Below are 57,671 nucleotides of genomic sequence, written 5' to 3' on the forward strand. Positions count from 1 at the left end.
ACAGTAAGCGGCTGATATTTCCAAATATCAGCCGCTTACTGTTTATGAGGTTTTTTATGATTCTTCCATATTAGCAACTTTGGGTTTTAAGAATAACAATTGAACGCAAAGCACTATAAACACAAGAATACTCAACATGGCGAAGTCAGTTCCAAGAGTTCCCGAATCGGTTGATTTACCTAGGAGATTGGTGATAAATGCTCCTGCAAATACACCCGTCATATTCATGATACCATAAACAGTACCTCGATATTTGGACGATACAAACTGACAAAGTATAGGCATATTATTAGCATCAAACATTCCATATCCGAAGCCGAAGCATAAAGCTCCTCCGATAATCATAGGTAAATTATGACCGAATCCTAAGAAAAGCAAAGAAGGTATAGTCAATCCCAATCCTATTGCACCCGTATAGATACGTCCTTTTATGTTTTTTTGTACCCATTTGTCGGATAATATTCCTCCAAGAATAACCCCAATGAAAGAAGATACAGCTATGGTAATAGTAGACATGGGACCGGCATGTGCCATATCAATTGACAGATTCGAAGAGAATAGGGTAGGGAGCCAGTTTTTAGTTGCCCAACCTGGTAAGCTAGGTGTTGCAAAATATAATAAAATAACCCAGAACCAGACATTTGCAGCTAGCATAGTCAGCCCCTTGAATATGGGTATTTTTTCTGTTGGCTTCTCTGTTTTTACGGGTTGTTCTACGGTTTTCTTATCTCTAAGGAAAAGAATTAGTATAATGCTATATATAACACCAACGATACCAAACCAATGAAAGGTTGCTTCCCATGAGTATGCTTTTGCTACAGTTGCACCAAAACCGCCAATTGCCTGACCTGTATATAAGCCTGTCATATGTATGCCAACTGCTAGAGATCGGGTTTTATTGGAATGAAAATCGGCTATTAACGATAGTCCCGCAGGAATATAAAGAGCCTCACTCAACCCCATTAATGCTCTAAGGGCATACAGTTGATCGAAGCTGGTAGCATATCCCATCAAGAGTGTAACCAGAGACCAGACGAAAAGGCTACTTACTATTAGCCATTTGCGGCTAATCTTGTCGGCTATTATTCCTGCAACAGGGCTCATTAGTCCGTAAGTCCATAAGAATATCGCCATCAGACGACCGAAGTTTGCAGCCGATTCTAATTCCGTAATATCTATCATCATGGCATCTCGCATGGTCGATAGCATCTGCCTATCCATATAGTTTAGCAGTGCAACAACCCATAGCAATGCCACGACAACCCATGGGTAGATTGTTCTATTTTCTAATTTCATAGTTTTAAATAGTGTTTAATCGACTCTAATCTATCGATTTAAGGTTTATAGTCTCATTTTTCAGTCCTTCTGAAATAGCTTTTAATTGAATATTGCCCGTTTGCCCTTTTATGGAACGAATAATAACAAGGCATTTACCATTAAAAGCTTTTATATTTTTATTCTGAAAAGGTTCATGACTGGTAGGGTCTCCATTATCAGTGGCAACTATTTCTCCATTTCCAGATAATTCAAATTGTACCAGATTGTTAGCTCGAGGTACAAAAATACCATCTTTATCTTTGATTTCTACAGTTACATATATCAAGTCCTGCCCATCGGCTTTCATTGTGTTTCTATCAGCTTCCACTTTTAATTGATAAGCATCTCCACTGGTTTTTATTTTATCGGATGCCCATACTTTATTGTCTTTGTATGCAATAACTTCAATAACACCTGGTTCGTAAACCACATCATCCCATCGCAAACGATATTCGTATTCTCCTTTTTTCTTTTTACCTAATGACTTTCCATTCAGAAATAATTCTGCTGAATCGCCCGAAGTATATACATGAACGGGTGTTACTTGACCTATTCTTTCAGACCAATTCCAATGTGGAAGAATATGAGCCATAGGAAGATCGGGGCGCCAGCGTGCCTGATAGATATAAAAACGGTCTTTCTTGAAGCCAGCTAAATCTACAATTCCAAAATAAGAACTACGAGAAGGTACTTCTATTTTGCCCATTTCTTTTAGAGCTTGTTCGGCTTTAGCACGTTCAATAGGGTCATGATAATTTGTTAGAACGGTCAAGTCTCTGGTGAATGGGGTAGGTTCTCCCAGATAGTCAAATCCAGTCCATACAAACTCTCCGGCATTGGCTTTAGCCTGATCTTGTCCCTTAAACTCAGTATCGGGAGGTGATGCCCAATCGGGAGCATATAGATCGTAAGAACTCATTTGGAATCCTATTTTACCTCCGCTTTTATCATCGTCTACGGGGAATAGATATTCGCCACGAGTGCTTATACATGATGCTGTTTCGCTTCCATAGAATGGAATGTTTGGACGATCTGCACTAAATTTAGAATATAGATGAGGCTTATAATTAAAGCCGAATATATCTGTTGTATTTTCAAAACCGTTGAAGGCTGCATTCGGATTGTCGCATCCTATTGTTGCCGGACGGCTTGGGTCTTCTTCGTGAACAATAGAAGTAAGGAGATTAGAAATGCGAATACCATCGGCAGAGCCTTGTTCGCCTACTTCATTTCCTGTACTCCACATGATTATACTCGGGTGATTTCTGTCACGTTGCATAAATGCTCTTAGGTCTTGTTCATGCCAATCGTTAAATAAGATAGCATAGCCGTTTTTCTTTTTAGGAACTACCCATGTATCTATAAATTCGTCTATAACAAGAAATCCCATTTTGTCGCATAGATCGAGCATTTCGGGTGCAGGTGGATTGTGTGACGTACGGATGGCGTTTACACCCATTTCTTGAAGAATTTCTAACTGACGCTCCATAGCTCGGTAGTTGAAAGCTGCACCTAATGCTCCTAAATCGTGGTGCATACATACACCTTGCAGTCTAACGCGTCTACCATTCAAATGAAAACCATCGTTTGCTTTAAACTCAATGGTTCTTACTCCAAAAACAGTATTGTATGTATCTATTGCTTTTCCGTTTTTTTGTAGTGTGATTGATGCTACATACAGATGAGGATTATCTATATCCCATAAAATAGGTTGTTTTAAAGTCAGCGATTTTTCAAGTTGACTCTCTTTACCCGATAGTTGTAGAGGGGTATTATCAATAACAAGAGGCTTGCCCGTTGGATTACCTTGTTTGTCTACATTATATATTTCGGTTTTTACATTTATCTGATTTTTTGCCGAGTTAACATTATCTATGTTCATCTTCAGATTCAAAGTGGCTTTCTCTTTACTGATATCTGTAGCTGTAATAAATGTACCCCATTGAGCAATGCTTACGGGATTGGTCTTAGTTAGCCAAATATTGCGATAGATACCTCCTCCGGGATACCATCGGGAAGATTCATCGGGATTGTCGAGACGTATTGCAATCACATTTTTTTCTCCTGCTTTAATATAGGGAGTCAAATCTATACGGTAAGATGCATAGCCATAAGGCCAGCCTCCAACAAAATGTCCATTACACCAAATTGTAGAAAAAGACATGGCTCCGTCTACATCCAGATAAAATTGTTTTCCTGCATCAGATGCATTTATGTCTAAATTTTTGCGATACCACGATACTCCGAACCACGGTAATTTGGCTGTTTCTCCGGGGTATTCCTGTACAAACGGACCTTCGATTCCCCAATCGTGAGGAAGATTTAATTGTCTCCAACTACTGTCATCATAATCGTATTGGGCGTACTTTCCACCATCAAGGTTTGCTGTTGGTTTTTGTGGCTTATTTGATTTTACAAGGAATTTATTTCCCGAAGGAAGAACCCATTGTTTTATTTTTTCATAGTCGAGCGTGTGATTTATCTCAGTAGAGTCGAGTTTCTTAAATCGCCAACCTTCATTAAGTAATACTCTATCTCTGGACGAAAGATTCTGTCCAAGAAATAAAAGACAAATAATTAATAGATAGTAATGTTTCATATGGTATGTTTAAGTAAATGACAATTTTAAGTAATCTGCTTTAGAGTTCTATTTCTGTTACGACTTACAAAGTAGCTGTAATCTTAGTTAATAGTAATACAATTTACTTCTGCTGTACGGATTCCCGGTTTCAATTCACCACAGACAATATAGATTTTGTTTTTCCAGATAGCAACGCCTGCTCCTGCACGAGCCAATTGTGGAAACTCGCCGAGTGTTTCCCAATTATTGGTTTTGAGATCGAGTGATATCAATTCTGTTTCGAATTTATACCAGCTAATCTCTTGGCTCATGTATTCTTTTCCTACTAGTTTAAGAGAATCAGCCAATGAAGTATCTCCACTTTCTTGTGCTTCTTTAGTTTTCTTGATCCGTTTTAATGCCGATGAAAAAAGGTCGTAATTAACTCCTCCCATAAATAGAATCTGATCTGCTTTATAGGGAACTCCGGCTGCACCAACAAGTGTTTTTATGGCGTTATTTCCTGCATTAATTTCAGAAATAGGATCCCATTGTTTTTTCTCAGGGTTATATCTTATTACGTCCGTAAAAACTTTAGCCTCTGCTTCATTATAACCTCCTGCAACAAATAGCTGACCATTTTGCGCAACTACAACGGGTTGTTGACGCTCATAGTCTGTTGGTATTGTAATTTGTGTCCATCCATTTTCTAATTTCTCTAAATCAAGAGTAAAGATGAATCCTTTTGTTTTGCTACTGCTTACCCCTCCCGTAACATATATTGTTGAGCCGATAAGGGATGCACCTCCGTTGAAAAGACCTGTTGGTAATTGAGGTAGTTCTGTAAAGATAATAGAATCTACGTCATACTTAATAAGGGTTACGTTAGTTAACGAACCGTCTTTGTTTTGTCCACCAATACAAACCAGTCCTTTGGGTGTGGAGACAGAAGCTCCGTATGCAGCTTCGTAGGGAAGTGCTTCGCATTTTATCCATGATGTATTCGTTGAATTATCGGATATGTCGAGCACAAAAACGTCATTGTAAAATGCTTTTACACCTCCTTGTGATGCAGGTGTTTCGGGGAAATTACACCCTCCGACAACAATTAATTTGTCTTCGTAGATTCCGGTAAAGGGAGCTGACACTCCTCCTTGAATAGGTAGATCGGGTAGTGGTTTACAATTTGCAATTGTTCTCATATCGTTTTCGGTTTTAAAAGTTGAAGCAGGCAGATTGGCTTTATTCACTAGATTTGCACGTGTAAAAGGTTGCCATCCATAGCGTACATATTGTGGTGATTTGATATCTTTAGACCACACTTTAATCGTATTATTTTCAACTATAGCTTTGGCTGGAAAATAAAGTCCTTCTATTTCGGCTATTTCAAATGTTTGGAGTTCTTTTTCATCTGAAGAATGCATTCCATCTGAGTAATCAAAAGAAATATATGCGGCTCCATTTTTGAACGTTACCGATCTGTAAATAGGTCCCGATGGAATTATATTTTTTCGATTGTAAGTATTATATAGAGCTTGAAAAGCAAGTCTTCCACTTATTGGTTTTTTATTTCTTGGATGCACATCTAGCGAATCACCTTTGTCGCTCGATACAACCATATGTATATTAGGTATTTTATCCATCAATCTACGTTGCGAATCTCTGAACCAAGTCCATGAAGGTCGGTTGAGGCTCGATAACTGAACGTAATAAACGGGTAGTTGAGTATTATGCCAATTCTTACGCCAACTCTCTGTTAAGAGCGGAAATAATTTCTCATGTGTTTCTATATTGTGAGCATTAGATTCCCCCTGATACCAAATGACACCCTTAATAGAATATTGTTCCAATGGAATAATACCTGCTTCAAAGAGATAACATGGTGCGTATGGGTGACGCTGTAATTTATTTTCGGCTTGTTTTATATTCAAAGACGCTCGTTCTCTTACCCAATCTTGTATGAAATCGTTTTTTGTCCAATCACTTAGTATATCGGGGAACTCATATTCCAGAGTGTGCCTGTCTATCCACGATTCTGTTGGAGAGCCACCTACGGAGTTATGTATTAATCCGATTGGTACTTTTAAACTGTCTGCCAACGCCTTTCCGAAATAATAGGCTATGGCAGAAAAATTGCCAACATTGTCGCTTGTGCAAATATTCCAATGAGTAGTTTTGTAATATTCTAAGTTGTTGATTGAGTCGAGAACATTTTTGTCCCATTCAACAGCATTAGTGTTCCAGCGGGGTTTCATGTCAAACAATCGAATTAAATTATTGTCTGCATTTTTAATGCTCTCGTTTCCCGAAATATCTTCGTTAAGCATGAATGCCATATTAGATTGTCCTGAACAGAGCCATACTTCGCCTACCATTACATTCGTATATTGTAAAGAGCGTTTTTTAGTTGATATTTTTAAATTGTAAGGACCACCTGCTACCATAGGGTCAAGCGTTATCGACCACATGCCGTCTGTTTGAGGTGTAGTTTTCCTATCTTGTCTGTCTATTTGTACCCTTACTTCTTCTCCTGCATCTGCAATTCCTTTTATTTTGAGAGGAATGTTGCGCTGAAGAACCATATTATCCGAATATATTACTGGCATCTGTAGACCTCCATAATCACCCGTAAGTGCAGAATAGACTGTTTGAGCTAAGATGCCTGCACCTTCGATATTAGGATGAAGTGCATCGGGTAATAAATGGGGGAGGTTATATAATTTTGCTTGTAAATCGATAAGTCCTACATTCGAATAGCTTGCTATCCGTTCTATTGTATTTTGTATTTCTTGGTACCAATCTCGTGTGCCCGATCGGAAACGGGGATGACTGTCTCCAATGGGGGATAGACCGCATATCCATATTTTATTATGTGGATTTACCTTTCTAAAAGAGTCAATCAGATTTATATAATCTCTAAAAAAGTCATCTTTGTAATTTGGCCAGTTACGCGGATCTGTATCATTGAGTCCCAAATGAATGATAACTATATCAGCAGCATAATCTAGTGCATCCTGATAAACTTGTTGTTTTATGTAAGGTTTATGTCCTTTGCTGAGAAGTGTAGCTCCACTATATCCAAAATTTCGGACTTCGTATTTACCGCCCAACATCTGTTGTAACTGATATGGATAAGCATTCTTTTCCCTTTCGGGCAATAGGGCGCCGTATGTCACACTATTACCAATGCAACTTATTTTTATTTTAGTCTGTGCATATTGTGACAGGCTAAAAAGGACGAAAAGGAATAGAACTAAAGTTTTTTTCATCGCTTTGCTTATTCGTTTACATAAGGCAGTATTATTTTATGCCACAATATATAACCTGCTCCCAATAGGTGTAAACCATCGTTGGTATAGGCTGGGTTCATTTTATCCGTATTATTTTCTTTAAAAAGTGAATACAGATCTATATATATAATATTGTGTGTAGTTGCTATGTCACACAATCTGGTATTTACTTCTTTTATTACTTCTGGTTTCATATGACCTTGAAACATCCCAAAATCAGGATTCACAGGTAATATACTTTGTATATAAATTCGCGTTGATGGCGATTCTTCTTTTATTTTGTCTATAATCCGTTCAAAATTCATTGTGATAGAATCTGCTGTCGTACCTCTTGCAATATCATTAATGCCTATCATTAAAAATATTTTGGCAGGCTTGTTTTTTGTTATCATTTCAAGTCGATCATAGACTCCAGCGGCAATGTCTCCACTGATGCCTCTGTTCTTAACTTTATCATTATTGAACAGTTCTGCCCACTCAGCACCGTTTGTAATACTATTTCCCAGAAAAATAATATCGTGCGGCGATATGGATAGTTCTTCAAACAGTGAAGTTCTTTGTTCATAAAACGTAGAATACTTACGCTGTTGGGCAAAACCATTCAAAGAGAGAAAAATACATATAAAAATAATCGTGTTTTTCATAAATAAAAGACCTTATATCTTTTTGTCTGGCGAATAGATTAATCCATCTACAGACTTATTTCCGTCTGGTGTTACAAAAACGCAGGTAAACATCCACTTTACAAGTCGTACCTCGTGAGTAGAGAACTTACCAACAGGTAATTTTAGTAAAACTTTGTTCCAACCTTTATTTAGAGTAATTGATATGGGTTCTCTAACTTCGAAATTTTCGTTTGTTAAAGGTGTTTCATTTGACTTTTCTGTGTGATTCGATAGCCATTTAGGGGGATGAATTTTATTGTTATTAATCCAGATTTTACTTTCTCTATAATCCCACTTGCCTTGTGGAGGAGGCAGATCTTTTTCTGAACAGCTGTAATTCTGGAAATTTATCCATAATCCGACATGCTGCTTCTTATCTGAGTACACATATGTATACGCATATGCAGTATGATCGGGTTGAGGATCTTTATAAAATGTTGGAACAAAAGTTCCCCAAACATGACGTAAGTAAATAGCTGCTCCCGTAGCCTCTCTGGTGTTATATGTTTCCCCCTGATACTGATATGTGTTGTTCAATTCTACTTCTTCGGGAGGAAATACTTTAGCTAATTCTCCTTCATTCGGAAAAGCATCGGTTATGCGCCACTTTACATTTGTTTGTTTAACATAAGCAAAAGGATACCCTTTAAAGTTATTTGCCTTATGCCAGAGCAGTCTGTTTTCGAAATCTTGAAACGATCTAAATTCGGGAGAATCTTCTTTGGGCAACATAGTCCCATTCTTATCAAAGTACTCATACCCTCCACCCAGCCAAGCACGTTCAGCTAAAGCTAGTATTGAGGGATAGAAGCCATTCTGAATAAGTAAATCATATTCAGATGTTACATATCTATCGTGCCACATACCTATTATGCTGCCGGCGTGATCCCTATCACCATACTCTTTATTCAAAATCTTACTGTTATATAAGGATATTATATCAGCAAAAGCATCGAAATGATTTATGTAATGAAACTTTGAATCAATGGCAGGGATGCCTTCTTGAGCTTTCCCTCTATAGCTCCAAAGCTGTGTCATATCTATCTCTCCCGGTCTGTAATTCCACCCGGGATTCCACGAAATAACTTTCTTTTCCTTGTTACGGATATAGGCGATCATTTCGGGTACAAAATCGGGATTAGTAAACTCTATTTCATCAGTCCCAATGTGAATATAGGGGACATCGAAAGTCTCGCAGACCTCATCCATCAATAGTTTGAGAATAGTCATTCCTTCTTTGCTCTGCATATCGTGACGAAATGCTTTTCGAAATGCCAGACTATGACCGGGCATATCTATTTCAGGAATAAGTAATACATTGTGTTGTTTACAAAATTCAACTAACTCGCGAGCTTCTTCTAATGTATAATATCGACCGGGCATACGTTGATAATTGATACTGTCATTAAGCATTGGAAATATCTTGCTTTCGAGCCTCCATCCCAAATCTTCGGTCAAATGCCAATGAAATACATTTATCTTGTACTGAGAGAGAATAGCGATTTCCCTTTTCAGTTCTTCCATCGAAATGTAGGTACGTCCTACATCCTGCATAAATCCTCTTATCCTGAAAGCAGGATAATCGATAATCTCACATCCTTCGAACGTCGGTTTAACTTTGCCTTCGACTTGTAGTTGGCGTAGTGTTTGTATTGCCCAGTATACGCCTTTTTGAGAAATAGATTCAACCTTTATTTTATTCTTGGTTACAGTTAAAGTATATGCTTCGTCTTTGTTGTAAAGGGCTGTTGGAATATCATCAACCAATATTACTTCTATCTTTTTCTCGCTCTGTTTTACAATCTGACCTCCCGTTGAGGAGATAAAGTCTGTCCACTCTTTTTCTAATACAGGAGTGGACAGATACACTTTATCCATCTGAAAGTAATTATTGTTCTTTTTAATATTCTGAGGTTTAGGCAATAATTGGCCTATTCCGCCATAGGCATAGGCGGAACAGAATAATAAAAATAAGAACAGAAACGGGAACTGTATATGTTTCATAGTGAGTGATTATAGTTAACTGAGGCTATAAACTCATTTCTTGATTATATCCGAAAGTTTTATTGCTTGAAAAGTCATGTGAGCCACACTGCTTTCATAGAATATGCCTACTGTTTCTTTGTCAATCATCGAAAGGCATGAGTATCCCCAACTGTAATCCTCATCAAGTAAGATCTGCTGCTCGGGTAACCATGTGTTTCCACCATCTAAACTTGCTTTGATAGTTATATCTTTTCGCTCCTTTGTTGTATTTGGGTTTGAGAATAATAGTATATCTTTCTTTAATACATTGTCTTTAGCTGCTACTTTTATGATACTAGCCATGCAAACAGGCTCTTGCAATGCTGAGCGAGACGATGGGTGTTCCGTCCATGTTTTTCCCATGTCTTTGGTTGTCGCTACTGCACGGCTTCCTCCTCTGTTGTCTCTCATATTTAGCATTAGCACGCCCGGTTCTATTTCTACTACTTGTGCTTCGGTAGTGTTCGTTCGTGCATAATTATGTGTTTGCCATGTTTTACCATGGTCTTTACTGTATATGATTCCGGCATTGGGTATTCTTTCGGAGTCTATAAATTGACTTGCAAATACGATTGTTCCATCTTGCATGGTGATACCGTTTCCAGGGCCTTGAAGAAGAAAATACCATGAAGGGTCTTTCAGTTGAGGTGTAACATTGATTGGTTTTGACCATGTTTTGCCATCATCGTCACTTTTTACCATTACTAATTGAGCAGTTTGGTCTATACCCATTCCTTGTTGCGAGTTAAACCATGCTCTGCCATTGCCCATACCGTGAGTCCAAGCTGCAACGACCCAAATAGTACCAGTTGTTTTATCAACCAGAATTGCAGGATCGCCTACACCATTCTGAGCCTTAGGTAGTCCGCCGTATTCGTCAAAGTCCATGATGATGCGCATTGGCTCCCATGTTTGACCTTTGTCAACACTACGGCTCAATCCTACATGAACATATTCTTGAAGGTCTGCACTATTATTATAGCGTACATCGTATACTCCAAGCATAGTTCCTTTATTGGAAGTTGCTAAACCCGGTATGCGATAAGCAGCAGCTTTGTCGTCTCCTGCATGGCGAACGCCTATCCCTAATTTACGGCTAACCGATCTTTCTTTATCGAAAGCTATAATAGCTGATTTATTATCCAGAATAACGTCTGTTATATTTGCCTGTACGTTAGAAAGTAAAGAGGCATTGGGTTTCATCTCTATGCTTACCCAGAAATAATTAATACCCGGAAATAATGGCTGATCGGCTGTAAGTGTAATCTCATTTTTGAGAGTACTTAATTCTGTCTTCTTTACAGAGTAGGAACTGTTTGCTGCAAAAGTATTTCCCGGCACATCTTTAGAAATATATTGTACAGGGGCATAGAATGTTTTGCCTTCACGTTGCACACATTCAGTGCCGCTGTAGTATAACTTGATTGATTTTATTTCATTCAGATTTACCTCCTTGTCAAGATTTACTTTGACGTTGTTTAGAACTTTGCTGTTTGCAGCATCCAATCGGATGTAAAATAGTACATTGTCTTGCCTGTCGGTTAGAATAGGAATTTGAGGTGCTTTTATTTTAACTGTATCACTTGCTGAATTTATTGTAAGTGATAATAAGAGAAAAAAGCTAAGGAATAAATTTTTCATGGTTTTGTTTTTAGTAACGAGGAATATTCTATAAATATAACACTTTCCTTTACTGGTAGCAGCCTTGTTATTGATAAGTAACTGAAAATATCTAATGTCGTATCTCAGAATCAGAACTATCATTTGTTGGTATGCTTACCCAAACGATAAAGAAGCCTGAGAGATTAACCATAAAAGACTGCCCTGCACAAGGCAGTCTTTTATGAAAGGTTTTATTTATTCATATCCAGGTGTTTGAGTCAATGCCGGATTTTTAGTTATTGTACTTTTGTCGATAGGCCAAAGCAAGCGAAGAGGGTTTAGAGGGTCGGCCAATGTATGTTTAAATACATATTCGTTTCCGAAGCGTCTTAGATCGTACCATCTTTTTCCTTCGAGGATAAATTCAAAGAATCTCTCTTCCAATATAGCGTCATTGATATTCTTATCTATTGCTTGATTAGGATATGCTATTGAGCTGTCATAATTGTCTCCGTATGCACGTTTTCTAACATCGTTTATTTCGTTCGCAGGATTTTCTCCTAATATTGCTTTCGCTTCTGCAAGCATCAAAAGTAAATCTGCATAGCGATAGATCGGATAATCGTCGGCGGCAACGCGTACACTTCCATTCATTGTACCCGGATATTTTTTAGGATACGTACCTACTAATGTCAGTTTACCATCTACAAAGTCATATACTCCTTTTATGATTGCTCTCTTACGTGAGTCTTTATCATTGAAGCGCGTATAGTTGGTTGTTTTAATTTGTAGACGCATCAAACCGAAGTTGTTTTCTACTGCTGTATTTATTTTTGTTCCCGTTTCATCGTAATAATTACGTAGGTACAAATCTCCCGGAAGTAGGTTATATGCATAGCTTCCTCCTAAAAGATTAGCTTCGTTTAACTGATTGTGAATTGCAAAAATAATTTCGTTGTTGCCTTTCTTACTGTAATCGAATACGTCGGTGTACTTAGGTTGTAAAGCTAATTCGGGAACATTCTTCTGAATATCAAGCAATGCTTCTTTTACTTTTGCAGCATCTGCAGTTCCTCCGTTAAGCTGGCGACTGCTCCATAAATATACTTCTGCTTTCAGCATAAGTGCTGCTGGTTTAGACCACAACGATTTAAGTTCCTTTATAGAGTAATCGTTCCCAAAAGAGTTTATAGAGGCATCTATATCTTTTTTGATATATTCCATAATCTCATTTGCAGGAGTGGCTGCTTTGTCGAGCTTTCCGATTTCGAAACTCTCACTTGGTTCTTCTGTATAAACAGCAGCCCCCCATGTGCGGTATAGTTGAAAGAAATAATAAGCGCGCATAGCGTAAGCTTGTCCCAAATAGTAAGCCTTAGCATTATCCGTTAGAACATTGGTTGCATTTGCTTTTTTGATGAAAAGATTAACCTGATTGATATTTGTATAGAAACCACCGTAATTAGATATCCCCGGATTATCTATATTAAGTGTATTGAAGGGGAATCTTTCCATACCTTGCGAAGCTTCACCTCCAAAGGCTTGGTCTCCAAAAATATCGCTTCGTCCATCACCCATTAAAAAGAAATTCCAAGCATGAGTTCTAAATCTGCTGTGCATACCATACATAAATGCATCGAAGTGTTCTTCGGTCTTCCAATAGTTTTTGTCCGTAATCTCGCTGGTCGGCTCAATATCTAAATCTGTACATCCACTTAGCAGGAAGAGCGATGTCAGAATATATAAAAATATATTTTTCATTGTTTTCTGATTTATTAGTTATTAAGTAAATAGAAGTATTTAATGATATATTTTCGGTTGATAACAATCGATAATTATTATACTTACCAAAGTTGTAAATAGGTTTTAGGCATTAAAATGCAACTTGAATACCAAACAATATACTTCTAGGAACAGGATAACGTCCGTTGTCGATGCCGCCACGTCCATTCGCTTGATAATCTACTGCCGGCTCGGGCGATGTACCGTCATAACCAGTTATGTAGAAGAGGTTTTGTCCGGTTACACTAAGTGTCATATCGCTCATGTAGGCTTTGCTGATTAGGCTTTTAGGCAATTTATAGCTTAGCGAAAGTTCTCTCAACGATAGGTAATCTCCCTTTTCATAGAACAGAGAACTGTTGTTGTGCAAGGCAGTACCTCCATTATTGGAACGTGTAATATTTTTCTTTGATAATTGATCAGCATAATAGAACTTAGGATATTTGGCATTTGGATTACTTTCCGACCAAGAATCTTTTACTTCTGATATGATATTAAATGTTCCTTGATATTGACCTAGCGAACGAGCTTTAAGATCATTATAAATAGTGTGACCTAAGACAAAGTCGAAACGAGTATAGAGTGAGAAGTTTTTGAATGATAGTGACGATGAAAATCCTCCTGTCCAGTTAGGGAAAATGTTTCCTACTTTTACTCTGTCATACGAATTTATGATTCCATCATTGTTTAAATCTGCCCATTTCACATCTCCCGGTTCTATTTGCTGTTTTCCAGTTTTATTAGCTAGAGCATTCCATGCATCAGGCCCGTATAATTCTCCAATAGCATCGTAACGATTAGCTGCATTTGCTTTTATATCATCCCAATCTGTAAATAAACGCTCATGCTTGTAGGCATATATTTCACCAAGTTGTTGTCCTTCCTGATATCCTCCTGCCCAGATGTTTTTGCCACTTTTAGGGTCATATATTTCATGCCCTCCTTGGCGGTTATTTTCCAATCCGTTATTGGGTAACTTGAGTATCTTGTTAGATACAAATGCCGCATTGGCTGAAAAATCCCAGCTAAATCCTTTTGGATTATTCAGAATGTTGAATTTTGCTTCTATCTCAAAACCTCTGTTTTGGATGGTTCCCAAATTTGTTTTAAATGAATCGAATCCTGTATAGCCTGGTAAATCAAGGTCGGTAAGCAAATCTTCTGTTTTACGATTATAGTAATCGAATATCAGATAAATACGGTTCTGGAGAAGTCCAAGATCAAGTCCAACACCAAAAGTTTTACTTTTTTCCCAACGCAGATTGTTGTTTACAACACCTGTATTTAGAAATCCTGTATTCTCGTTATATGCAGTCTGAGTTTTATAGATACCGTATACATCAAAATTGCCAATACCATTTACATTACCATTAGTACCATAAGTTATACGTGGTTTTACAACAGATACTGTTTTTTCGATACTGGAATTTTTGAAGAAGGCTTCTTCGTGCATATTCCATCCTCCCGAAATACCGGGAAAGAATCCCCAACGGTTATCTGATAATTTAGATATACCATCGTAACGAGCCACAAGCGACAGCATATAACGATAGTTGAAATTATAGTTGATACGTGAGAAAGCCGATACTATCTTATAATCTGTTTTAGATGACGAGATAGATGTTTTCTCCGAAACTACGTTTAGGGTAGGGATGTCATCACTTGGAGCACCTCTTCCGGCAGCCGAAAATTCAGAATAGTTATTCTCAAATATCTCTCCCCCGATCATGGCATCTAAATTGTGCTTTTTGGCAAAAGATTCTGTGAATGTTAATGTTGCATTATGTTGTACCTGATAGCTTTTGGTTAATCTAAACATAGATTCTCTATTACTATCGGGTGTAGCACGATTTTGTAACTGGAATTTCTTATCAAATGATTCGAATTGGTAATCAACATAGTACAAAGAGCTATTTTCATTCAAGAAGAGTTTCTTAGGTATTAGCTCTAATTGCGCTCCTATATTGAATGTTGTTTTTCTGGTTTTATTTTTGCGGCTAAGTTTTTCTTTCCAATATAAAGGGTTACCGTCCGATTTGCTAAAACCTGATGCTGGGTTACCATCTTCGTCATAAGGATTCCATGTAGGCCAAATACTCATTGATCGGTAGAATAATTCAAATTCACCCGTTTCACCCGAGTTATTACCTGTCCATAAATTAGGTGAGCTCGATTGAGAGAATATACCTCCCGCATTAACTGTTAATATGGAATTGATTTTGTACGAACCGTTAATAGTTCCACTAAAACGTTCATAATTTGTACCTACAACCTGTCCGTCTTCTTTGTAGTATCCAAGAGTAGATGCAAATGTACCTTTTTCAGTTCCTCCTGAGAAGCTTAAGTAATGGTCTTGCATAGATGCCGGATCGTTGAAAGCATCTTCACGCATTTGTCCTCCATAATCTTTAAATATAAGAGTTTGGCTTTCATCATAAGGGTCAGTCATAGATTTCCATCCCTCGCCTAATAACTGCTTGTTGTCATTGGTCATTTTAGCAATAGAGAAAAGCCCACCTGAGTTTAAGCCATATCCGTTTTGATTCTCAATACCGGCACGTCCGGTACGTTTGTATCCCAAACGATTATAGTATATATAATCTTCGGCATTAAGGAAGTCATATCCTTTTCGAGCATAACTAGGTCCACCTCTAAATTTGTAGGCTACTTGTGCTTGTCCTTCTTTTCCTTTTTTTGTGGTTACAAGAATAACTCCATTATTGGCACGAGATCCGTAGATAGCAGTAGATGCAGCGTCTTTTAATACCTCAATCGATTCTATATCCGAAGGGTTGAAATCGTCCAAAGAACGTATAATTCCATCAATAACAACCAGAGGGCCTTCCAAAGGTTTATTGATAGAAGCTCCACCTCTTAATACGATATTGGGGCTGCTACCGGGTTTTCCCGAAGTATTTATTACACGCAGACCACTCACTGTACCTTGTAAAGAGGAAGCTGCATTTGCCATTACCGATGTTTTGAGAACTTTGTCATCTAATTTAGATATAGAGTTACTCATCAGCGATCTTTTCTGGCTGGTTCCATATCCGGTTATGATAACTTCGTCCAGAATTTGTGAATCTTCTTGCATCACAATCCGCAAGTTGCTTTGATTTTGTGGTGAGATAGTTTGAGATTTATATCCTAAAAAGCTAACCGTTATTTTGCTGTCGGGTTTAGCTAATTCGAGAGAGAAATGTCCGTCGATATCGACCATTGTTCCATTTGCTGATCCTACTTCGGTAACCGTTGCTCCGATAATAGGCTCATTATTTGTGTCAACTACAGTTCCTGTAATCGACTTTGTCTGTGCTATTATCTGCAAGGATAAACACAAACAAAATAATAATACCAAAAAGTTTCTCATAGAAGTGAATAATTAGATTTAATAAAAAAGTTAATATAATTGAGGAGAGGTAATATTGCTCGTAATTATTTCATGGCATATCTGATACGATTTTATCATCATGCGTGGTATATGAAAAGGTCCTTTAAACAGATTGCCTTTAGCCGATTGAGATACAGTTCCGTCATAATGTAGATAGCCAAACCATTCACCGTATTCCTTATCTGGAAAATGAGAATAAGTATAATCGCTGATTTGCTTATGCATTTCTAGATACTTCGGGTTCTTTGTTGCCTGATAAGCATATAGAGTAGCTATGATAGTTTCTGTTTGAGGCCACCAGAATTTCATGTCGTGCGAATAATCCTGAGGAGGCAGGTTTTTGCAATCTTTAAAATTGCTTATTCCTCCTTTTTCTTTGTCCCAGCCCCATTCCCAAGACCAGTCGAGAATAGTTGTAGCAGTCTTAACCATCTCAGCATCCCAATTTCGGTATTTGGCTTCTTCCAATATAAACCATGCGGTTTCGATACAATGTCCCGGATTTATGGTTCTTCCTAATGTGCTGTCTATAAATTCTCCGTTAGGTCCTACGGTTTCCAATAGAGCTTTAAATTCGGGATGTATGAAATCTTTACAAATAGAATCTATTGATTCGTTGATCTGAGTATCAAGGCTAGGGTCTTTAATAGCTTCGCGTATTCTGCTCGCTGTATTTATAAGAATCATAACAAGGGAATGTCCTTGCATGTCAACTGTTTTTTCGTACTTCGGAGCTAATAGTCCGGGTGTGTTTATTAGTCTTAGCATATTCTTAAATAAGGCAAGTGCTTTTTTTGCATAGCTAGTATCACCCGAAGCAATAGCATATTCAGACATGGCTATGGCAGCAAATGTTTCTGAAAATATATATCTGCGTTTTCTTATTGGTTGCCCTGTATTGGTTACTTCAAAAAACATTCGACCATCGGTATCAAAGCAATGTTTTTCTATAAAATCGATTGTTAGCTTAGATGCTTTCAACCATTCGGGTTTTCTTTCGATAGTGTTGTATGCAAAAGCACAGACGAATGCAAACCGTCCTTGAAACCAAACAGACTTTGTGGTATCAATCAGCGATCCATCTCTGTTAAGGCAGGTATAAACGCCTCCGTTTACTTTGTCTAAACCGTTGGTTAACCAAAAAGGCATTATATCTTCGATCAGATCTTTTCGATATCTTTCTGCCCAGTCTTTTATGTATTGATTTGTCGCTGTCATTATTTAAAAAGTGTATAAGAGTATCCTGTCAGCAATGAAATTGTTGACTAAACTGTTTGTATTTAAGATGTTCTGTTTTTTAGAGCTTATTGCATCTCTCGAAGAAATTTATGTTTTCTAGTTCCTTTTTCATATTAGATTCTTCCTCATCAGTCATATTCTGAAATGGGGTACGATTCTTACCCAGATCTAAGCCTATCAGTTTCATAATTCTTTTTCCGCCTACAATATTTCCTCTGTAATGGCAGATCACGTTTATTACATCTTGTGAGAAATTTTGTAATTCTCTGGCTTTTTCGAGATTGCCGGCATTCCATGCAGAAATAATTTCGGTCAAGGCTTTTCCGTTGTAGTTTGTTGTTCCACCTATTCCTCCTTCGGCTCCGCCCATTGCCAAACATGGTAATATGGTTTCGTCCTGCCCATGTAACATGTCGAACTTACCATTTTTATATAATCGACACTGATTGTATTCGTATATACTTTCGTAAGTGTATTTTATTCCGGCAAAGTTTGGAATACGGCCATCTACTGCTTCCAGAAAAGAAACCATAGGTAAATAAACTCCGTTGAATGCAGGAATATGATAGAAATAGAAAGGTAGTTGGGGAGATCCGCATGCAATTTCTTCGCAATACTTTACAAGTTCTTCAATTCGCGCTACTTTAGGAAATGGAGATGCCATTGCACCTATGCCCCATGCACCTATTTGTTGTGCATGTTTAGCTAATTCGAAACTCGATTTTACGCAAGTGCTGCCTACGTGTACTATTACTTTAAAATCTTTGGGTGCGGTTTTTACCCATCTTTCAGCTATTAGTTTTCGTTCGTCATCAGTAAGTAGGTAACCTTCTCCTGATGAGCCATTGATGAAGACACCTTTCAGTCCGTTTTTAGCAAGCATGTGTCCGTAAGCTTCTATCGGTTCAAGGTTTATTTCTCCATTTTCAAGAAAAGGAGTAAATGGTGCGTTTATCAAACCTTTTATTCTTTCCATAGTGATTGTGTATTTTAAGATTATTATAGTATAAGAAATGTTATATCGCAAATATATTAATTAAAATAATTTAATCAACCATATTTAATAAAATATTTTAGTTAATAATGAAATGATGGTTAATTTATTTCTTTAATAAGCTCTTCAAACGATGTATTTATTGCTATGTTGATTCAATATTTTGCTACATTTGTATTAATGGAAAACATAACCCAAACAGTATGAATAAGAATTTTATTCAGGAAATAGCAAAAGGCACAAAGAATGCGCTTATAAAGAAGAAGATTATAAATTACTATATTAATAATGGCAATTCAACTATTCCTGATCTGTCAAAAGAACTAAACCTAAGTATACCTACTATCACCAAATTGATTACCGAAATGTGTGGCGAAGAGTTTTTAACAGACTATGGTAAGTTAGAAACCTCGGGAGGCAGATATCCTAATTTGTATGGTTTAAATCCCGATTCGGGATATTTTATAGGAGTGGACATTAAGAAATTTACAATAGATCTTGCCTTGATGAACTTTAAAGGCGAAATGTTGGATTTGCAAAAGAATGTGCCTTTTTCTTCGGAGAACACAACTGAGTCTTTTGAGAATCTGATTGTAATAATACAGTCTTTTATAAATAGCCTTACTATAAATTTAGAGAAAATACTGAACATAAACATCAGTATATCGGGACGGGTAAATACCGACTCGGGGTATAGTTACAGTTTGTTTTATCTTGAAGAACGATCGTTGACCGATATTTTAGCTGAACGACTGGGATATAGTGTTTCTATTGATAATGATACCCGAGCCATGACTTATGGTGAGTATATGGTGGGTAATGTAAAGAATGAGAGTAATATTATTTTCATCAACATTAGCTGGGGATTAGCCGTTGGGATAATAATTGATGGTAAATTGTATCAAGGAAAATCAGGCTTTGCCGGAGAATTTGGACATATTAATGTCTTTGACAATGAGATTCTTTGTCATTGCGGAAAAAAGGGATGTCTTGAAACCGAAGCCTCGGGATTGGCAATTCACCGAACATTGCTTGAAAGAATAAGTGCCGGTGCAAACTCTATCCTTTTGAAAAAAGAGAAAAGTCATGCGCCTATCTTCTTAGAAGATATCATTGATGCAGTAAACAAAGAAGATGTACTATGTATAGATATCTTTGAAGAGGTAGGTCAAAAATTAGGCAGGCAGATAGCGGGCTTAATAAATATATTTAACCCCGAACTTGTTATTATTGGAGGAACGGTTTCTCTATCGGGAGATTATATTCTGCAACCTATAAAAAGCGCTGTTCGAAAATATTCACTTAACTTAGTTAATAAAGACTCTAATATTATTATTTCAAAACTAAAAGATAAAGCAGGTATCGTGGGTAGTTGTTTATTGGCTCGCAGGAGAATATTTGAAGAATCATAATAGTGAATTTAAGGTCCTGTGACTGATTTAGGTTTTAAAAAGATCTGTTCTCAAATAGGAATATAATAATTTAAGAATATATTTGTAATTGGATAAAAACGAACAGCTTTGTTACTTATTATATGGAGATTAAAAAACGTATTCTTCTCATTTTTCTTTGTTCAATATGTATAACTTCTCTTTTTGCACAAAAGGATAGTATACATGATGCTGAACGATTGGAAAAAAGAGTAGATAATCTGGAAAAGATAGTTAGCAGACTTAATAATATTACTCTAAGCGGTTATTTTCAAGCTCAATATATATCAGCACAAAAGGATGCCGACTTAAGAATCGGTGCAGTTAACGAAAATCCGAATAATGCTTTTAGCCGTATTGGTATTCGTCGAGGTCGTATAAAAACCACTTATGAAGAAGGTTTGGGTTCTGCTGTCTTTCAGTTAGATATAACTGAAAGAGGAGTTGCTGTGAGAGATGCTTATCTTAAATTTAAAGACCCATGGTTTAAAACTAGTTATATACAAACAGGACTTTTCTTTCGTCCGTTTGGACACGAAGTTCGCTATTCTTCTTCTCGAAGAGAATCTCCTGAACGTTCGCGTATTATCACAACTCTATTTCCCGGAGATAGAGATATTGGTGCAATGATTCAGTTTCAGGCGAAAGACGGCTCACCTCTTCAATTATTTACATTAGAAACAGCTTTGATTGCCGGTAACGGAATTGCTAGGGAAGTAGATAGTCGAAGAGATTTTATCGGACATTTAAGTGCCTCTCCCAAGTTACCCAATGGTGGCAGATTAACTTTCGGAGTCTCTTATTATTTAGGTAGTGTATTTCAAGGGACTGAAAATGTATTCAAGATGGAAGGTGATGGCTTTGTTCAAAATTCCAATCCTAGCAATCTTGGACGATATGCCAAACGTGAATATTTGGGATTCGATTTACAAAGTAATTGGACTTCTCCATTAGGAGGAACTCAGCTGAGAGCCGAATATATATTTGGTCAACAACCAGGTTCTGTTAATGGAACAGTGAGTCCACAGTCACCCGATCGCCCATCGTTTGATACCTATATCCGAAATTTCGTTGGGGGATATGCTATTCTGATTCAGGATATTGGTAAGCTCCCTTTTGAAGCTATCCTAAAATACGATTGGTACGATCCTAATACGAAAGTTTCGGGTAATGCTATTGGATTGAATGGAACTACAGAAGCCGATATTAAATATAATACTATGGCATTTGGTGCTATATGGCATGCTTATAAGAATGTTGAACTTCAAGCCTATTATGAAATAATAAAGAATGAGAAGACAAATAATTTGGCTCGTTTTACAAACGATTTAAAAGACAATGCATTTACACTCACTCTCCAATATAGATATTAAGGGCAATCACTAATTGTCTTTAATAAGACTTTTTTAATGGTGGAACAGTATTAATCTGTTTCACCATTTTTGTTGTGCCTCTAAACGAAATTTAAACTTCTGAAATGTGATAAAATTATAAAGTTTTTATTATTGGTATAAAGAAATTAATCACTTACTGTAAAATTATTTTACATGATTTGATTTCTTGAAAATAGCTAATCTCTTGTAAATGAATAGTTCTCTGTTTTTGGCATAGAATTGGTTTATATATTAATAAAAACGTAAATATTATTATGAAATACTTAGCTACTATCCTCTTTATTCTGATGAGTATAACTGCTTATACTCAGGATAAAAAATGGACTCTTATGGATTGCATGGAGTATGCTGTGAAAAATAGTCCAAGAAGAAGTAAACAAGAAGCTCAAAATAGCATCTATCATCAGAACTTTCTGGAAGCTGTAGGGCAGCTACTTCCATCTATAAACGCGAGTACTTCGGCTTCTTTCAATTTTGGTAGAGGACTTGATGCCGAGACCAATACCTATACCAATATAAATTCATTTAATAATAACTACAATTTATATTCGTCACTCACTTTGTTTGATGGTTTAGCCAATGTAACAAGAGTTAGATTGCAAAATGTGAATAAATTGTTGGGAAGACAACAACTTGAGTATACCAAAGATATGATAGCCTACGAAGTGATGGAGGCATTCTATAATGTGATGTATAATACTGAAAGAGTAAAACTAGCAGAACAAGAATTGGAGGAGAGTACTGCTAACTTGAAGCAGGTACAACGAATGATGGAACTGGGAGTAAAAGGATTTCCTGAAGTGGCTGAAATGACAGCACAAGAAGCAGCTAACAAATACAACTTGACACGACAAAAGAATATCTTAATTATTGGGGTTATTTTATTGAAAGAGAAAATGAACTTCCCGATTGAAGAGACTTTGGAGATAGGCGATTCAGGAGCTTTAGATATAATTGCTAAGTCAGATCAAACAGCATATAATATTTTCGAACACTCGAAAACTTTTCTACCTCAGGCGCTTGTTGCCGAGTCTGCTGTGCAAGTACAGCAATTAGCCTATAAATCGGCTAAGGGAGGTTTATTTCCTACCATAGCGGTAGAGGGTGGATATTCTACAGGCTTTTCGAGGTATATGGATGGTAGCGAATACTCATCATTTGGATACCAATTCAAGAATAAAATGGGACGATATGTTGGGTTCTCAATTCGAGTACCTATTTTCAATGGCTTCTCTCGTACAGCAGAAGTAAGAAGAGGAAAAGCTCAGCTTATAATAACTCAGGCAGAGCGTGAAGAAACATTGCAGAAGCTATATAGTGAGATAGAGCAAGCTGTTGCAGATATGAACGGACAGGTTGATGAATACTATCAGGCAAAAAAACAAACAGAGGCCATGGAAATTGCTCAGAAAGTAAATGAACGCAAGTTTTCAGAAGGACTTATCAGTGCCATAGAAATGCATACAAGTGCAAATCGTCTGCTTCAGGCGAGAGCTGAGGAGTTAAACGCTCAACTTAAATTTCAATTGAAATTCAGATTAGTATCTTATTATAAAGGAGAACCATTTGTAGTAGAAGATTAACAAAAAGAATAGAAACAAAAGATAACCACATATTGATATGGATACGATTATAGAGAAGAAAAAAGGATTGAAGAAGAAGCATATTCCGTTTGTTATTGGAGGTGCAATATTGCTGATAGCTATTGGATGGCTTATTTTCGGTAATCATGCTTCGAAACTAAATATTGAGAAGCAGAAAGTTAGCGTTCAATCTGTAACGAAAGGTCAGTTCAATGACTATGTTCGTATCAGTGGACAAGTTCAACCCATCAATACCATACAGTTAAGCGCTATTGAGGGTGGAATGGTGGCCGAAAAACTGATTGAAGAAGGCTCGGAAGTTCACAAAGGAGATGTTGTTATTCAGTTAACAAACCCAATGTTGAGCCTAAATATATTGGATAGTGAAGCTCAATTAGCAGAAAAACAAAACTTCCTGCGTAACACTCAGGTTGCTATGGAGCAGGAGAAATTAAATCTGAAGAAAGAGAAGCTTCAACTGGATATGGATGTGGAGCGTAAGAAGAGAAAATTTTTACAGTATAAACAATTGTACTCAGAGAATCTGACTTCAAAAGAAGAGTTCATTCAAGCAAAAGAAGATTATGATTATGCTGTTGATGGTCGCAATTTGGTAGTAGAACGTCAGAAACAAGATTCGCTTTATCGAGGTATTCAGATCCATCAGATGGAAGAAAGTTTATCTAACATACGACGAAACTTAACATTGGTGCGTCAGCGAGTGGATAACCTGAATGTAAAAGCTCCTGTTGACGGACAATTGGGATTACTGGATGTAGAAATAGGGCAGACTGTTGCAACAGGCGGACGTATTGGTCAGATTAGTGTTCTATCGGATTTCAAAGTAGAGGCTTTAATTGACGAGCATTATATAGACAGAGTAAGAACGGGTTTAGATGCAACCTTTGAACGTCAAGACAAGAATTTTGCGTTACGTGTCCGCAAAGTATATCCCGAAGTGAGAGAAAAACAGTTTAAGACTGATTTTATATTTGAAGGCGAACGTCCCGATAATATACGTGCAGGTCAAACTTATTATATAAACCTTCAATTGGGGCAACCCGTAGACGCCATATTAATACCACGGGGTGCTTTTTATCAGGCGACAGGTGGTCAGTGGATTTTTGTTGTAACTCCCGATGGTAGTAGAGCAATCAAACGTAAAATTACTATCGGGCGACAAAACCCTAACTTTTATGAAGTAACGAGTGGGTTGGAACCGGGAGAGAAAGTTATCACGTCATCTTATGATACATACGGAGATGTGGAAGAGCTAATATTAAAATGAAATAATCTAATACTATGAAATTTATTACGATAAGCAGAAAAAGGACGAATGCAACTATTGCAGATTCTATTGATGCGTTATCGGATGAGTAACACCACCTTTTAAATCGAAATGATAATGAGACATTTATTTATTGTAGGACTTTTCCTCGCTTCTTTGCTCTCTACGCAAGCTCAGGATACTTTTTCTAAAATTAGCTTGTCAGGGTTTAGAGTAAACCTTATTCCTTCCGAAATATTCTCTATACAATTAGAGGATTCGCTAGGTATAGAACAAGAAATAGAAGATGGTATCTTGGAGATTCGAGTTTTAGATCAGAGAGGACGAGTTCCTAAAGGAAGCATCACTATTTACACAAATAAGTTAGATTATTTGAGTTTACACAATTGCCAATTGGTTATGGATGCTCCGCTTGAAAACGATTCGTTAACATTGATAACTGGTTCGTCCTTTGGAGCGTTGAAAATAAAATCTAATTACCTTTCAGTTAATATTGCTGCTGGGAGTCGTTTCGAAATTGAAGGCACAACAAAATACTATGACTGTGCTGTTGGTGCAGGTAGTGCATTGAAATCTTCGAATTTGTTGGCTGATAAAGCTGCTATAAATGCAATGGGGTATAGTAATGTTGTATTAAATGCTAAGGAAATAATAAGGTCTGAAGTTAAAAATGCAAATGTGAAAAATATCTATGAATAACTTTAATCTAATATTAAGATCGCTCTTTAAAAAGAAAGAGAATAATATTATTAAAATATTATCTCTAGGAGCTGGTTTGGCAGTAGGGCTAATAATTATCTCAAAAGTGTTTTTTGAGCTTAGCTATGATAATTTTTACCCTGACTCTGATCGAATCTATCAGATACAATCGTATGCAATAGTTGGAAATGAAGAACCAGACGAATTTGGACAAGTAAGTGGTGCTATAGCTCCCGGCATGAAAGCTGAGATACCTGAGGTAGAGGTTGCAACACGTTTGACATATATGGGATGGGATGCTTCATTTTTCACGCCTGATAAGAAACGTTATACAGGTACATTTATCATGGCAGACAGTTGTCTCTTTGATGTATTGCCTCGTCCAATGGTTATTGGAAATGCAAAAGAAATACTATCCAGACCTCTGTACGGATTGGTATCCGAGTCTATTGCCGAAAAAATGGGTAACAATGTTATAGGACAAACTATTCAAATAGATAATTATCCCGGACGTACAGTCACTATCGGTGGAGTCTTTAAAGATGTACCCGAAAATGCACATTTAAGATACGATCTTGTAATATCATTGGCATCCATAAAAGATTTTATGTGGGATGGTACTGAAAATTGGGTGGGTAACGACCGCTATCTGGGATATGTAAAACTAATGTCTGGTACCGATCCGGCAAGTTTGGCACCTGCTATCCGAAAGATGCAAGAGCGTAATCAGCCTATGGAAGAATTAAAGAAAGCAGGCGTTGAACTCTCATATACCTTGTCACTACTCACCGCATTGCATAGTGATACGCCTGAGACAAAGCGTATGACTCTTTTATTGTCGGCAATAGCATTTGCTTTGATATTTACTTCTATTATGAATTATATCCTGATTCTGATATCAACGTTGGTAAATAGAGGGAAAGTAATTGCTGTATATAAATGTTATGGGGCTGAACAGAAAGATATATCGAAGTTAATATTTGGAGAAATATCTCTACATCTGGCTATTTCCTTGGTAGTTGCTCTACTCCTTATTTTTTGTTTTAGAAGTACGGCAGAAGAGATTCTATCGGCTTCGGTTTACTCATTGTTTTCTTTTCAAACTTGTTTGATACTGGTGGTTTTCTGTGTAATTATTTCATTGATTATAGGAGCTATACCATCTTATTTGTTTTCTCGGATTCCTGTGTCATCCGTTTTTCGTCATTTGACAATGACCAAACGAGGTTGGAAGATGGCACTTCTGTTTTTTCAACTTGTAACTACTGTTTTTCTTGTAACATTACTCATTATAGTAGCTCGACAATATGATGTGATGGTTAATGACAATCCAGGATATAATTATGAGCGGTTGCTTTACTATAATACAAGGGGAGTGAATAACAATGAAAGGCAAAAAATAATAGATGAACTTCGTACTGTTCCTCAGGTCGAGTTGGTTGCTACTGCCGATGATCTGCCATTCAGCTTTGCATCGGGTAACAATGTGTATCTCCCCAATAATGACCATGAGCTTTTTAATATTGCTGATCTGTATGGTGCAGACGAAAACTATTTGCCCTTAATGGAAATACCAATAATTGAAGGTAAAGGGTTTGATAAAGAGTCGGTGCCAGATAAGGATATAGTGATCAGTAAGAAGTTTGCTGATAAAATATCAGGGCTTGCAAACTGGCAGGATGGAGTTATTGGCAAAGAAGTCTTCATCTCGGAACATCAACAAAAGAGTGGAGTATCTCGTATTATAGGTGTTTATTCCGATATTCGATTAGGTTCTATTGGAAGTGAAGACACTCGGCCTTCCGTTATCTTCTACTCAAGTGAACCATCTTCAGTTATTGTAGTAAAGCTTAAGGATTTGAACTCAGATAATATCCAGATTGTATACGATGTATTTAAACGATCGTTCCCAGATAAAGAAATTTCACTTTCGCTTTATAAAGACAGTATGGTCAAGTTATATAGCAATTCGCGTCGCTTTATGAATGCAATAACAATTGGTGGAATTGTTACTTTACTAATAACTCTCATAGGGTTGATTGGCTATACCAACAACGAGGTAAATCGCCGTAAGTCGGAGATTGCTATCCGTAAGGTAAATGGAGCTGCATTGGTTGATATTCTGAAGTTGTTCTTGCAAGATAATTTATGGATAAGTTTTCCTGCTCTTATTTGTGGTGGAATGTTTGCGGCTATTGCGGCTGCTAAATGGATGGAAGATTTTTCTGAGAAAGCAGAGCTATCTCCTCTATTATTTATTTCCTCTGGACTGGCTGTTTTAGCAATAGTGTTATCTGTAGTATGCTTGAATTGTTTGTATACAGCTAATCAAAATCCTGTAGATACCTTAAAGAACGATTAATAAAATTGAAAGATGAAATCAGTTATAAAAAACTTCTACTATATATTAAAGCGATTTAAAACCTCTTCGGTTCTGAATATAGCAGGCTTGTCTGTTGCCTTTACTGTTTTTATTATAATAGCCATCCAATCGTATTACGATGCTACTTATAATAGGAATTTCGAAAAGGCTAACAATCTAGAATATATTACTATTTATTACGAAGCAGACGAAAGGGAGGCTCATAATCTAAGTGTTCCCATAGGACAGACTATTGCAGAGGCAGTACCCGAAATAAAGAATTATGCTTTAGTACAAGATTGGGGCAGTCAGTTTTTTGATAAAAGTGTGGAGGCAACCTCTCAAAGTGTAGATATAGAGCAATTTGCCGTTTCTGGAGGTTTTCTAGAAGTATTTACACCGGAGATAATTGCAGGAAATGCACCTGATATGTTTTTGGGTAAGCATAAGGCTTTAATCTCGCAAAGTGATGCTCTAAAGATATTTGGAGACGAAGATCCTATTGGGAAAATTATTTATCATCATTTCTCGAAGATTCCGGTTACGATTGTAGCGGTTTATAAGGACTTTCCGAAAAACTGTTCTCTTACTAATGGTATGTATGTGGCAACCCAGACTACAGATCCAACTGAATGGAGTTTCAAAATGTATGTGGAGATACAGGAGGGAAGTCATGAGATAGTAAAAGAGAAATTGAATAGTGATGGAAAAATTGCTGAGATTTTCTCTGGATACGTAAATAAGGAATCGGGTAAAGGTGTTGAGTTAAGATCTGTTCCTCTGGAAGAGGCTTATATGATACAGGCAAACAATAAGACTACTTTCATATCTTTAATTGCTATTGGAGTTATTATTCTACTAATAGCATATATAAACTATCTGAACTTCTCCATTGCGATGGCTCCATCGCGAGTGAAGTCGTTAAATATTCACAAGATTCTGGGACTGAATCGATCAGCCCTACAAATGTCAATGATGTTTGAGGGAATATTTTTTGCTCTAATTTCATTGTGTTTATCTGTAATCTTGGTCAACTTTTTTGCATCATCTCCTTTAAGTAGTTTTTTCTCGGCTAGTTTACTTATATCCGAAAATCTTTTCTTGATAGGTGTAGTGGGTTTATTTCTGCTTGCTCTTATAGCTATAGTGGGCATATATCCGGCGAAATATGCAACATCTTTTCCCGAAGCAGTTGCTTTGAATAACTCGTTCGTACTATCTCCCAGAGGGGTTTATATGAGAAATATGTTGATCTTGATACAATTTGTGGCCGCCATATCGTTGTGTTGTATTGCTTATTTTATAAAGATACAGCACGAATATATGATAAATTATTCGAGTGGAATACAAAAAGAAAATATAGTATATCTCCCATTAAGAGGACTTGATACTGACCTTAACAGCTTTGGTGATGAAATGATCAAGAATCCTTTAGTGTTAGATTATACAGCTTCCGAAGCTATTCCCGGTACTGTTCCCATGGGGTGGGGACGACGTTTTGAAGATAAGCAAGTACAGTTTACCTCATGGCCTGTAACGCCTAATTTTCTTGACTTTTTTGGAGTTAAAATTATTGCCGGAAATGGGTTTACCGAAACAAAGAAAGATTCTACAACTCTTGAGCAAGTAATTTTTAATAATAAGTTTATAGAGAAATACGGCTTTGATAATAGCTTGATAGGAAAAAATGTCTTTTGTCTTTCTAGGGATGGAACTGTAAAGGGAATCGCAGGTGATATAAACTTTCAGTCTTTGCATTATCCTATCGAACCAATGGCTTTTGTTGTACTAAACGGTAGTTATAGGGAAGCCAGATTAAACTTTGTGTTCTTTAAAATTTCAGGTAAGGATATCCCATCTACAATAGAGTATATGAGTAAAACATGGTCGAAGTTTAGTAAAGAAGAATTTAAACTGACATTTCTTGACCAGAAAGTGAACGATCTATATAAGAAAGAGGATAATATGGCAAGGCTTATAGGCTTCTTCGGTCTTATAACTATTGTAATAGCCATTATGGGTATTTATGGACTTATAGTATTTAATACTCGCTATAAAACCAAAGAAATAGCTATCCGTAAAGTGAATGGTGCTACTGAGTTGGAGATCATATTAATGCTTAATAAAGGACTGTTGGCTTTGTTTCTTATAGCTTTTGTTATTAGTGTGCCGCTGGCTTATTATGCCATAGACCGCTGGGTCGAAAGTTTTCCTTATAAGGCAAGCATTCCTTGGTGGTTGTTTTTAGGTGCAGCCATAGTGGTGTTTATTATATCTGCTATAACTGTAAGCTGGCAAAGTTGGAAAGCGGCTACAGCTAATCCCGTAAAATCATTGAAAAGCGAATAAAATAGTAAATAATTTAAAAAACAATATTATGATACAGATTAAAGATCTAAAGAAAGTATTTCGCACAGAAGAAGTTGAAACAGTTGCGTTGAACGGTATTTCTATGCATGTAACTCAAGGTGAATTTATTGCTATAATGGGACCTTCGGGTTGTGGAAAATCAACGTTGTTGAATATTCTTGGTTTGCTGGATAACCCTACTTCAGGACAATATCTACTTGATGGAAAAGAAGTGGGTAATCTGAAAGAAAAGGAACGTACCCAATCGCGTAAAGGAAACATCGGATTTGTATTTCAGAGTTTCAATCTTATAGAAGAGATGACTGTTTTTGAGAATGTAGAATTACCTCTTACATACTTGAAAGTAAAAGCAGCAGATCGTAAAAAACGAGTAGAAGAAACTCTGCGTAAGATGAGTATTAGTCACCGAGCAAGTCACTTCCCCAATCAATTGTCGGGAGGTCAGCAACAACGTGTAGCTATTGCCCGTGCGGTGATTGCTAATCCTAAATTGATTCTTGCCGATGAGCCTACTGGTAATCTGGACTCTAAGAATGGTAAAGACGTTATGGATTTGTTGACCGAGCTAAATCAAGAGGGAGCAACAATTGTAATGGTAACTCACTCTCAACACGATGCTTCGTTTGCCCATCGTACAATAAATCTATTTGACGGGCAGATTATTACAGAAGTAGAAAGTAAGATGTAAATCGTATTCTATTTCATCTTTAGCGAAAAAGAAAATTATGAAGCAATTTCTCAGGAATTTTAGCAAACAAAAGACTGTCGGCATATTGAATATTTGCGGCTTGAGTCTTGGGATCATGGTATCTCTTACTGTGGGATTATGGGCTATTAACGAATTGACATTCGATAATTTCCATACCAATGGAGATAAAATGTATCGGGTTGTGCAGAGCTTTGTTTTAAATGAAGAACCTATAAAAGCAGCATCCTCTTTCAAACCATTGGGAGAATTAGCCGCAGCTGAAATTCCTGAAATAGAGCAAATGTGTAGGGTAGTAGTACGAACCGATGGTGTAACTATAAATAATATGGTTAGCTGGGGTGTAAAGGTGCTTATTACCGATCATAATTTCTTCTCATTCTTTACCTTTCCTCTAAAGAAAGGCGATATAAGAACGTCTTTTTCTGCTCCAGATAATGTGATTCTAACTGAATATGCAGTTAAAAAATATTTTCAAGAAGAAGATCCTATAGGTAAAATTATTAAGATTCATGGGTCTCAATTTACAGTCTCGGCAATAATGTATGATATGCCTCGAAATTCGCATATTCAAGGCGAAATGGTATTTCCTTTGTTTGGTGAATTCAAAGATTTGGGCTGGAATAGTAGCTTTTCGTATGATACCTACTTTGTTATACCTTCTAATGCTGATTTTGGCTCTATTGAGGAGAAACTTACTCAAATTAATAAATTGGGTGCATCTTCGTTTTTAGACGGTGCGCATAATGATGTAAATCTTGAGCCTTTAAAAGAAATCCATTTTAGTAAAACGGACCCTGCTTTTGACAGTGCGGTTAAAGGAGATAAGCAGCTTTTGATTATATTTCTAACCACAGCTATTGCTATTCTTATTATTGCTTGTATAAATTTCACGAATCTGTTTATCTCAACTTCCTTTATTCGGGCAAAGGCTATAGGAATTAAAAAATCGCAGGGAGCAAGCAAAATATCTCTGATATCAGATTTCTATAAAGAGACCCTTGTGTATGTTCTGGTTTCAGTTGTTGGCGGTGTATTGCTTGCTATATTTACTTTACCAGTCTTTAATAGTTATACAGGATCTCAGGTAAGTATCGATTTCTTATCGCCTGAATTGTATTTATATATTATTTGCCTGATAGTTATAACAACACTATTGGCAGGCTCTTTCCCTGCTCTTCAGATGACCCGATTCGGAATCATCGAGACGCTTACGAGTAAGTTTCGAGGAAAGAAGATGTCAGCCTTTCAGAAAATACTTATCATCATACAATTTACATCATCTATTTGCTTACTCATAGTAGTATTCTTTTTGGCTAGGCAGATTGATTATATTCTATCTCAGGATTTACGATTCGATAATAAAAACGTAATATATGTACAAGGATGGGATACTTTTGGCGCTGACTATAAAGCTTTACGTGATGAATTGATTCAAGACCCATCAATCAAAGATGTCGCAATAAAACAATACAATCTGCCCTTTAAGATGGGGAATGGAATAGGTGGAAAGAATCTTGAAACGGGAGAGCAAATATTGTTGGATTTATCGGAGGTTACACCTAACTATTTTGATCTTTTTGGAATGGAGTTTGTTGCTGGCGAAAATTCGCTAACTCTCGAAAGTTCATCCAGTGCAAATTATTGTGTTATCAATGAGCGTGCTGCTGAGGTTTTGGGACTTAAAGATCCGGTTGGAAAGTCTTTTAGTCTAGTGTCTATTGGGGGAAAACTTAGTGAAAAAGATGGTGAGCCCTATATTGTGAAGGGGGTGATAAGAGACACATATGTAAAATCGCTTCATCAAGAGCCCGATCCTCAGATGTACCTTAGTACATCACACACCGCGAACAATCCTATATTTTTCAAAATTGTAGGCGATCCACAAAAAGCGATAAGAACCATAGAGAAAAAATGGAAAGAAGTTGTGCCGTATGTTCCTTTCGAATATCATTTCTTGGATGAAACATATGAAAAACTATACTTGTCGGAAATCAATACACGTAATGTTTTAAGCTATGCTTTGGTTATAACTTTTATAATTACAATAACAGGATTGTATGCTATGGCTTTCTATTCTATTCAACGAAGGATAAAAGAAATAGGTATTCGTAAAATAAATGGGGCAACACTTGCCGATCTTTTATTATTACTAAATAAAGACATTGTGATATGGGTAATCATCTCTTTCTTTATAGCCTGTCCAATATCCTATTTATTCTTAAATAACTGGCTCAATAGCTTTGTCGTAAAAGTAAATTTGAGTATATGGGTATTTCTTTTAGCCGGAATTTTATCGGGTTTGGTTGCATTGTTGACAGTAAGTTACCAAACATGGAAAGCTGCATCAACTAATCCCGTAGATTCTATTAAAGACGAATAATTTTAGTTTCCATAATATTCTGTGAAGGAGAAGTCTATTTTTCATTTTTTTTCATGTGCAAAGTGATTATTAGTTAGATACCACTTCTCCTTCTTTTTAGCAAAAATTAAAACATATAAGATAATGAGAATAGCAGATTTAAAAATATACCAGAAGTTTCTGTCTCGAAACAAATTATACACCTTGGTATCGGTGGTTGGCTTTTCGGTATCACTTACGTTTGTGATATTACTGGGTATATATGTAAAGCAGGAATTATCGGTGGATAGCTTCCATGAGAAAAAGGACAGAATCTTTTTAATGGCTCATGATACTTCTACTTCATTTGGCAATCCTGTTGCCGATTTTGTTAAAGATAAGTGCCCCGAAGTAGAAGCATATGCCCGAATACATTTCACTCCTGTGATCTTAGGTGAGAAAGGGGGAGCTAAAATAAAGGCGGATGCATTGTTTGCTGATCCGAGCTTTTTCAGTATTTTCTCATTCAAGCTTCTAGAGGGCGATCCTTCTCAGGTTTTGGTTCCCTTAAAATCGGTGGTAGTAACAAAGTCATTTGCAAATAAGATGTTTGCGGATAAAAATCCGATAGGTGCTCATCTTATTATTAATAATACGGAACATACTATTACAGGTATAATGGAAGATATCCCTCAGAATACACAGATACATAAGGCTGATTTTATTGTGAATTATAAGTCTATTACAATGATTTGGGGTGGAGATTGGATATTGGATAGATCGGATAATTTTGGTTTTACAATGTATTTTCTCGAAAAAGAGGGAAGTAATCTGCCTGCTAAAACATCAATGTTATTGGAGTTATTCAAGAAAGAATTCTGGTATTATAAAGACGGTTTTACCAATGATCTAAAGTTTATACCTCTGGAGGATGCTTATTTTCAGATAGATCAATCATATTCATCTATCAGGACTAATAGCAAAACACTTATTTCTGTATATATGGGTATTGTTATACTAATATTAGTTATTGCTTTGCTTAACTATATTAATCTGACAATTGCGCAGGCAGGATTCAGAGGTAAAGAAGCAGCTATGAAGAAACTTCTGGGCTGTAGTCGTAAGAGTTTAATACTGCAATTGCTAGTCGAATCATTCTTAATGACCTCTTTTACTTTTATCTTGGGGCTTTTCATGGCATTTCTATTAGAGCCATCTTTTAATGGCTTATTAAATACGAGTCTACATTTATCGAGTCAGTTTACACCGTCACTTATTGGTGTAGCTATTCTTTTTGTCTTATCTATTTCTATTGTCGCAGGTCTTATTCCGGCACTCATTATATCAGGTTTCAACCCTATCGAAATAGTGAAAGGCTCTTTCTCTCGTAAGGTGAAAGCGAAGTATTCTAAAGGCCTTATCATATTCCAATATATTGTTACGATAGCTCTACTTATATGTAGCTTCTTTATTAAACAGCAGTCCGATTTTCTTGTGAATTATGATCAAGGCTTCAATCGTGATGGTGTTTTTGTTATGGATAATGTTTTAGATAGTGCTCAACTCGAGGGGTTCAAAGATAAGTTGCAATCAATATCAGGTGTTGAATTGGTCTCTTATTCTCGCGGTACACCTGCTACTGGCAGCAATAATTATTCTTTTGAAGTGGATGGGGTACAGTTTAGTTTCCAAGAACTAGTTGTAGATTCTACATTTTTCAAGATATTCGATATTAAAATATCTCCGACAGGTATAGAGCCTACTAATGATACGTATTGGGTAAACCAAACTGCTTATAATGCACTACATCCCGATTCAATTTCGTTTCTAGCCAATTTTGGGCATAATGAGTATAAACAGATTGCAGGAATTGTTAATGATTTTAACTTCAAATCGTTAAGGGAGCCAATTGGTTTGATGCGTATCCAAAACTTACCTCATGGTCATCTTCCGTGGAATATTATAGTGAAAATTGCTAAAGGAGCAGATTTATACAAAACAGCAGATAAAATAAAAGACACATATTCTCAATACAATGGAGGAGAGTTTTTCGAGTCGCAATTTGTAGATGATGTTGTTCAGAATGCGTATGAGAAAGAGAAAAAGACTTCTCAAATTATATCAGCATTTACTATACTTACTATTGTAATAATGGTTATGGGTGTCTTTGCCATGTCACTTTATCTTATTCGTCAGAAAGAGAAAGAAATAGGTATCCGCAAGGTAAATGGTGCTACTGAGGGGGAGATTCTAAGAATGCTAAATATGGATTCTTTTATTAGAGTACTTATTGCTTTTGTTTTTGCTTGCCCGATAGCTTATTATGCCATGAGTAGATGGCTCGAAGGATTTGCTTACAAAATAGAACTGAACTGGTGGGTTTTTGCTGTTGCAGGTCTGGTAGTACTGATATTATCTCTACTTTCGGTAAGCTGGCAAAGTTTAAAAGCAGCACGTGCCAATCCTGTTGATTCAATAAAAGGAGAGTAATGTATCATTTTATTAATAATTTAAGCAGACTCTAAAATGAAAAGTAAGTAAAGAGCCTTTTCGTATGTAGAATCAATGATTCTCTGTTTTACTTGAATATTTAAACAAATATAAAATGAGGATATCAAATTTAAAAGTATATCAGAAATTTTTGTCCCGCAACAAATTGTACACTTTGGTTTCGGTTATTGGCTTTTCAGTATCGCTTACATTTGTGATACTATTGAGTGTCTATGTAAGACAGGAATTATCTGTTGATAGCTTCCATGAGAAAAAAGACAGGATATTTTTGCTTAGCAATGAAGATTATTCAAGTTTTGCAAACCCCGTTGCCCCTTTTATCAAAGACAATTTTCCGGAGGTTGAATCCTTCACACGTTTTACCTCTAAAAAAACCGCAATTGGAAATAAGGGTACTCCAAAGCAAGCCGCCAAAACGTTATTTGCCGATTCTACGTTTTTCAATATATTCTCATTTAAGTTCATCGAAGGCAATAGTTCACAGGCGCTTGTTGCCCGAAAATCAGTAGTATTAACTCAGTCGTTTGCCAATAAGATATTTAAGGAGCAGAACCCTGTCGGTAAAACAATCTTTATAGACAATGAAGAACATATAGTAACCGGGCTTGCAGAAGATATACCTGATAATACGATATTCCGAAAAGCAGATATAATTGTTACTTATAGCTCGCTTGCCCAATATTATGGAGAGGGTGTTTTTACCAGATGGACATGGTCTAATTATGGAATGTTTTTTCTCGAAAAAGAAGGAGCGGATTTACAATCAAAAAGTGCTGATATTTTAAGGCTTTTAAAAAAAGGGCACTCCGAGGATACCTCGTATTATGAGGAATTATCATTTATACTTCTGAAAGATGTTTATTTTTCGCAAATCAAAGGATTAGATGACCTGAGGACAAATAGCCCGACTCTGATTACAGTATATATAGCGGTTACAATCTTAATATTGGTGATAGCCTTGCTGAATTATATAAACATGACAATTGCTCAAGCCGGATTCAGAGGTAAAGAAGCGGCTCTGAGAAAATTACTGGGGTGTAGCCGTAAAGATTTGATTTTACAGTTTTTGCTTGAATCATTATTGATGACCTCTTTTACATTTATTCTCGCGCTGCTTATGGCTTTTATGGTAGAGCCATACTTTAATAATTTGTTGAATACTAATCTCAGGTTAATAAATGAATTTACTCCTTTACTGGTTATTATTGCTATTCTCTTTATACTTCTTATTTCTATTCTGGTAGGTCTTATTCCGGCACTTGTTATCTCAAGGTTCAATCCAATTGAGGTTGTCAAAGGTTCTTTTACACAAAAAATGAAATCCAAGTACTCTAAACTTCTGATTGTTTTCCAATATACTGTTGCTATAGCTTTACTTGTCTGTAGTTTTTTTATTAAGCAACAATCGGATTTTCTTGTAAGTTATGACACCGGATTTAATAGAGAACGTATATTGGTGATGAATAATAAATTAGACATAAGTCAATTGTTGGCATTCAAGGCTACGTTGTTAACTATTCAGGGAGTGGAAAATGTTTCTTATGCCACAGGTACACCTATAGATGGTATATATCATAATTTATTTGAAAGGGATGGCGAGAAGATTTCCTACCAGTATTTTGCGGCTGATACTGCGTTTTTTAGTATTTTCGGAATAAAGGTTGTGCCAATAAATACACCTACAGCCAATTACTCATTTTGGTTGAATCAAAAAGCATATGATTTATTGACCGATTCTGCAACTAATATGGCAAACGTAGGATATAGGGAGAATGTTCAGGTTCTGGGAATTATTAGCGATTTCAGAGCAGGGTCTCTTCATCAAATAGATAATTTGATTGCTGTTGAGCTACTTGGCGATAAGCAAAAGCCATATGATATTATTGTAAAGATAGGAGATAATGCAAATTTATTGCAGACGACAGATAAGATAAAAAAAGTATATCTGGAATATAACAGAGGTGAAATTTTTGAAACCAGATTTGTTGACGAAACTATACAGAAATGGTACGAGAAAGAACAAAAGACTTCTCAAATAATATTAGTATTCACCATCCTTACTATTATAATTATGGTGATGGGTGTCTTTGCCATGTCACTCTATCTGATTCAACAAAAAGAGAAAGAAATTGCTATCCGCAAAGTAAGTGGTGCAACCGAAGGAGAGATTTTGAGAATGCTTAATGCCGATTCTTTTATAAGAGTATTGATTGCTTTTGTGTTGGGGTGCTTCATTGCTTATTTTGCCATGAGTCAATGGCTAGACAATTTTGCTTACAAAATAAAGCTTAGTTGGTGGGGATTTGTGGCTGCAGGTGCGATAGTATTGTTATTATCACTTCTGTCTATAAGTTGGCAAAGTTTAAAAGCAGCAAGAGCCAATCCCATTGATTCAATAAAGGGAGAATAAAGAGTATCTCTTAAAATAAAACATATTATGTATAATACTCCATTTGTAGTGAGGCGTTTTTGGAAAACGAAAAATCTTAGAATTGTAAATTTGTTGGGTTTGGCTCTCTTGTTTGCATGTATACTCGTTTCATACACTTATGTAAAGAGAGAGCTTAGCTTCGATAAGTTTTATTCGAAAGCAGATCGCATAGTTCGTATGACGGTGAGCTACGATGGGCAACAAGCTGATGGACGTATCTACGGAACCAACTTTAATCAAATATTGCAAAGTGTTTCCGAAATAGAAGATGGTTTGAAGTTGTCAAAAATAAATACAGCTATTCTTACCCTCAATGAAAAAAAGCAAGTAGTAACTGATATTTATTTTTCGAGTGAGAACCTTTTTGAAATACTCGATATTCCATTGTTGGAAGGAGATCGCAAAACAGCCTTTAAATCACCCGGAAGTGTTGTGATTAGTGAAAAACAGGCAAATCAACTATTCGGAAAGACAGATATAGTAGGAGAGAAGATCGAATTGAGTGGGCGTAGGTTCAATAATATGACCTGTTCTATAAGTGGTGTTTTTAAGGATATGCCTGATAATACCCATTTCCATACTGATATTATTGTCCAAGAAACCGATTTTGATAGTCTCTTTTTCTATGCTTATCTCTTAGTTGGTAAAGGGCAGAACTATTCAGAATTAGAGAAAAAAATATCAGATGTCTTTCTCAAGGAAAATCCTCAGAGACCCAGTGCTAAGATAAGTCTTATGCCTATGACGGATATTCACCTGAAAAGTCATGTCTTGAGAGAGATGGAACCCAATGGTAATATCTTTTATGTCTATCTTATTATTGGAGCCAATGTGCTACTTTTTATTATTGTGATGTTTAATTTATGGCTCAATGCCAGTGTTATCTTCTCTTATAATAAAAGGTACTATCAATTGCTTCGATTTAATGGAGCTTCGTCAATGGTGGTTGCTAAAGACGAGTTTCAGGTGGTCTTTGGGTTAGCTGTTATAGGGGGGCTGATGGGGAAACTGATCTCGGCATTTGTAGCTGATTATTTTTCAATCTCCTTTAATTTTATTTCTATTGGAGAGGAAATCATACTCACTTTATTGTTTTTATTGGTGACAGCTTTTATTTCGTTATTACCTATTCTGTCAAATATTTCATCAACCTATTTTTTCAATGATTGCATAGATATTAAAGCTGCTCGCTTCTCGTTCTCGAATGTAAAATATATGCTTGTTATACAATATAGTATTGTGATTTTTATAATTATAGTAACTATTGGTATCAACAATCAGATTATGTTGATAAAAAATACTCAGGTTGGCGGTACGGATACTAATATTCTGGTTCTTGAAGAACAGCCAACAGAGGTTATCAGTAATTATTCTACACTGAGGAATGAATTGCTTAAACATACCGAAATAGAATCGGTAACGGGAGCCATGCAATTACCTGGTTCGGCGGTAAGAGATATGATTGGCGTTTCTATTGACGGGAAAGAACAAACATATATACCTGTATTGGTTATAGGTGAAGATTTCTTTTCTTTTTATGGAATTAAATTAGTTGCAGGTACGTTATTTCCTCCCTTGAAGTTGACTTTAAAAGAAGAGGAAGATCTTGTTTTTAAGCGAATGGATGAAAAAATCTTTTCGAATATAAAAGAAGATGTAATTCTCAACAGCAAAGCTTTGCAGGTATTTGGATTTGCATCTGCGGAAGAAGCTATTGGTAAAGAGATAAAGATAGAACATGGCTCGCTCGATTTTACTCAATCTGCGGTTGTATTGGGAGTTGTGGAGGATTTTACATATACGAGTGTCTACGAAGATGCTATACCCATGATAATACTGCAACGCAATATGTTTATGAATTGCTTTATGATAAGATTTGCACCTGAACAAGAAACTCAGGCTATGCAAACATTGAATGCTGTGTGGGGTAAAATAAATCCAGATTATCCGATCAATTATAAATTTCTTAGTGATACGTATAATGTAGTATATAAGAATGAACTGAATGCTGGTAAGGTTATAAAATTTTTCTCGGTATTATGCTTAATAATTACTATTCTAGGATTGATTGTTTTTATGACATTTATGATAAAAACGCGTACTAAGGAAATTGGCATCAGAAAGGTAAATGGAGCAACTAATCAAGAAATTGTTGTGATGCTTAATGTGAGCTTGTTGAGGTGGATTATACTTTCGGTTTGTATTGCTATACCTACTGCTTGGTTTATTATAGATAAGTGGCTCGAAAGTTTTGCATATAAAACAGAACTTCACTGGTGGATGTTTATTGGAGCAAGTATTTTTGTTTCTCTTATCTCTCTTTTTGCTGTTAGTTTCCAAAGCTGGAAAGCAGCAAAGATAAATCCAGTGAAATCAGTAAAGAGTAATTAATAAAAAAAAGGGAATTCGTTTCCCCTTTTTTTATTAATTGTTATTGCTGTGTTTTTTTATCCAATCAAGAATAAGGTAGCATCCCGGTGCATATACCGCTCCATGGTCAAATCCTTGCAGTTCATAGAGGGTGATTTCTTTGTTACCTAATATCCTTAAGATTGCATCCAAATGTGCATTTTCTTCATAACGTGCAGGTAGTTCGAGTCTCCTGTCTCCTGTAATAAGAAGTGTGGGTGGAATATCTTTTCGTGCATGAGCCAGAGGTGCATAATTATCGATATAAGGTATTTCGATAGGAAGTCCCCGCTCTTTTTTAATTGTATAATGTGTATTTGTTTGTCCGCTGATGGGTATCAATCCTTTTATGCAGTTTGCATCTATATTATACTTATTCAAATAGCTTTTATCGAGTCCGACCATAAGAGTTAGATACCCTCCTGCCGAATGTCCCGAAATATAAATATCTTCGGGGTTACCACCAAAGGAGGCAATGTTTTTGAAAACCCATGCAACAGACTCGGCAGCATCTTCGATATATGCAGGGTTCTTGGCTCTGGGACTTAAGCGGTAATTAACAGCTACGACTGCTATACCTTTATTTTTCAATTCATCAGGAATGCCTTTTTCTCCACCTTCAAGTCCTCCTCCATGAAACCAGATAACTGTAAGGAAATTCTTCTTATCGGTTGGATAATAAATGTCGAGTTTGCAACGCTCCAATTTATAAACATCCTTTTCAGAGCTACTTATATAGGGGATATTCTCTTGCAGAGCATAATTGTTATTATTTGTGCTTTGAGCAGTAATAATAGAAAACGTACCTAATAGGAAACAAATATTTAAAGCTAGTTTCTTAATCATATACAAATATTTTGTTTGATGTTACACATTAAATACCATGCTGAAAACAGTCCATTCGTTTGAAGTATGGTGTTTTAAATTTCCACCATGTAGTCGCATAATATAACGCGATACACTAAGTCCGATGCCCGTACCATAATCTTTGGTAGTGAAAAAAGGAATAAATATATGAGCAGCTATTTCGGATGGAATTGGTTCGCCATTGTTTGCAATATCAATTGATACTTTATTATCAGCTTCTGTTACCTTTATTTCTATTTTTCCATCCCGATTGGCTGGTATGGCCTCTAGTGCATTCTTTATTATATTAACCAGAATCTGTGTTATTTGTCCCTCGTCGGCATTTAATATAGTCTGTTTATTTGTATAAGTAATCTGGGATGTGATCCCTTTCTCTTCCATGTTTGCAGACTCGAGGTGGATTATTTTTTCTAATAAGGGAATCAAATCGAATTGGCGGAATTGTGGGGTTGGTACACCCGTAAATTTGCGATAAGAATCTACGAAGGTAATCAAACCTTTAGCCGTAGAACTAATGGTCTCAAGAGCATCAATTGTATTTCTTCGAAGAGAATCGTTTGAAGAGTCATCCGAATTTATTTTGTACGAGAAGAGCAGGGTTTCAGTTAAAGAAGTAATGGGTGCTATCGAATTCATTATTTCATGAGTCATTACGCGAATCAGACGTATCCACGATTCCATTTCTTTTGCCTCAAGTTCATTACCAATATTATTAAGGGTAATAACTTTCATCGCCCCTTTCTTCAATGTTATTTTAGAAACATTTAAACTAATCTGAATTTCTTCTCGTTCATTAGCTATCTTTATTTGAGTATTGTCTTTTACTTCTAAATTTTTAAAAAGTTCGGGCAACGATTCGTCAATAGCTTTTAATTGACTTAAGTGGGTAAATACAGGTAGTCCCAATAATTTATTGGTGGCACGATTGGTTGCATTTACATTATTATGAGGATCTAATATTATGATTCCGGTAGAAACGCTTTCAAGAATAAGACTCAGAAATTTTTCGTTCTCTATTACTTCTTTTCGTGCTCTCGTCAATATATCCTTAATACGGTTCATCATCTGATTCAGCTCTTTCTCTCTCTTCGACGTTTTTGCTTCCGTAAAGTGAAACGAATAATCTCCATTGTCTAAAGCATTGAGAAGGAAAAGTATATTTTGATTGAATCTTCTATAATGGCTATAGAGGCTCTTTAAGGAAAATATCGCCAATAGTACAAATATGCCAACATATACATATTCGCCTTGTATTGTGAGATAAGTACTTGCTGCTACTGATAGTATCAATAGTATTAAAAAAAGTATGAGCTTATACTCGATAGATTTAAACATATTATTTTTTAGTTATCGTATAAGTTTCGACTTATAAACCATACTTTTTCATCTTGCTATATAAAGTAGGGCGTGTAATACCCAATTCGGTAGCAATAGCAGATATGTTTTTATCGTATCTGGTCAAAGCTTTTTCAATTAGAATTTTTTCCATTTCTTCGAGAGTTATCGCTTCTATAACAGCCGCTTTAGTTTCCATGGGTCGCATATAGAAGTCGGTAGGCTGCAATTCTGTTCCATCACTAAGTATGACCGCTTTTTCAATTGCATGCTGTAATTCACGTACATTCCCCGGCCATGAATAACCTTCTAGTTTTGAAACTGCCTTATCACTTAGTTTTAATTCTTTTTTGTTGTATTTTTTGGTAAACTTATCAAGGAAGAAGTTAGCTAATAATACAATATCTTCTTTGCGTTCACGCAGTGGGGGAACTTCTATTTGTATGGTATCAATACGATATAGTAAGTCTTCGCGAAACTCGCCTTCCTGCACCGATTTAAACAAATTTCGGTTTGTGGCACAAATAAGACGTATATCTACGGGAATAGGTGTATTACTACCTACTCTTATAATATATCTCGATTGTAAAGCTGTTAGTAACTTAGCTTGCAGAGTGTAACTTAAATTGCCTATCTCATCCAAAAAAAGAGACCCATTGTCAGCAGCTTCAAACTTGCCTGCACGATCGGTTTTAGCATCAGTAAAAGCTCCTTTTGTATGCCCGAATAATTCACTTTCGAATAGGCTTTCGGTTACTGCCCCCATATCTACGCTCACCAATGTTTCACTGGCACGTAACGATAGGTGATGTATCTTTTTTGCGATTAACTCTTTACCCGTTCCGTTTTCGCCGGTTATTAGCACATTGGCATCAGTCTTTGCTACCTTTTTGATGAGGGTAAGAAGATTCTGCATTATTTCGGATTCTCCCCAACAGAAGTCCTCCTCTTTATTTAATTCAGAATTTAGGACATTTTGTTTCTCCCGTAGTTTTTTTACTTCTTTACGTGATTGACGTAAAGAGAATGCAGCTTGCAGTGTAGCTAGCAATTTGGTATTATCCCATGGTTTGACAACAAAATCAGAAGCACCTTCTTTCAATGCTTTTACCGCTAATTCTATATCTGCATATGCTGTGAAAAGTACAACGGGTAGTTCTGGGTCAATCTTCTTAACTTCTGATAGCCAGTATAAACCTTCATTTCCTGAATTTATTCCGGCAGAGTAGTTCATATCTAATAGTACGATATCCGGATTTTTCTCTCTCAATGTAGAGATAAGTGTATTAGGAGACGATAATAGATAGACATGTTCGAAATAACTGTCCAGCAGAATGCGTAGTGCACTTAGTACGTTTTTATTATCATCAACAACAAGAATACTTCCTTTTTTCATTTAGTAGAATCAATTAAGCTAATAATACAAATGTAGTTAATAATCAAATAAGATATTCGTCTTCATTCGAATTCAATAGAAAAAGGATGCTACCAATACTGATAACATCCTTTCTTATTATAAAGTGTAATTTCTTTTTATAATGTTTGTTTTGCAGATATAACCGTTACTTCTAATACTCGTGACAAGAAAGAGAACTTCTCTTTCATCATATCATAGTCGTCACCCGAGCTGAGATATTGGGCTGTGCCTGTAATTAAAAAGCCAGTACCCTGATAATCTTTATAACCCAGAACTTCTTTGCTTCCTAATGTTAGTTTTATCTTGTTGTTTACCTCTACATTCTTTTGAGTTTTACGTAATCCATATGCAGGAATCAAGATTCTGCCATCTTCTGTTACTACAATATAAGAATTCCATGTATTAGCGATATGGGGTTCGTCAAGTCCCCAAGATACAATTGATACTACTCCTTCGTGATTAATAACATCAAAAAATTTCTCTGTTAGTTTTACTGCCTTATTCATAATTATTGCTTTTCTATTTATTAATGCAAAGCTACAGGAAGTGATGTTGGAAAAAATTAAGCCAGTTTAAGAAATAGGGAGTAAGTAATGGAAATATTACCAAAGCAATAAAAAAAGTCTAAGACTTTAGTATTTCTTTTTTCGGACTTCACTTAAGTATTCGGGTGTAAGCCCAAGAAATGAAGCTAGCATATATTGTGGTATTCGTTGAATGAATTCCGGGAAATTAGCACTGAAATGTAGATATAACTCTTCTTTAGATAGATCGTAAAGTAGTTTAATTCTCAACTGTGATGCAGCTACGGCTCTTTGCATTATAATTCTAAAATAGCGTTCCAATATGGGTACCTCCTTAAGCAGCTTCTCGAAAGATAGATGGTCAATTGCTAATATCTCGGACTTCTCGATAGCTTGTATGTTATATACAGATGGTTTTTGGTCGGCAAAACTAAAATAATCGGTAATCCACCAATTCTCTAAAGCAAACTGAGTTATTTGCTCTGCACCTTTGTCTGTATAAAAGAACATACGTGCGCATCCTTTCTCTACAAAAAAGTATGATTTACAAACTTGTCCCTCTTCCAATAAGTATTCTTTATTCTTAAGGTGTACTCGCTTAAAATATTTAGAGACGGTTTTAATTTGATCTTCCTCTAATTTTATGTAACTTTGGATATGATGGATAAGGTCTGGATACATATTAGTTAATCATTTTTGTCTTATTCCTTTTTTTCAAAGATACTTCAGATTTGCCAAGAGACATTCAAAAAAAACGTAATAATTTGTGCTTAGTAAAACAATCTGATTGTTTGTTTTAGCTGTTCGGATAGCTACTTAATACTCCTATTTGTTATTTCAAAAGATCTTGTTCTACAAAACAATACGAGCTTAATCTTGTTTATATAATATAGACTTTATTTATTTTCGTTGTTATACCTTTTTTGAGTGTAGGGATAAATTTCAAAATTCTTTATGCTTAAAGAGGGAAGTGTTTGATTATGAAAATTAGAATGAAGAACCTAAATTATGACCACCTTAGATTGAGGCTTTAGACCTGTTTACTACTTTGGTCAGAATTGAAATATATGTTACTTGTTTTAAATATTAGTGTGTTAAAAGCTCACTGTCTCTTAATACACTCCGATTGTACTAGGATATAAACTCTAAAAAAACGTATAATATGGATTTTAGAATAGAGAAAGATACTCTGGGTGAAGTAAAAGTTCCATCAGATGCATATTATGGAGCTCAAACACAACGTAGTATCGATAACTTTAAGATTGCTCAGGATATTAACCGCATTCCCCGAGAAGTAATTCACGCCTTTGCTTATTTAAAGAAAGCCGCAGCTATAACCAATAAAGAAGCGGGAGTATTGTCTGCTGATAAGTGCGATCTTATATCGCGAGTTTGTGATGAGATATTAGAACATAAACACGATAATTCGTTTCCCTTGGTTGTATGGCAAACGGGTAGTGGAACACAATCGAACATGAATGTAAACGAAGTAATTGCTAATCGTGGACATGTATTGAATGGAGGAAAACTATCAGATAAGGAAAAGGTTTTGATGCCTAATGACGATATAAACAAATCTCAATCATCGAATGATACGTTTCCTACTGCTATGCATATTGCTGCCTATAAGATGTTGATAGAGAAAACTATTCCCGGAATTGAAAAGCTGAGAAACACGCTTGCCGAAAAAAGCAAGCAGTTTATGTCGGTTGTGAAAATCGGACGTACCCATTTTATGGATGCAACACCTCTTACATTAGGGCAGGAATTTAGCGGATATGTAGCACAACTTGATCACGGATTGCGTGCGATAAAAAATACATTGCCTCACTTGTCAGAATTAGCTCTGGGAGGAACAGCAGTAGGAACAGGTATTAATACACCCCATAACTATTCTGAAAATGTAGCGGCGAAGATAGCCCAATTAACAGGTTTGCCATTTGTAACAGCACCCAATAAATTTGAAGCACTAGCTAGTCACGACGCTATTGTAGAAACTCATGGTGCATTAAAAACGGTGGCTGTAAGTTTGATGAAAATAGCTAATGATGTTCGGATGCTTAGTTCAGGTCCACGTTCGGGTATTGGTGAAATTCATATTCCTGAAAATGAACCGGGGTCGTCTATTATGCCTGGAAAAGTGAACCCTACTCAATGTGAGGCTTTGACTATGATTGCGGCACAAGTAATGGGTAATGATGTTGCTATAACCGTAGGTGGTGCTACGGGACATTTCGAGCTGAATGTATTCAAGCCTATGATTATCTATAATTTTCTTCATAGTGCCCGTTTGATTGGCGAGGGATGTGTAAGCTTTAACGACCATTGTGCGGTGGGTATTGAACCTATTCCTGAAACTATAAAAAAGAATCTTGATAATTCGTTAATGCTTGTTACTGCTCTTAATTCTAAAATAGGATATTATAAAGCGGCAGCCATTGCTCAGAAAGCTTATCAAGACAATACGACTTTAAAAGCGGCAGCTCTTGAATTAGGCTTTGTTACAGCTGAAGAATTTGATGAATGGGTTGACCCTCGAAAAATGGTAGGGAATCTTATTTAAGGTTATAAACTTTGTTATTGCTGGATTTACTCAGCAATAACAAAGTTGCCAATTGAAATGAAAAAAGAAATCTGGTAGAGATTGCTTTGTAAGAATCGGATTTAACCGATAGAAAATCAGCGAGACACGCTGATTACATAAATAACAACATCGGTTGTCGAATTAATACATTATTCGGACAATCAGCAAGGGAATCAATTATTTGAGATTATCTGAGCGAAAACTTAACTGTAAATAATACTTGCCTCTCTAACCTGTTTGCTGAACCATAAGCTTCTGCTATTGAGTGTTTTATTATTCACAAAATAGAACGGGTCAAAGAGCTTACTTCATACAACAAACTAACTTACTCTAAAATAGCTTTTAAACTACATTATAGTAGTATTGGGCATTTATCTAACCAGTTTAAAGAAGGAGACAGATTCTATGCTCTCTTTTTTAGAGCAGCGAAATATATAAGATATACAAAACGATAGAATCTGTGAATTGTGTAATAACTAGCTAAAGTAGTGACCATTACTTTATAGCTGATAACGTAACTTTAAGAAATATGGATAAAATAAGGTATTTGCATAAAAAGACAGAAGAACAACCTTTACGTGATGAATTATTCACGATTGATCAGCTTATTCAGCACGCAAAAAAGCTTGCCTCAGAAGAAAAACTTACAAGCGGTCGGAAAGACAATTTTTTGCTCGAGCGACTCAATTACAATGATAAAGTATTGCGCGATTTTAATAAATCGACACTTATACTTAATAAGCAAGAAAATATTACTCCTGCTACTAAATGGCTGGTTGATAATTTTTATCTGGTTGAAGAACACGTTCAATTGGCTCGTCGACATTTTCCTAAAAAGTATAGTCAAGAATTGCCATGTCTGGAAACAGGCGTGTCGAAAAGATTGCCTCGTGTTTATAGCATAGTATTGGAACTTCTTTCGCATGTGGATGCTCAGATTGATAAAGAATCGTTGAAAGCTTTTATAGAGGCATATCAAACCAAATCTCATCTGAAATTGGGTGAGTTATGGGCTGTACCTATTATGCTTCGATTGGCACTTATCGAAAATTTACAGCGTATTGTAAGCCGTTTACGAGAGAAGCAGTCGCATCGAGATATTGCAAATGCGTGGGTAGATAAGCTTCAGCTTATGGCAAAGAAAAGACCTTCGAGACTTATCGAAGTGGTTTCTGATATGGCTAAGTCTAATATACCTCTTTCGAGTGCTTTTGTTTCAGAATTTTGTCAACGTCTTTCATCACAAAATCCAATGCTCCATATAGCTCGTAGATGGCTTGAACAAAGATTGGCGGAGGACGGACTGACTATTGAAGAACTTATCCATCTTGAAAGTCAATCTCAGGCAGCCGATCAATTGTCGGTAAGCCATAGTATTGGTAGCTTGCGTGCATTAGCAGTTACAGATTGGAAAGTATTTGTAGAAACATTGAGTCTTGTAGAAATTACTCTTCGAAAGGACCCTAATAATATTTATGGTCAGATGGATTTCACCACTCGTGACCATTATCGCCATAGAATAGAAACAATAGCAAAATATTGCCCATCTTCGGAAGTTGAGGTTGCTGAGAGAGTAATTCAGTTAGCCGAAGAAGCAAAAAAACAGCAACAAGATGCTTTAAATACACACATCGGCTTTTACTTAGTGGGAGACGGACAATCTATTTTGAATAAGTCTTTAAATGTAAAAGAGCCATTGAATACGGTCTTAGGTAGAGGAATTCATAATTACCCCCTCATCTCTTATGGCGGGGGCATTGTTCTCCTTACTTTTGTTGGGGCCGGAGCGCTTATGGGTATCTTAGAAACCAGAGGTATATCGTTCGATAACTGGAAAGCCATTCTCTTGTCTGTTATTTTTCTTTTGTGTGTTAGTCAGCTTGTTGTCGATTTGGTTAACTGGCTTACCATGATACTTGTAAAACCGAAGATACTACCCCGCCTCGATTTCTCAGAGGGTATTCCTCTTGAGTATCGTACAATGGTAGTTATTCCAACAATTATTTCGTGTCCTGATACAGTAGACCGATTAATAGATAATCTCGAATTACATTATTTGTCGAATAGAGATAAACGACTTCATTTTGCTCTTCTTACAGATTTCTCCGATGCTGACCAAGAAGTTATGGAGTCGGATGATACGATTCTTGAACGAGCCAGAAGGGGCATTCAGATGCTAAATGAAAAATATGTTACTGATAGTAACTCTGTTAATTCTATCTTTTATTTATTCCATCGTCCACGTCGTTGGAATTCGGGAGAAGATAAATGGATGGGATATGAGCGTAAGCGTGGAAAACTGATGGAGTTTAATGCCCTATTACGAGGGAAATCCGATAATGCGTTTTCTCTGATCGAAGGCGATACATCTATACTTTCGTCTGTGAAATACGTTATTACGTTAGATACCGATACACAATTGCCGGGCGATACCGCCTATCAGTTGGTAGGAGCAATGGCGCATCCACTGAATCACCCTGTTATAGACCCAAAGCGGAATGTTGTAGTCAATGGTTACGGTATTCTTCAACCTCGTGTGTCTATTAATCTGGTTAGTAGCCAACGCTCAATGTTTACACGTTTGGTATCAGGCGATCCGGGTATTGACCCCTATACACGTGCTATTTCTGATGTATATCAAGATGTGTTCCGTGAAGGATCATTTGTAGGAAAAGGTATTTACGATGTGGATGCCTTTGAGCAAGTTTTAGCAGACAGACTTCCCGAAAATAAGATATTAAGTCACGACTTGTTAGAATCTACCTATGTACGTTCGGCATTAATAAGTGATATAGAGCTGTATGAAGCCTATCCTCCCGGTTATAATATGGATGCAATTCGTCGTCATCGCTGGGTACGTGGCGATTGGCAGATTATTCAGTGGTTATTGCCATGGGTTCCCACTTTTCAAAAGAAAGCGGCTAAGAATCCTATATCTAGATTGGGCAGATGGAAGATGATAGACAATCTTCGCCGTAGTTTGTTACCACCTTCTTTTCTTCTGTTTTTAGTATTGTTTTATGTACTATTTCCTCAAAGTATATGGTTGATGCCTTTATTGGTAGGGATTATTGCTTTGTTGCCTGTCCTTTTAGGTTTATCAACCAATATTCTTTATAAATCACAAGATCAGTCGTTGTTGATGCACTTGCAGGATGCTTTCAGAAAAAGCTGGCGTCAATTAAAACAAGTTCTGCTTTCATTGGTATTATTACCTTATGAGGCTTATCTAAATATGGATGCGATAGTGTCTACATTGTGGCGTTTATTAGTAACACACAAGCATCTGCTAAAATGGAAAACATCCATCGATGCAGAGCAAACAGCAGGTAATTCATTATCGAGTTTTTATTCGGCAATGTGGTTTTCTCCTGCCTTTGCAATAGTTTGCGCAGGACTTTTAGCCGTATTTGACCCTCTTTTGTTACTTTTTTCTTTCCCTGTTTGGATTGTTTGGGCAGCGGCTCCTTGTATTGCTTGGTTTATTAGTCGTCCATTTGAACCGAAGAAACCTGATTTCTCAACAGAACAATCTTTGCTTTTGCATCGTATTGCCCGTAAAACATGGTACTTCTTCGAGACATTTGTAAATGCTAAAGAAAATTGGTTGGCTCCAGATAACTTTCAGGAAGTGCCCATACCAGTTATAGCATCGCGAACTTCGCCTACAAACATAGGTCTTTCTCTGTTGGCAAACTTGTCGGCATATGATTTTGGATACCTTTCGGCAGGAAAAATGCTGGAACGTACTCAGCTTACGTTTACAACAATGGGTGATCTGAAAAAGTATCGTGGACATTTATATAATTGGTATGATACACGTACTCTAGAACCTCTTCCTCCGTTGTATGTATCGAGTGTTGATAGCGGAAACTTAGCAGGTCACTTGCTTACTTTAGGTGAGGGATTGAAAGAATTGAAAGATGCCCCTGTTTATACTCCGGTTATTTTTGCGGGCTTATTGGATACTGTACGTGTTATGAAGCGGTATACATTGAAAAATCCAGCAATAGCTCAGCTTGAAAAAGATTTGGAGGCAAGTCCTGAATCATTACAAGGAGCGCTTGCTCTGTTGAAGTCTGTAAAACATCAGACAGAAAGTCTAAGTAAGACTTTGTCCCTCGAAAATAAAGAAGTAGAGTCGTGGGTGCAAACCTTACAGAATAATATTGAAGATCATATAGAGGAGTTATTGTATGTTGCTCCTTGGTTACAAATAAATCAACCAACACCTCATGAAGGGTTCAATAATAAGTTGGATGAGATTATTACAAATCTAAAAGAACTAGATAAAGGTCTTACATTACGCGAAATATGTAGGTTGGAAGATTCTCTTTGTCTCTCCATAGAGGAAGAGTTAGTTAATCTTCGAAGTCTTAAAGACCCATCTGCTAAAGAACGAATAACCGCTTATTTGAATGCTTGGCTATTAGATTTACGCTTGGCGGTGAAACATGCTGCTCAAAGAATGCAAATAATAAAAGCATTGGCTGCACAAAGTGAATCTTTTGCTCGAATGGATTTTGCATTTCTTTATAGCACTTCAAAAAAACTATTTGTTATCGGATATAATGTTAGCGAACAACGTATGGATAATTCGTCTTACGATATGTTAGCTTCAGAAGCCCGATTGTGTAGTTATGTAGCTATTGCACAAGGACAAGTTCCTCAGGAACATTGGTTCTCATTAAGCCGATTGTTGGTAGTGTCGCAAGGTAAGCCAGTGTTACTATCATGGAGTGGATCGATGTTCGAATATCTGATGCCTCTTTTAGTGATGCCTAATTTTGAACATACTTTACTCGATCAGACTTATAAGGTGGCGGTTAAGGCTCAAATTGAATATGGTAAAACACTTGGAGTGCCTTGGGGTATCTCGGAGTCGGGATATAATAGAACCGATACTTCTCAGAATTATCAATATAAAGCATTCGGTATTCCCAGTCTGGGATTAAAACGAGGTCTGTCGGAAGACTTGGTAATAACGCCTTATGCTACCGTTATGGCATTGATGGTTCTTCCCAAGAAAGCATGCGAAAATATGCAACGCTTGAGTGAGACAGGTCACGAGGGAATGTATGGTTATTATGAAGCTATTGATTATACACCATTGCATCTTCGCCCCGATCAAAAGAGCGTGAATATTCATTCGTTTATGGTACACCATCAGGGTATGAGTTTGTTATCTTTGGTCAATCTGATAAAAGACAATTCTATGCAAAGGCGTTTTATGGCTTGTCCTATGCTTAAAGCTTCTGAGCTTTTGTTGCAAGAGCGCATACCTCATAATATATCAGAGACTGCCATATCCGATGACTCGGAATTCGAAATAAAAGGTCTGCATCCGCTATTGGTTGATAGCTCGGAAGTAGTCCGAAGCTTCCATGATATGGAGGTTGCTCCGGAAGTCAATTTATTATCAAACGGTCGTTATCATGTTATGGTAAGTAATAGTGGTAGCGGATATAGCCGTTGGCAAAATATAGCTGTTAATCGCTGGCGTGAAGATTCGACTAGCGACAATATGGGTATGTTTGTTTATTTGAGAGATAAAGACTCCGGAGAATTCTGGTCTACAACTTATCAACCCACTTTACATAAAGGTAAGAATGATGAGGCGATTTTTACGCAGGCGTATGCCGAATTTCGCCAACGACAAGGTGACTTAGAGGTACACACTACAATCTGTGTTTCGCCCGAAGATGATGTTGAATTGAGACGTATACGATTAATCAATCGTTCTCAAACATCTCGAACAATAGAGCTTACTACATATAGTGAAGTGGTAATTGCTCCTCAGGCAGCAGATGAGGCACATCCAGCCTTTAGTAATCTCTTTGTTCAAACTGAGTTTTTACCCGATTCTTCGGCTATATTATGTACCCGAAGGGCACGATCGGAGAATGAGAACCCTCCATATCTGTTGCATCTAATATTGGCTTCTGGTAATCAGCAGGGAGAAATCTCATGCGAAACAGACCGCTCAGCCTTTGTTGGTAGGGGACGTACTTTAGCCAATCCTTTGGCTATGGAGAATAAGGGACAACTGTCGAACAGCAGTGGTTCTGTGCTCGATCCAGCTATTTCGCTGCGTCGTACTGTAACTATTCCGGCAGGTAGAACTGTAACAGTATCTGTTTTGTTGGGAATGGCTGATACACGTGAAGTTGCCGTTGCTTTAGCCGATAAGTATCAAAATGCTCGTATGACCGAACGGGCTTTCGAATTGGCCTGGACGCATAGTCAGGTAGTTCTCAATCAACTTAGTATTGTAGAAACAGAAGCTCAATTATATAGTAAATTAGCCGGAGCCTTGGTATATGCCAATGCTCAACGTCGTGCTTCTCAACCTATCTTGAAAAATAATAGACGAGGACAAGATGGGCTTTGGAGTTATAGTATTTCAGGAGATACACCTTTGGTGTTGTTGCGAATATCAGATGTTTCGGGTATAGAATTGGTCAGACAGATGGTACTTGCTCATGCTTATTGGCGTATGAAGGGCTTGACTGCCGAGCTGGTTATCTTGAACGAAGATGTTTCAGTGTATCGTCAATCGGTACACGATGAAATTGTCAATCTTATATCATCAGGTATAGAGGCTCCATTGTTGGAGAAAGCGGGAGGTATCTTTGTTCGTCGTATCGAGCAAGTTCCTCGCGAAGATATGTTATTGTTGCAAGCTGCAGCACGTATCGTTCTTTCGGATGAGTTGGGGACTTTATCTAAACAATTGCAATCTCTTACTATTGCCGAGTTACAAGTTGCATCTTTCCATCCTACACATTCCGTTAGTACGAAAGTAGAGAAACCTCTTCTTAAAAGGGATTTGATCTTCGAAAACGGTTTGGGGGGATTCACACCCGATGGGCACGAATATGTTATAACTCTTGAAGCTGGACAAACCACACCTGCACCTTGGAGTAATGTGCTGGCAAATCAGCATTTTGGAACGGTTATTTCGGAGAGTGGAGGAGCTTATACTTGGGCAGAAAATGCACATGAGTTCCGTATTACACCTTGGAACAATGATCCGGTGAAAGATACTTCGGGTGAAGCCTTTTATATACGTGACGAGCAAACGGGAGAGTATTGGTCGCCAACACCACTTCCTGCAAAAGGAACAACTCCTTATGTGGTAAGACATGGGTTTGGCTATACCATATTTGAACATACCGAAAATGGTATTGAATCGGAATTCACGATGTATGTGGCTATGGATGCACCGATAAAATTTGGTGTACTGAAACTTAAGAACGTTTCGGGAAGACCTCGTAAAATATCTGTTACAGGATATTACGAATGGGTGCTTGCCGATTTGCGTCAGAAGAGTTTGCTGCATGTACAAACAGAAATAGATGTACGTACAGGAGTATTATTTGCCCGTAACTTCTACAATATAGGCTTTGCTGGTAAGATTGCCTTTATGGATGTGGGAGAAGCCCGAACATTAACGGGAGATCGTACAGAATTTATAGGTCAGAATGGAAGCCTTGCACAACCGGCAGCTATGAAACGCAGCCGCCTTTCGGGGAAAGTGGGTGCAGGACTAGATCCTTGTGGAGCTATGCAGGTAGTATTCGATCTGGCAGACGGGCAAGAACGCGATACTCGTTTCCGACTAGGCTTTGCTCATAATAAAGAAGAAATGCGCGACCTCGTGTTACGTTTCCGACATACGGGTGCAGCTAAAGAGGCACTAAAAGGTGTATGGGATTATTGGAATCGTACATTGGGAACCGTCAACGTAGATACTCCCGATGCTTCGGTAAATATGATGGCAAACGGATGGTTGTTGTATCAAACACTAAGTAGCCGTATATGGGCTCGTTCAGGGTATTATCAATCGGGTGGGGCATATGGCTTCCGCGATCAGTTACAGGATGTAATGGCATTAGTACATGCCGAACCATCTATTACACGTAAGCAAATTCTTCGTGCAGCCAGCAGGCAGTTTGTAGAAGGCGATGTACAGCACTGGTGGCATCCGCCTATGGGACGAGGTGTGAGAACTCACTTCTCGGACGATTATCTATGGTTGCCTTATGTTACTTGCCGATATGTATCAGCTGTTGGAGATACGGGTATTCTTGATGAAAGAGTATCATTTATCGAGGGGCGGTTACTGCATCCTGATGAAGAATCGTACTATGATTTACCGGGACGTTCACAAGAATCGGCTACTCTCTATGAACATTGCGTAAGAAGTATTAAATACGGACTTAAATTCGGGGTACATGGTTTGCCGCTAATTGGTTGTGGTGACTGGAATGATGGTATGAACCTTATTGGAGAAAAAGGACGAGGCGAAAGTGTCTGGCTCGGATTTTTCCTATATGATGTATTACTTAAATTCTCGAAAATAGCAACTCTTCGCAATGATACAGCATTTGCCGATCATTGTATAGAACAAGCCAGAGTGTTGAGAAACAACATAAGGGAGCAAGCTTGGGATGGTGAATGGTATCGCCGTGCTTATTTTGATAATGGTGAACCTCTAGGATCGAAAGTGAATGATGAATGTCATATTGATTCACTTCCTCAAAGTTGGTCTATAATAAGTGGAGCAGGAGATCCCGAGCGATCGTTGATGGGGATGGAGCAAGTTGAGAAACAACTTGTTCGCCGTGAGGATAAATTAATCCAATTATTTACAGCTCCGTTCGATAAGTCAGATCTCAATCCTGGTTACATCAAAGGATATATTCCCGGGGTACGCGAAAATGGCGGACAATATACACATGGTGCTATTTGGACAGTTCTTGCCTTTGCTTTGATGGGTGAAACCGAGAAGGCATGGGAGCTCTTCGGATTGCTAAATCCGGTAAATCATGGAGATACAGCCGAGAATATTGCAACTTACAAAGTAGAGCCTTACGTGATTGCTGCTGACGTATATGCTGCTGAAGGGCATCTAGGAAGAGGTGGTTGGACATGGTATACAGGTTCTGCAGCATGGATGTATCGTTTGTTGGTAGAGACTCTATTGGGTATAAATCTAATGGGAGATAAATTACAATTACTACCTCAATTGCCTCAGAAATGGGATAGTTATAAAATCCATTATCGTTATAAAGATACAGTGTATCATATTACAATTCTACGGATAAAAGATTCGTCATTGCCTCGTCTGATTTTTGATGGGCAACAACAAGAGAACAAAGATACTTTTGTGATGGTAGATGACCGAAAAGAACACTTTGTAGATTTGTGGATTGTGTAATAAATTATACTAATAAAAAAAGAAAGAGGATAATCAATTGATTATCCTCTTTCTCTTTTAAACCAGGTAATTATTTATTTTACTTCTTTCCTATAGTATCTTCTACACGTTCCTTGATGTATTCGGCTTCGTGCTTTGCGGCATCTGCAGCAATTCTTAAATTCCTTTTAGACTTGCTCAAAAATTTATCAACTTCATCGCAACAACAGTCAAGTTGTCCGTCGTTATACATCTTTCGAACTAAACAAATAATTCCTATACCTATTCCTACTCCTAAAATTACTTTTTTCATAACTGTATAAATTAATAGTTTATATTTTATGGCTTAGCGCCTTTGATTTTGATTGTTTCTATTCTCGGATAGACAATGAAAAATTTAGACCTTATTTTAAGTAATGTTTTAATACTGCTGCTGTATATGTAAATAAAGAACGTGTTTGCGGTATAGTTGCAAATCCGTTTAATAGTCCAAAGTCGTGGATAACACCATTGTAGCGAACTGTTGTTACATCTACACCCGCTTCATCTAGTTTACGTCCAAGAGCTTCAGCTTCATCTCTTAAAATATCGTTTTCGGCTACCTGAATAACAGTAGGCGGTAAACCTTTCAATTCACTTAATGAAGCTTGTAATGGAGCTAAATATATTTCTTTACGTTCTTTAGGGTCGGTTGTATATTGATCGAACATCCACTTCATCAAAGAAGAAGTAAGAAATCTTTGCTCAGCATATATTTTGTATGAATCGGTCTCAAAATTAGTGTCTGCCACAGGCCATAATAGAACTTGAACTTTAATTTCGGGGCCTTTATTCTTCTTAGCCATCAAGCTAGTTGCGATTGACATATTTCCGCCGACACTATTCCCTACTAACGCAAGGCGTTTACCATCTACATTTATTTCATTACCATGCTCAGCGATCCATTTGGTAGCTTCGTAAATTTCATGAATAGCTTGTGGATATTTAGCCTCGGGTGAAGGAGTATAATTAACAAATACTGCAGCGTATCCCGATTCTACAACCAAGTCGCGAACCATGCGTTTATGCGTTGGGTAATCTCCTAATATCCATCCTCCTCCGTGAGTGAAAATAAAAACTGGTAGTTTTTCTTTTACTCCTTTAGGGCGAACGATGGTTAACTTAAGAGTCTGAGAATTATATGTTATCGTCTTTTCTGATTCTTCAATGCCTGAGACATCTACTTTTACCCCTGCCTGAACAGTTGTGAGTACATTCCGGGCATCCTCTTTTGAGAGGGTTTCAACTGCCGGACCTCCACCATTCAGAACTTTTAAATATTCCTTAGTTTCGACACTCAGATGTGGATCTTTC

The 57,671-nt window shown here is 36.9% G+C and carries 31 protein-coding genes (1 of these 31 running past the window's edge); 14 read left to right on the plus strand and 17 right to left on the minus strand.

Annotated elements, in window-relative coordinates; genetic code table 11:
* Positions 1 to 54: 54 nt before the first annotated feature.
* The 10 genes from HGC4_RS06200 to HGC4_RS06245 all read right to left on the minus strand — a co-directional run bounded on the left by HGC4_RS06200 (position 55) and on the right by HGC4_RS06245 (position 18,847).
* Positions 55 to 1,296 (minus strand): MFS transporter, encoded by a 1,242-nt coding sequence (locus HGC4_RS06200; protein ID WP_050709257.1) that lies wholly within the window; start codon positions 1,294 to 1,296, stop codon positions 55 to 57.
* A gap of 25 nt (positions 1,297 to 1,321) precedes the next feature.
* Positions 1,322 to 3,916: a beta-galactosidase GalB gene (galB, locus tag HGC4_RS06205; RefSeq protein WP_050709258.1), complete on the minus strand. Its 2,595-nt coding sequence runs from the start codon at positions 3,914 to 3,916 to the stop codon at positions 1,322 to 1,324.
* 83 nt (positions 3,917 to 3,999) lie between these two features.
* On the minus strand, positions 4,000 to 7,146 hold the full coding sequence (locus tag HGC4_RS06210; RefSeq protein ID WP_082204091.1) for a cyclically-permuted mutarotase family protein: 3,147 nt from the start codon (positions 7,144 to 7,146) through the stop codon (positions 4,000 to 4,002).
* An 8-nt stretch (positions 7,147 to 7,154) separates the two neighbouring features.
* Entirely contained in the window at positions 7,155 to 7,811 is a 657-nt protein-coding gene (locus tag HGC4_RS06215; protein WP_050709259.1) for a GDSL-type esterase/lipase family protein, read from the minus strand.
* A gap of 12 nt (positions 7,812 to 7,823) precedes the next feature.
* On the minus strand, positions 7,824 to 9,836 hold the full coding sequence (locus HGC4_RS06220; RefSeq protein ID WP_050709260.1) for a family 20 glycosylhydrolase: 2,013 nt from the start codon (positions 9,834 to 9,836) through the stop codon (positions 7,824 to 7,826).
* A 33-nt stretch (positions 9,837 to 9,869) separates the two neighbouring features.
* Positions 9,870 to 11,498, minus strand: coding sequence for a sialidase family protein (locus tag HGC4_RS06225; protein ID WP_050709261.1), 1,629 nt, complete (start codon positions 11,496 to 11,498; stop codon positions 9,870 to 9,872).
* A 216-nt stretch (positions 11,499 to 11,714) separates the two neighbouring features.
* Positions 11,715 to 13,220 carry a SusD family outer membrane lipoprotein NanU gene (nanU, locus tag HGC4_RS06230; protein WP_050709262.1) on the minus strand — a complete coding sequence of 502 codons (1,506 nt, stop codon included), beginning with the start codon at positions 13,218 to 13,220 and terminating at the stop codon, positions 11,715 to 11,717.
* Between the two features lie 112 nt (positions 13,221 to 13,332).
* On the minus strand, positions 13,333 to 16,611 hold the full coding sequence (locus tag HGC4_RS06235) for a SusC/RagA family TonB-linked outer membrane protein (protein WP_050709263.1): 3,279 nt from the start codon (positions 16,609 to 16,611) through the stop codon (positions 13,333 to 13,335).
* A 30-nt stretch (positions 16,612 to 16,641) separates the two neighbouring features.
* The gene (locus tag HGC4_RS06240) at positions 16,642 to 17,850 is read right to left on the minus strand and encodes an AGE family epimerase/isomerase (protein WP_050709264.1); all 1,209 of its coding nucleotides are present in this window, start codon (positions 17,848 to 17,850) and stop codon (positions 16,642 to 16,644) included.
* A gap of 79 nt (positions 17,851 to 17,929) precedes the next feature.
* A complete protein-coding gene (locus tag HGC4_RS06245) occupies positions 17,930 to 18,847 on the minus strand; it encodes a dihydrodipicolinate synthase family protein (RefSeq protein ID WP_050709265.1) in 918 nt (305 codons plus the stop codon).
* 221 nt (positions 18,848 to 19,068) lie between these two features.
* Here HGC4_RS06245 and HGC4_RS06250 point away from each other — a divergent pair, with 221 nt between their 5' ends.
* From HGC4_RS06250 to HGC4_RS06305, 12 genes are all read left to right on the plus strand, one after another.
* Positions 19,069 to 20,277 carry an ROK family transcriptional regulator gene (locus tag HGC4_RS06250; RefSeq protein ID WP_050709266.1) on the plus strand — a complete coding sequence of 403 codons (1,209 nt, stop codon included), beginning with the start codon at positions 19,069 to 19,071 and terminating at the stop codon, positions 20,275 to 20,277.
* A gap of 122 nt (positions 20,278 to 20,399) precedes the next feature.
* Complete coding sequence (locus HGC4_RS06255; RefSeq protein WP_050709267.1) at positions 20,400 to 21,668, plus strand: porin family protein; 1,269 nt, start codon at positions 20,400 to 20,402, stop codon at positions 21,666 to 21,668.
* A gap of 275 nt (positions 21,669 to 21,943) precedes the next feature.
* Positions 21,944 to 23,272: a TolC family protein gene (locus tag HGC4_RS06260; protein WP_050709268.1), complete on the plus strand. Its 1,329-nt coding sequence runs from the start codon at positions 21,944 to 21,946 to the stop codon at positions 23,270 to 23,272.
* A 37-nt stretch (positions 23,273 to 23,309) separates the two neighbouring features.
* Entirely contained in the window at positions 23,310 to 24,560 is a 1,251-nt protein-coding gene (locus HGC4_RS06265; protein ID WP_050709269.1) for an efflux RND transporter periplasmic adaptor subunit, read from the plus strand.
* Positions 24,561 to 24,677: 117 nt separating this feature from the next.
* Entirely contained in the window at positions 24,678 to 25,259 is a 582-nt protein-coding gene (locus HGC4_RS06270; RefSeq protein WP_050709270.1) for a GIN domain-containing protein, read from the plus strand.
* Positions 25,252 to 27,621 (plus strand): ABC transporter permease, encoded by a 2,370-nt coding sequence (locus HGC4_RS06275; RefSeq protein ID WP_050709271.1) that lies wholly within the window; start codon positions 25,252 to 25,254, stop codon positions 27,619 to 27,621. The genes HGC4_RS06270 and HGC4_RS06275 overlap by 8 nt, the downstream gene beginning before the upstream one ends.
* Before the next feature lie 12 nt (positions 27,622 to 27,633).
* Complete coding sequence (locus tag HGC4_RS06280) at positions 27,634 to 29,970, plus strand: ABC transporter permease (RefSeq protein WP_050709272.1); 2,337 nt, start codon at positions 27,634 to 27,636, stop codon at positions 29,968 to 29,970.
* 28 nt (positions 29,971 to 29,998) lie between these two features.
* Positions 29,999 to 30,679 carry an ABC transporter ATP-binding protein gene (locus HGC4_RS06285; RefSeq protein ID WP_050709273.1) on the plus strand — a complete coding sequence of 227 codons (681 nt, stop codon included), beginning with the start codon at positions 29,999 to 30,001 and terminating at the stop codon, positions 30,677 to 30,679.
* A 37-nt stretch (positions 30,680 to 30,716) separates the two neighbouring features.
* Positions 30,717 to 33,080, plus strand: coding sequence for an ABC transporter permease (locus HGC4_RS06290; protein ID WP_050709274.1), 2,364 nt, complete (start codon positions 30,717 to 30,719; stop codon positions 33,078 to 33,080).
* Positions 33,081 to 33,203: 123 nt separating this feature from the next.
* Positions 33,204 to 35,528, plus strand: coding sequence for an ABC transporter permease (locus tag HGC4_RS06295; protein ID WP_050709275.1), 2,325 nt, complete (start codon positions 33,204 to 33,206; stop codon positions 35,526 to 35,528).
* Between the two features lie 115 nt (positions 35,529 to 35,643).
* Positions 35,644 to 37,959, plus strand: coding sequence for an ABC transporter permease (locus HGC4_RS06300; RefSeq protein ID WP_050709276.1), 2,316 nt, complete (start codon positions 35,644 to 35,646; stop codon positions 37,957 to 37,959).
* A gap of 27 nt (positions 37,960 to 37,986) precedes the next feature.
* Positions 37,987 to 40,371: an ABC transporter permease gene (locus tag HGC4_RS06305; RefSeq protein ID WP_050709277.1), complete on the plus strand. Its 2,385-nt coding sequence runs from the start codon at positions 37,987 to 37,989 to the stop codon at positions 40,369 to 40,371.
* 33 nt (positions 40,372 to 40,404) lie between these two features.
* Here HGC4_RS06305 and HGC4_RS06310 read toward each other — a convergent pair whose 3' ends face one another.
* The 5 genes from HGC4_RS06310 to HGC4_RS06330 form a co-directional block, all read right to left on the minus strand.
* A complete protein-coding gene (locus HGC4_RS06310; protein ID WP_373419306.1) occupies positions 40,405 to 41,232 on the minus strand; it encodes an alpha/beta hydrolase in 828 nt (275 codons plus the stop codon).
* A 24-nt stretch (positions 41,233 to 41,256) separates the two neighbouring features.
* On the minus strand, positions 41,257 to 42,591 hold the full coding sequence (locus tag HGC4_RS06315; protein WP_050709279.1) for a sensor histidine kinase: 1,335 nt from the start codon (positions 42,589 to 42,591) through the stop codon (positions 41,257 to 41,259).
* A gap of 31 nt (positions 42,592 to 42,622) precedes the next feature.
* Positions 42,623 to 43,987, minus strand: coding sequence for a sigma-54-dependent transcriptional regulator (locus tag HGC4_RS06320; protein WP_050709280.1), 1,365 nt, complete (start codon positions 43,985 to 43,987; stop codon positions 42,623 to 42,625).
* Between the two features lie 137 nt (positions 43,988 to 44,124).
* On the minus strand, positions 44,125 to 44,514 hold the full coding sequence (locus HGC4_RS06325; RefSeq protein WP_050709281.1) for a pyridoxamine 5'-phosphate oxidase family protein: 390 nt from the start codon (positions 44,512 to 44,514) through the stop codon (positions 44,125 to 44,127).
* A 126-nt stretch (positions 44,515 to 44,640) separates the two neighbouring features.
* The gene (locus HGC4_RS06330) at positions 44,641 to 45,213 is read right to left on the minus strand and encodes a Crp/Fnr family transcriptional regulator (protein WP_050709282.1); all 573 of its coding nucleotides are present in this window, start codon (positions 45,211 to 45,213) and stop codon (positions 44,641 to 44,643) included.
* A 481-nt stretch (positions 45,214 to 45,694) separates the two neighbouring features.
* Here HGC4_RS06330 and fumC point away from each other — a divergent pair, with 481 nt between their 5' ends.
* Both fumC and HGC4_RS06340 read left to right on the plus strand, forming a co-directional pair.
* A complete protein-coding gene (gene fumC, locus HGC4_RS06335) occupies positions 45,695 to 47,095 on the plus strand; it encodes a class II fumarate hydratase (protein WP_050709283.1) in 1,401 nt (466 codons plus the stop codon).
* A 550-nt stretch (positions 47,096 to 47,645) separates the two neighbouring features.
* Entirely contained in the window at positions 47,646 to 56,339 is an 8,694-nt protein-coding gene (locus tag HGC4_RS06340) for a GH36-type glycosyl hydrolase domain-containing protein (RefSeq protein WP_050709284.1), read from the plus strand.
* Between the two features lie 79 nt (positions 56,340 to 56,418).
* On the opposite strand, the gene HGC4_RS06345 is transcribed toward HGC4_RS06340, so the two are convergent.
* Positions 56,419 to 56,631 (minus strand): hypothetical protein, encoded by a 213-nt coding sequence (locus tag HGC4_RS06345; RefSeq protein ID WP_050709285.1) that lies wholly within the window; start codon positions 56,629 to 56,631, stop codon positions 56,419 to 56,421.
* Positions 56,632 to 56,722: 91 nt separating this feature from the next.
* Positions 56,723 to 57,671, minus strand: the 3' portion of a protein-coding gene (locus HGC4_RS06350; RefSeq protein ID WP_050709286.1) for an alpha/beta hydrolase. 35 nt of this gene lie beyond the right edge of the window; the window shows 949 of its 984 coding nt (coding positions 36-984); its start codon lies beyond the right edge, outside the window; it ends in the stop codon at positions 56,723 to 56,725.

It is taken from the genome of Dysgonomonas sp. HGC4, assembly GCF_001261715.1.
GTDB lineage: Bacteria > Bacteroidota > Bacteroidia > Bacteroidales > Dysgonomonadaceae > Dysgonomonas_A.

Coding starts and splice junctions, on each gene's coding strand:
- HGC4_RS06200 (WP_050709257.1), bottom strand. CDS start 1,296: ATGAAATTAGAAAATAGAACAATCTACCCATGGGTTGTCGTGGCATTG.
- galB (WP_050709258.1), bottom strand. CDS start 3,916: ATGAAACATTACTATCTATTAATTATTTGTCTTTTATTTCTTGGACAG.
- HGC4_RS06210 (WP_082204091.1), bottom strand. CDS start 7,146: ATGAAAAAAACTTTAGTTCTATTCCTTTTCGTCCTTTTTAGCCTGTCA.
- HGC4_RS06215 (WP_050709259.1), bottom strand. CDS start 7,811: ATGAAAAACACGATTATTTTTATATGTATTTTTCTCTCTTTGAATGGT.
- HGC4_RS06220 (WP_050709260.1), bottom strand. CDS start 9,836: ATGAAACATATACAGTTCCCGTTTCTGTTCTTATTTTTATTATTCTGT.
- HGC4_RS06225 (WP_050709261.1), bottom strand. CDS start 11,498: ATGAAAAATTTATTCCTTAGCTTTTTTCTCTTATTATCACTTACAATA.
- nanU (WP_050709262.1), bottom strand. CDS start 13,220: ATGAAAAATATATTTTTATATATTCTGACATCGCTCTTCCTGCTAAGT.
- HGC4_RS06235 (WP_050709263.1), bottom strand. CDS start 16,611: ATGAGAAACTTTTTGGTATTATTATTTTGTTTGTGTTTATCCTTGCAG.
- HGC4_RS06240 (WP_050709264.1), bottom strand. CDS start 17,850: ATGACAGCGACAAATCAATACATAAAAGACTGGGCAGAAAGATATCGA.
- HGC4_RS06245 (WP_050709265.1), bottom strand. CDS start 18,847: ATGGAAAGAATAAAAGGTTTGATAAACGCACCATTTACTCCTTTTCTT.
- HGC4_RS06250 (WP_050709266.1), top strand. CDS start 19,069: ATGAATAAGAATTTTATTCAGGAAATAGCAAAAGGCACAAAGAATGCG.
- HGC4_RS06255 (WP_050709267.1), top strand. CDS start 20,400: ATGGAGATTAAAAAACGTATTCTTCTCATTTTTCTTTGTTCAATATGT.
- HGC4_RS06260 (WP_050709268.1), top strand. CDS start 21,944: ATGAAATACTTAGCTACTATCCTCTTTATTCTGATGAGTATAACTGCT.
- HGC4_RS06265 (WP_050709269.1), top strand. CDS start 23,310: ATGGATACGATTATAGAGAAGAAAAAAGGATTGAAGAAGAAGCATATT.
- HGC4_RS06270 (WP_050709270.1), top strand. CDS start 24,678: ATGAGACATTTATTTATTGTAGGACTTTTCCTCGCTTCTTTGCTCTCT.
- HGC4_RS06275 (WP_050709271.1), top strand. CDS start 25,252: ATGAATAACTTTAATCTAATATTAAGATCGCTCTTTAAAAAGAAAGAG.
- HGC4_RS06280 (WP_050709272.1), top strand. CDS start 27,634: ATGAAATCAGTTATAAAAAACTTCTACTATATATTAAAGCGATTTAAA.
- HGC4_RS06285 (WP_050709273.1), top strand. CDS start 29,999: ATGATACAGATTAAAGATCTAAAGAAAGTATTTCGCACAGAAGAAGTT.
- HGC4_RS06290 (WP_050709274.1), top strand. CDS start 30,717: ATGAAGCAATTTCTCAGGAATTTTAGCAAACAAAAGACTGTCGGCATA.
- HGC4_RS06295 (WP_050709275.1), top strand. CDS start 33,204: ATGAGAATAGCAGATTTAAAAATATACCAGAAGTTTCTGTCTCGAAAC.
- HGC4_RS06300 (WP_050709276.1), top strand. CDS start 35,644: ATGAGGATATCAAATTTAAAAGTATATCAGAAATTTTTGTCCCGCAAC.
- HGC4_RS06305 (WP_050709277.1), top strand. CDS start 37,987: ATGTATAATACTCCATTTGTAGTGAGGCGTTTTTGGAAAACGAAAAAT.
- HGC4_RS06315 (WP_050709279.1), bottom strand. CDS start 42,591: ATGTTTAAATCTATCGAGTATAAGCTCATACTTTTTTTAATACTATTG.
- HGC4_RS06320 (WP_050709280.1), bottom strand. CDS start 43,987: ATGAAAAAAGGAAGTATTCTTGTTGTTGATGATAATAAAAACGTACTA.
- HGC4_RS06325 (WP_050709281.1), bottom strand. CDS start 44,514: ATGAATAAGGCAGTAAAACTAACAGAGAAATTTTTTGATGTTATTAAT.
- HGC4_RS06330 (WP_050709282.1), bottom strand. CDS start 45,213: ATGTATCCAGACCTTATCCATCATATCCAAAGTTACATAAAATTAGAG.
- fumC (WP_050709283.1), top strand. CDS start 45,695: ATGGATTTTAGAATAGAGAAAGATACTCTGGGTGAAGTAAAAGTTCCA.
- HGC4_RS06340 (WP_050709284.1), top strand. CDS start 47,646: ATGGATAAAATAAGGTATTTGCATAAAAAGACAGAAGAACAACCTTTA.
- HGC4_RS06345 (WP_050709285.1), bottom strand. CDS start 56,631: ATGAAAAAAGTAATTTTAGGAGTAGGAATAGGTATAGGAATTATTTGT.